The 57133-nt window shown below is 69.7% G+C and carries 45 protein-coding genes, 1 tRNA gene and 2 pseudogenes (1 of these 48 running past the window's edge); 9 read left to right on the forward strand and 39 right to left on the reverse strand.

Annotation, left to right across the window (positions count from 1 at the left end):
• A protein-coding gene (locus ACYVO6_RS22250) for a LacI family DNA-binding transcriptional regulator (protein ID WP_461063707.1) crosses the window boundary here: on the forward strand, positions 1-649 show its 3' portion. The gene continues 410 nt to the left of window position 1, outside the view; only the last 649 of its 1059 coding nucleotides appear in the window; its start codon lies beyond the left edge, outside the window; the stop codon is at positions 647-649.
• 37 nt (positions 650-686) lie between these two features.
• The gene (locus ACYVO6_RS22255) at positions 687-1769 is read left to right on the forward strand and encodes an amidohydrolase family protein (RefSeq protein WP_461063709.1); all 1083 of its coding nucleotides are present in this window, start codon (positions 687-689) and stop codon (positions 1767-1769) included.
• A gap of 56 nt (positions 1770-1825) precedes the next feature.
• Here ACYVO6_RS22255 and ACYVO6_RS22260 read toward each other — a convergent pair whose 3' ends face one another.
• The 11 genes and pseudogenes from ACYVO6_RS22260 to ACYVO6_RS22310 all read right to left on the reverse strand — a co-directional run bounded on the left by ACYVO6_RS22260 (position 1826) and on the right by ACYVO6_RS22310 (position 15783).
• Positions 1826-2926, reverse strand: a complete 1101-nt coding sequence (locus tag ACYVO6_RS22260; RefSeq protein WP_461063801.1) for a substrate-binding domain-containing protein — start codon at positions 2924-2926, stop codon at positions 1826-1828.
• Positions 2927-3255: 329 nt separating this feature from the next.
• Entirely contained in the window at positions 3256-4467 is a 1212-nt protein-coding gene (locus ACYVO6_RS22265) for an ABC transporter permease (protein WP_461063711.1), read from the reverse strand.
• On the reverse strand, positions 4464-6026 hold the full coding sequence (locus ACYVO6_RS22270; RefSeq protein WP_461063713.1) for a sugar ABC transporter ATP-binding protein: 1563 nt from the start codon (positions 6024-6026) through the stop codon (positions 4464-4466). The genes ACYVO6_RS22265 and ACYVO6_RS22270 overlap by 4 nt, the downstream gene beginning before the upstream one ends.
• Positions 6027-6100: 74 nt before the next feature.
• Positions 6101-8938 (reverse strand): SpoIIE family protein phosphatase, encoded by a 2838-nt coding sequence (locus tag ACYVO6_RS22275; protein ID WP_461063715.1) that lies wholly within the window; start codon positions 8936-8938, stop codon positions 6101-6103.
• Between the two features lie 168 nt (positions 8939-9106).
• Positions 9107-9362: pseudogene (locus tag ACYVO6_RS22280) on the reverse strand (cyclase family protein); the annotation flags it as partial.
• Positions 9363-9401: 39 nt separating this feature from the next.
• On the reverse strand, positions 9402-10550 hold the full coding sequence (locus ACYVO6_RS22285; protein ID WP_461063717.1) for an XdhC family protein: 1149 nt from the start codon (positions 10548-10550) through the stop codon (positions 9402-9404).
• Positions 10551-10764: 214 nt separating this feature from the next.
• A complete protein-coding gene (locus ACYVO6_RS22290; protein ID WP_461063719.1) occupies positions 10765-12963 on the reverse strand; it encodes a xanthine dehydrogenase family protein molybdopterin-binding subunit in 2199 nt (732 codons plus the stop codon).
• On the reverse strand, positions 12960-13943 hold the full coding sequence (locus tag ACYVO6_RS22295; RefSeq protein ID WP_461063721.1) for an FAD binding domain-containing protein: 984 nt from the start codon (positions 13941-13943) through the stop codon (positions 12960-12962). The genes ACYVO6_RS22290 and ACYVO6_RS22295 overlap by 4 nt, the downstream gene beginning before the upstream one ends.
• A gap of 12 nt (positions 13944-13955) precedes the next feature.
• Entirely contained in the window at positions 13956-14615 is a 660-nt protein-coding gene (locus ACYVO6_RS22300; protein WP_461063723.1) for a (2Fe-2S)-binding protein, read from the reverse strand.
• 170 nt (positions 14616-14785) lie between these two features.
• Positions 14786-15130, reverse strand: coding sequence for a hypothetical protein (locus tag ACYVO6_RS22305; protein ID WP_461063725.1), 345 nt, complete (start codon positions 15128-15130; stop codon positions 14786-14788).
• 74 nt (positions 15131-15204) lie between these two features.
• Complete coding sequence (locus ACYVO6_RS22310) at positions 15205-15783, reverse strand: ester cyclase (protein ID WP_461063727.1); 579 nt, start codon at positions 15781-15783, stop codon at positions 15205-15207.
• Positions 15784-16001: 218 nt separating this feature from the next.
• On the opposite strand from ACYVO6_RS22310, the gene ACYVO6_RS22315 reads away from it, so the two are divergent.
• Positions 16002-16964: a helix-turn-helix transcriptional regulator gene (locus tag ACYVO6_RS22315; RefSeq protein WP_461063729.1), complete on the forward strand. Its 963-nt coding sequence runs from the start codon at positions 16002-16004 to the stop codon at positions 16962-16964.
• Between the two features lie 205 nt (positions 16965-17169).
• Here the strand turns inward: ACYVO6_RS22315 and ACYVO6_RS22320 are convergent, their stop codons facing one another.
• The 3 genes from ACYVO6_RS22320 to ACYVO6_RS22330 form a co-directional block, all read right to left on the reverse strand.
• Positions 17170-17712 (reverse strand): NAD(P)H-dependent oxidoreductase, encoded by a 543-nt coding sequence (locus ACYVO6_RS22320; protein WP_461063731.1) that lies wholly within the window; start codon positions 17710-17712, stop codon positions 17170-17172.
• A gap of 140 nt (positions 17713-17852) precedes the next feature.
• Positions 17853-18833, reverse strand: a complete 981-nt coding sequence (locus tag ACYVO6_RS22325; RefSeq protein ID WP_461063733.1) for an aldo/keto reductase — start codon at positions 18831-18833, stop codon at positions 17853-17855.
• Positions 18834-19089: 256 nt separating this feature from the next.
• Positions 19090-19935 carry an SDR family NAD(P)-dependent oxidoreductase gene (locus ACYVO6_RS22330; protein ID WP_461063735.1) on the reverse strand — a complete coding sequence of 282 codons (846 nt, stop codon included), beginning with the start codon at positions 19933-19935 and terminating at the stop codon, positions 19090-19092.
• A gap of 365 nt (positions 19936-20300) precedes the next feature.
• On the opposite strand from ACYVO6_RS22330, the pseudogene ACYVO6_RS22335 reads away from it, so the two are divergent.
• Positions 20301-20654: pseudogene (locus ACYVO6_RS22335) on the forward strand (helix-turn-helix domain-containing protein); the annotation flags it as partial.
• Between the two features lie 96 nt (positions 20655-20750).
• Here ACYVO6_RS22335 and ACYVO6_RS22340 read toward each other — a convergent pair.
• From ACYVO6_RS22340 to sucC, 4 genes are all read right to left on the reverse strand, one after another.
• Positions 20751-20835 (reverse strand) — tRNA-Leu (locus tag ACYVO6_RS22340).
• 194 nt (positions 20836-21029) lie between these two features.
• On the reverse strand, positions 21030-22571 hold the full coding sequence (locus ACYVO6_RS22345) for an aldehyde dehydrogenase family protein (RefSeq protein ID WP_461063737.1): 1542 nt from the start codon (positions 22569-22571) through the stop codon (positions 21030-21032).
• Between the two features lie 88 nt (positions 22572-22659).
• Positions 22660-23544: a succinate--CoA ligase subunit alpha gene (gene sucD / locus ACYVO6_RS22350; RefSeq protein WP_461063739.1), complete on the reverse strand. Its 885-nt coding sequence runs from the start codon at positions 23542-23544 to the stop codon at positions 22660-22662.
• An 11-nt stretch (positions 23545-23555) separates the two neighbouring features.
• On the reverse strand, positions 23556-24686 hold the full coding sequence (sucC, locus tag ACYVO6_RS22355; protein ID WP_461063741.1) for an ADP-forming succinate--CoA ligase subunit beta: 1131 nt from the start codon (positions 24684-24686) through the stop codon (positions 23556-23558).
• Positions 24687-24874: 188 nt separating this feature from the next.
• Here sucC and ACYVO6_RS22360 point away from each other — a divergent pair, with 188 nt between their 5' ends.
• The 4 genes from ACYVO6_RS22360 (at position 24875) to ACYVO6_RS22375 (ending at position 31502) form a co-directional block, all read left to right on the forward strand.
• The gene (locus tag ACYVO6_RS22360; protein WP_461063743.1) at positions 24875-26560 is read left to right on the forward strand and encodes a thiamine pyrophosphate-binding protein; all 1686 of its coding nucleotides are present in this window, start codon (positions 24875-24877) and stop codon (positions 26558-26560) included.
• A gap of 10 nt (positions 26561-26570) precedes the next feature.
• Positions 26571-27848, forward strand: a complete 1278-nt coding sequence (gene frc / locus ACYVO6_RS22365; protein WP_461063745.1) for a formyl-CoA transferase — start codon at positions 26571-26573, stop codon at positions 27846-27848.
• A gap of 3 nt (positions 27849-27851) precedes the next feature.
• Positions 27852-29996, forward strand: a complete 2145-nt coding sequence (locus ACYVO6_RS22370) for an acetate--CoA ligase family protein (protein WP_461063747.1) — start codon at positions 27852-27854, stop codon at positions 29994-29996.
• Positions 29997-30113: 117 nt separating this feature from the next.
• Positions 30114-31502: an OFA family MFS transporter gene (locus ACYVO6_RS22375; RefSeq protein WP_461063749.1), complete on the forward strand. Its 1389-nt coding sequence runs from the start codon at positions 30114-30116 to the stop codon at positions 31500-31502.
• Between the two features lie 81 nt (positions 31503-31583).
• Here ACYVO6_RS22375 and ACYVO6_RS22380 read toward each other — a convergent pair whose 3' ends face one another.
• The 21 genes from ACYVO6_RS22380 to ACYVO6_RS22480 all read right to left on the reverse strand — a co-directional run bounded on the left by ACYVO6_RS22380 (position 31584) and on the right by ACYVO6_RS22480 (position 56750).
• Positions 31584-32636: a sugar phosphate isomerase/epimerase family protein gene (locus tag ACYVO6_RS22380; RefSeq protein WP_461063751.1), complete on the reverse strand. Its 1053-nt coding sequence runs from the start codon at positions 32634-32636 to the stop codon at positions 31584-31586.
• Positions 32637-32751: 115 nt separating this feature from the next.
• Positions 32752-34173 (reverse strand): alkaline phosphatase family protein, encoded by a 1422-nt coding sequence (locus tag ACYVO6_RS22385; RefSeq protein ID WP_461063753.1) that lies wholly within the window; start codon positions 34171-34173, stop codon positions 32752-32754.
• Positions 34170-35342: a metabolite traffic protein EboE gene (eboE, locus tag ACYVO6_RS22390; protein ID WP_461063755.1), complete on the reverse strand. Its 1173-nt coding sequence runs from the start codon at positions 35340-35342 to the stop codon at positions 34170-34172. The genes ACYVO6_RS22385 and eboE overlap by 4 nt, the downstream gene beginning before the upstream one ends.
• A gap of 3 nt (positions 35343-35345) precedes the next feature.
• A complete protein-coding gene (locus ACYVO6_RS22395) occupies positions 35346-36221 on the reverse strand; it encodes a TatD family hydrolase (protein WP_461063757.1) in 876 nt (291 codons plus the stop codon).
• Positions 36221-36928 carry an EboA domain-containing protein gene (locus tag ACYVO6_RS22400; protein ID WP_461063759.1) on the reverse strand — a complete coding sequence of 236 codons (708 nt, stop codon included), beginning with the start codon at positions 36926-36928 and terminating at the stop codon, positions 36221-36223. Before ACYVO6_RS22400 ends, ACYVO6_RS22395 begins: the two co-directional genes overlap by 1 nt.
• The gene (locus ACYVO6_RS22405) at positions 36925-38061 is read right to left on the reverse strand and encodes a sugar phosphate isomerase/epimerase family protein (RefSeq protein ID WP_461063761.1); all 1137 of its coding nucleotides are present in this window, start codon (positions 38059-38061) and stop codon (positions 36925-36927) included. Before ACYVO6_RS22405 ends, ACYVO6_RS22400 begins: the two co-directional genes overlap by 4 nt.
• 1 nt (position 38062) lies before the next feature.
• The gene (locus ACYVO6_RS22410; RefSeq protein WP_461063763.1) at positions 38063-39493 is read right to left on the reverse strand and encodes an SCO3242 family prenyltransferase; all 1431 of its coding nucleotides are present in this window, start codon (positions 39491-39493) and stop codon (positions 38063-38065) included.
• The gene (locus tag ACYVO6_RS22415) at positions 39490-40668 is read right to left on the reverse strand and encodes an inositol-3-phosphate synthase (RefSeq protein ID WP_461063765.1); all 1179 of its coding nucleotides are present in this window, start codon (positions 40666-40668) and stop codon (positions 39490-39492) included. The genes ACYVO6_RS22410 and ACYVO6_RS22415 overlap by 4 nt, the downstream gene beginning before the upstream one ends.
• A gap of 133 nt (positions 40669-40801) precedes the next feature.
• On the reverse strand, positions 40802-42184 hold the full coding sequence (locus ACYVO6_RS22420; RefSeq protein ID WP_461063767.1) for a ThuA domain-containing protein: 1383 nt from the start codon (positions 42182-42184) through the stop codon (positions 40802-40804).
• A gap of 14 nt (positions 42185-42198) precedes the next feature.
• Positions 42199-44709, reverse strand: a complete 2511-nt coding sequence (locus tag ACYVO6_RS22425; protein WP_461063769.1) for a PQQ-dependent sugar dehydrogenase — start codon at positions 44707-44709, stop codon at positions 42199-42201.
• Positions 44710-44792: 83 nt separating this feature from the next.
• A complete protein-coding gene (locus ACYVO6_RS22430; RefSeq protein ID WP_461063771.1) occupies positions 44793-45797 on the reverse strand; it encodes a sugar phosphate isomerase/epimerase family protein in 1005 nt (334 codons plus the stop codon).
• A 13-nt stretch (positions 45798-45810) separates the two neighbouring features.
• Entirely contained in the window at positions 45811-47013 is a 1203-nt protein-coding gene (locus ACYVO6_RS22435; RefSeq protein ID WP_461063773.1) for a Gfo/Idh/MocA family protein, read from the reverse strand.
• Between the two features lie 76 nt (positions 47014-47089).
• The gene (locus tag ACYVO6_RS22440) at positions 47090-48127 is read right to left on the reverse strand and encodes a substrate-binding domain-containing protein (protein ID WP_461063775.1); all 1038 of its coding nucleotides are present in this window, start codon (positions 48125-48127) and stop codon (positions 47090-47092) included.
• Positions 48128-48214: 87 nt separating this feature from the next.
• Positions 48215-49234 carry an ABC transporter permease gene (locus ACYVO6_RS22445; protein WP_461063777.1) on the reverse strand — a complete coding sequence of 340 codons (1020 nt, stop codon included), beginning with the start codon at positions 49232-49234 and terminating at the stop codon, positions 48215-48217.
• Positions 49231-50748 (reverse strand): sugar ABC transporter ATP-binding protein, encoded by a 1518-nt coding sequence (locus tag ACYVO6_RS22450; protein WP_461063779.1) that lies wholly within the window; start codon positions 50746-50748, stop codon positions 49231-49233. The genes ACYVO6_RS22445 and ACYVO6_RS22450 overlap by 4 nt, the downstream gene beginning before the upstream one ends.
• Before the next feature lie 140 nt (positions 50749-50888).
• On the reverse strand, positions 50889-52070 hold the full coding sequence (locus ACYVO6_RS22455) for an ROK family transcriptional regulator (protein WP_461063803.1): 1182 nt from the start codon (positions 52068-52070) through the stop codon (positions 50889-50891).
• 206 nt (positions 52071-52276) lie between these two features.
• A complete protein-coding gene (locus ACYVO6_RS22460; protein WP_461063781.1) occupies positions 52277-52954 on the reverse strand; it encodes a GntR family transcriptional regulator in 678 nt (225 codons plus the stop codon).
• Positions 52955-53099: 145 nt separating this feature from the next.
• Positions 53100-54038, reverse strand: coding sequence for a beta-ketoacyl-ACP synthase III (locus ACYVO6_RS22465; RefSeq protein WP_461063783.1), 939 nt, complete (start codon positions 54036-54038; stop codon positions 53100-53102).
• A 135-nt stretch (positions 54039-54173) separates the two neighbouring features.
• Positions 54174-54317, reverse strand: a complete 144-nt coding sequence (locus ACYVO6_RS22470) for an MFS transporter small subunit (protein WP_461063785.1) — start codon at positions 54315-54317, stop codon at positions 54174-54176.
• On the reverse strand, positions 54289-55617 hold the full coding sequence (locus tag ACYVO6_RS22475; RefSeq protein ID WP_461063787.1) for an OFA family MFS transporter: 1329 nt from the start codon (positions 55615-55617) through the stop codon (positions 54289-54291). The genes ACYVO6_RS22470 and ACYVO6_RS22475 overlap by 29 nt, the downstream gene beginning before the upstream one ends.
• Positions 55618-55808: 191 nt before the next feature.
• Positions 55809-56750, reverse strand: a complete 942-nt coding sequence (locus ACYVO6_RS22480; RefSeq protein WP_461063789.1) for a LysR family transcriptional regulator — start codon at positions 56748-56750, stop codon at positions 55809-55811.
• Positions 56751-56886: 136 nt separating this feature from the next.
• Here ACYVO6_RS22480 and ACYVO6_RS22485 point away from each other — a divergent pair.
• On the forward strand, positions 56887-57133 hold a 247-nt coding region (locus ACYVO6_RS22485), incomplete at its 3' end, for a PHP domain-containing protein (protein WP_461063791.1).

The raw sequence follows: 57133 nt of genomic DNA on the forward strand, positions 1-57133 counted from the left end.
GGTGCTCGCCACGGCCCGGCTGGACTCGCAGAGCGACCTCGTGCGCGAACTGGCCGCGCGGGACATCCCGTACGCCCTCGCGCTGCGGACCGACGGCCGCGGCCCGGCCTCTGTCGGCGACGACAAGCTGGGCGGATATCTGGCTGCTCGTCACCTGATCGACCTGGGGCACCGGCGGATCGCGTTGATCGCCGGCCCGCCCTACGCCTCCAACCCCGTTGGCAGGATGGAGGGTTACCGCACAGCCCTGCGGGAGGCGGGGATCACGGTGGACGAACGCCTCGTCCGGCCCTCGGAGTTCTCCATGGAGAGCGGTGAGCGGGTCGCGACCGAGCTGCTGTCCGCCATGCCCGCCGGTGAGCGCCCGACAGCCGTCATGACCGTCAACGACAACACCGCGGTCGGTGTGCTGGCAGCCGCCAGACGGCTCGGGATCAGCATTCCCGGCGAGCTCTCGCTCGTCGGGTACAACGACACCCCGCTCGCCGCTCGCCTGCCGATTCCCCTGACCAGTGTCCGCGTGCCGCTGCGCGAGATCGGACGCGGCGCGGTCGACATCCTGCTGCGGTCCATCGAGGGCAAGCCGACGGCCTCCGCTGTCTACGCGCCCACCCTCATCCCACGCGAGTCGTCGACACCCGCCCCATGAACGCCCGGCCGCCACCAACCACTTGGAGAGGAACAGCGTGCCCGAGACGCCCGAGACACTTGAGATGCTCGAGACTCTTGAGAAGATCGACGCCTTCTGCCATGTGCTTCCCCGCGACTACGCCGAGCGCCTGTTCGCGCTCGACGGCGTCCCGGCCGTGGCCAACCTGCGTAAGCGCATCATGAACATTCCCGCGTTGGTCGACCTGGACGTGCGCTTCCGGCAGATGGACGAGTTCGCCGGCTACCGCCAGATCATCAACCTGGCGGCCCCGCCCGTGGAGGACTTCGGCAGTCCGGCCCTGTCCGCCGAGTATGCGCGCATCGGCAACGACGGCCTTGCCACGCTCGTCGCCAAACACCCCGACCGCTTCGTGGGCTTCTGTGCGGCCGTCGCGCTCAACGACGTCGACGCCGCCGTCGCGGAACTCGACCGCGCGGTCGGCGAGTTGGGGGCGCTCGGCGTCCAGATATACACCCACGTCAACGGCCACCCCCTGGACGAGCAGCGCTTCGAACCGTTCTGGGAACGCGCCGCCGAACTCGACCTCCTCGTCCAGGTCCACCCCTGCCGCAACTCCTCCTGGCCCGACTACCCCACCGAGGAACGCTCCCGGTACGAGATCTGGTGGACCTTCGGCTGGGAGTACGACCTGTCCGCCTTCATGGCCCGCATCGTCTTCGGCGGCGTACTCGAACGCCACCCGGACCTGAAGCTGCTCATCCACCACGGCGGCAGCATGATCCCCCACTTCTCCGGCCGCGTCGGCCCCGGATGGGACCAACTCGGTTCACGCACCCCGGACCACCAGCGCGAGGACGTCACCGGTTATCCGCTCACCAAGCGCCCGCTGGACTACTTCAAGATGTTCTACGCCGACACCGCGCTCTTCGGCGCCCCGCACGCCCTGCGCTGCGCCCTGGAGTTCTTCGGCCCGGACCGTGTGCTGTTCGGCTCCGACTCGCCGTACGACCCCGAGAAGGGTCCCGGGTACATCCGCTCGGGGATCGCCGACCTGGCGGCCATGGACCTCACCGACGCGGAGCGCGCCGCCGTCTTTTCCGGCAATGTACGCAGACTGACCGGGTCCAGGCTTTCTGCACCGGCCGCCACCCGGTGAGCTGCCGTCTCGTATCGCATTGACTTGCTCTCCCTCCTGAAAGAGGGGAGAGCAAGTCAATTGCCCCAGATCTTCCGATATGCCTCCCGGTAACCCGACGGGTTCCAGGTCATGGCCCCGCCGCTGTTGGCGGCCGTGGTGATGTGGACGGGGGCGACGTATCCGCTGGCGGGTCGTCCGGCGAAGGCGCGGTTGAACTCGTCGATGATCTGCCAGCCCTGCTGGGACAGCGGCTCGGGAACGGTGGCGGCCTGGTACTGCTCGCTGTTGATGCGCTGGAAGGCGGAGGGGTCGCCGTCGCCCGCGCCGATGTTGAAGGGAGGGCCGGAGCCCTGCTTGCCGGCGGCGCGGAGGGCGGGTGCGGCGTCGGCGAAGTACAGGTCGTTGATGGCGACGGAGTGGGTCCACTCGCTGCCGAAGCGCGAGAGGAGGGAGGAGACCTCCTGGGGGGTACGGCTGCTCGCGTCCGGGATCGGGATGTTCTCGTGCGCCAGCAGCTTCACGCCCGAGCAGGTGGCGAGTTCCTTCCTGATCAGCTCGGACTTGTTCTTGGCGAAGGGGATCGAGGCGTCGGTGAAGATGACAGCCCCGGCGTTGCCGTTGGACCGCGCGATGACCCAGTCCGCGCTGATCCTCGCCACCTCCTCGACCCGGGTGGTGACGTTGGTGAAGAGCTCGGGCCGCTTGCTGGGGCCGGGCGAACCGACCGCGTGCCAGCCGACGAGCGGGATGCGCGCCGCGTTGGCCCGCGCGACCTGCCGTGAGGTCGAGTTGGGGTCGAAGCCGCCGATGACGATGCCCGAGGGCTTCAGTGCCACGGCCTGGCTCAGTGCCGCCTGGAGGCCGGCGGGGGTGCCCCCGCCGTCGATCACCCGGACCTTCCAGCCGATAACCTCAGCCGCTTCCTTCACCCCGTTCGCGGCACCTGCGACGCCGGGGTTGGTCATGCTCTGCGCGACATAGACGATGGTCTTGCCGGACACCGCCGCGGGGCCGCCGGCCGGGCCTCTGAAGGAGACGTCGGTCTTCTCGGCCTGCCTGACGGCCGCCTCGGCCCTGGCGAGGGTGGCGGGGCAACCACTCGGGCCCTCGGTGGACTCCCCGGGTCCGGTCGACGAGCCGCGTTCGCAGCCGACCAGGACTGCTGCCGCTGCCAGCAGAGCGGCGGAGGCGAGTGAGCCGAAGGGGCGGGCCTGAAGTCGAAAGGAAGTCGCGCGCAGGGAGCGAGGGCTCCGATCGCCAAGCGGCGGAGCCGTGCACTCGGCGGCAGCCGGCTGCCGCCGCGCGGGCGTCCGAGCACGTCGACCTCTCCCAGCCACCGCTGGGAGTTGCACCCGAGAGGCTTGTAGCGCACCGGGGGCGAACCGGGCCTTGAAAACGGTGAGGGCGGTCTTGCGGTGGGAGTGCACGGGAGCTCCTCGCGGAGGGACAGCGCGAACAAGCGGGCATGCGGCCGGATGTCACGGAGTGGGCGTCGAAGGATGGGTCATGGAGTGGTCCCGGAGGTGTCGTCCGGTGTCGGCGTCGACTCTGGGGCTGCGGTGGCGCCGGTGCGCAACCGGCGGCGGGCGGCGTAGCCGGCCAGGCCGACGGCGAGGAGCAGGGTGCCACCGTTGAACAGCGGGGTCGCCCAGAAGTCGGCACCGAGTTGGCCGATGCCGGCGAGGCCGACGGCGAGGACGGTGACGGCGACAACGGTGCCCATGGCGTTGGCACGGCCGGGTTTGATCGCGGTGGAGCCGAGCAGGGCGCCGACGAAGGCGGGCAGCAGGTAGTCGATGCCGACGCTCGGGTTGCCGATCTGCTGCTGGGCGGCGAGCAGCACACCGGCGAAGCCGACGATCAGCCCCGATCCGGCGAAGGCGTAGACGGAGTACTTGCGGGTGGGAATGCCGACGAGGTCGGCGGCGCGGGGGTTGGAGCCGACGACGTACAGGTACCGGCCGAGCGGCAGGCGCTCCAGCAGCAGCCAGAGGGCGACCGCGAGGGCGAGCACGTAGTAGGCGGGTACCGGAAGGCCGAGGAACGTGGAGTCATAGATGTCGGTGAAAGCGGCCGGCAGGCCTTGCGGGCCGGGGATGATCCGGCCGCCGTCGGTGATCCAGCCGGTGCAGGCGAGCAGCATGCTGCCGGTCCCGAGAGTGGCGATGAAGGAGTCGATCCGGCCGAACTCGACAACGACACCGTTGAGGACGCCGACAGCCACCCCTCCGAGGATGACCGCGAGGCAGGCGAGCGGCCAGGGCCACCCGTCGTTGACGATGAGCTGCATCACCATGACGTGCGCCAGACCGAGGCCGTAACCGATGGAGAGGTCGAATTTGCCGGTCACGATGGGGACCATCGCGCCGAGCGCGAGGATGGCCGGGACCGACTGGTTGAACAGGATCGAGGAGATGTTGTTCAGGGTCGGAAAGGTACGCGGCAGAGCGACGGAGAAGACCAGGAAGAGCAGGGCGGTGAGGGCCAGGAGGCCGTAGGTGCCGATGAAGTGCCCGCCCAGTCGGCCCGCGCCGCCCGGTCGGCCCTTTCGTCCCGGCCGGCCCCTGTCGCCACCGTCTGGTCCGCCCCGTCGGCCCCTGCCGCCACCGCCCAGCCCGCCCAGCCCACCCGGCTGGCTTCTGCCACCACCGCCCGGCTGGGCCGACCGGCTCCGCCGGCCCAGCCGGGATCGGGGCGAGGGGGAGGATGCGGTCATCGGTTCGTCACGGTTCCGGGAGCGGGCACGGCCGAGGCTGCCCGGGTGAGTCCGGCGACGGTGAGGGCCGCACCGCTCAGCTCGGCCGTCACGGCCCCGCGGACGAAGACCAGGGCGCGTCGGCACACGCCCGCGACCTCCTCGAAGTCGGTGGAGATGAGCAGTACCGCGAGGCCGGCGGCCAGCGCGTCGTCGAGCAGGCGGTGGATCGCGGCCTTGGCGCCGACGTCCACGCTTGCGGTCGGTTCCTCGAGGATCAGCAGCCGCAGGCCCACCCGGAGCCACCGGCCGATCATGACCTTCTGCTGGTTGCCGCCGGACAGGGTGGCGATCGGGGCCTCGCTGTCGCGGGGACGCACCGAGAACCGTTCGATCAGGGTGGTGGCCTCGGCGCGCTCGCGTCGGGGGCTGATCCAGCGCAAGGCCGGCAGGTCTCCCGCACGGGGGTTGGCCAGGAGGTTCTCCCGTACGGTCAGTTCGGCGGCGCAGCCCTCCTCCTGCCTGTTGCCGGTCACCAGGCCGACGCCGAGGCCGACGGCGGCGGCGACCGTACGAGGGCTGTACGGCCGGCCGTCGAGGAGTGCCCGCCCGTCGAGGACCGGCCGGGAGCCGGCGAGGGCGCGGCCCAGGTCCATGTGCCCGGCGCCCGTGAGGCCCACCAGGCCGAGGGCTTCGCCGGCCCGCAGTTCCAGGCTGACCGGTCCGGCCCCAGCGGTCCGTACGTTGTCGAGGGTCAGGACGGCCGGGCCGTCGGCGGGGACGGGGGCGGGCCGGTGGCCGGTCAGTTCCTCGCCGACGATGTCGTGCACCAGGCGGGTGGGGCTGTAGCCCGCCAGCGGGCCCTGGCTGACGAGGCGGCCGTCGCGCAGGACGGCGAAGGTGTCGGCGACCTCGTACACCTCGTCCAGGCGATGGCTGACGTAGAGGATGCCGTGCCCCCGGTCGCGCAGGGTGTGCAGTACGTCGAATAGCCGGGCACAGTCCGCTGCGGGGAGGCTTGCGGTCGGCTCGTCGAGGACGATGAGTTCCGCCCGCGTCGCCAGGGCACGGGCGATGGCGACCAGCGAACGCTCGGCGGGGGCGAGGTCGGCGATCCGGGCGTCGGCTGCGAGATGTCCGGCGACGATCCGCAGGGCCTCGGCGCAGCGCTCCCGGGTCCGCCGCCAGGAGATCAGTCCGGCGCGGCGTGCGTACCCGGTGCTCAGGGCGATGTTCTCGGCGACCGTCATCCACTCCACAAGACCGAGGTCCTGGTGGATGAAGGACATGCTCCGGGAAGCGGCATGGGTCCCGAGCCGGTGCCCGGCCACCGTCACCTCTCCCTCGTCGGCGTGGTGGACTCCGGCGAGCACTTTGATGAGCGTGGATTTTCCGGCGCCGTTGGGGCCGAGAAGGGCGAGGACACCGCCGCCGTGGATGTCGAGGTCGACCCCGGCCAGCGCGCGAGTCCCGCCGAACCGCTTGCTGAGACCGCGGATGCGGACGAGAGGTTCCGCTCCGAAGGGCGAGGGAGCGGTCACAGAGGGTGGGTTCATAGAGGTGTCGGAAGGGTCATGCACGGACTTCTCCTCTATATGCCTCACATGCCTCCGCTGCGCCACTTGCCTCGGCTACGCCGGGCGCAGCTCCCTGCTCAAACCGTGTCCAGGGCGCATTCGGCCCAGATGACCTTGCCGTCCGGGGTGTAGCGCGTGCCCCATGCCTGGGCCAGTTGTGCGACGAGGAACAGGCCACGGCCGCCCTCGTCGGTGGTGGCCGCCCGGCGCAGGTGCGGGGCGCTGATGCTGGTGTCGGAAACCTCGCAGATCAGGGTGCGGTCGTGGAGCAGCCGTACCTGGATGGGCCCGGCACCGTGGCGGATGGCGTTGGTGACCAGCTCGCTGAGCAGCAGTTCCGCGGCGAACGCGGCCTCGTCCAGCCCCCAGTCGGTCAGCTGCCGGGTGGCGGAGGCACGGATTTCGCTGACGCGGGCCGGGTCGGCGGGCAGGTCCCAGGTGGCGATCCGGTGGGGGGCCAGGGCGTGGGTACGGGCAACGAGCAGTGCGATGTCGTCACCGGGACGGGCGGGTGCCACGGTGTCCAGGACCGCTTGGCAGGTGTCGTCGGGTGAACGGTCCGGGTGGGCCAGGGCTCCGCGCAGTTGGTCGAGGGCGACGTCGATGTCGCGGTGCCGGTCCTCGATGAGCCCGTCGGTGTAGAGGACCACCTGGCTGTTCTCGGGGATGTGGATCTCGGCGGTTTCGAAGGGAAGGCCGCCGAGGCCGAGCGGGGGCCCGGCGGGCAGGTCGGGGAATGACACGACGCCGTCAGGGCGGACCAGCGCGGGCGGGGGGTGGCCGGCGCGGGCCATGGTGCACTGTTGCGAGGTGGGGTCGTAGACGGCGTACAGGCACGTCGCGCCGATGATGCCGTCGGCGTCGGTATCGGGATCGTCCCTGCTCGCCTCCCGGTCAAGGCGCGCCACGAGATTGTCGAGGTGGGTGAGAACCTCGTCCGGGCTGAAGTCGAGTTCGGCGAAGCTGCGTGCGGCTGTGCGCAGCTGCCCCATGGTGGCGGCGGCATGCATTCCGTGGCCGACGACATCGCCCACGACGAGGCCGATACGGCTGCCGGAGAGGGGGATGACGTCGTACCAGTCTCCGCCCACCCCGGACTCGGCGGGCAGATAACGATGGGCGACGTCGACGGCGTCCTGCTCGGGCAGGCCCTGCGGGAGCAGGCTGCGCTGGAGGGCCAGCACCATGGCGTGTTCGCGGGTGTAGCGCCGGGCGTTGTCCATGCACAGGGCGGCGCGGGTCGCGAGTTCCTGGGCCAGCGAACGGTCATCGTCCCCGAAGGGGGCGGAGTCCTGCGAGCGGTAGAAGCTGACGATGCCCAGGACGACGCCGCGGGCGACCAGGGGGACGGCGATGAGGGAGTGGGCGTGGGCGAGGAGCCGCTCTGTGTGCTCGGGGTCCTGGGCGAGCCAGCCGGCGGCAGCCTTCAGGTCGGGTTCCAGCACTGCCTGCCTGCTGGTCAGACAGCGCAGCTGGGGCGTGGTCGGGTGGAAGTCGACCCGCTTGCCGACCGAGTGGAAGGGCAAGTCGTCACGGATGCCGTGGACCACCGTACGGAGCATGTCGGTACGGGGGTCGGCGGGCTCCTCGCCGTGCAGTACGGCCTCGGGCAGGTCGATCGTGACGAAGTCGGCCAGTCGCGGGACGGTCGTCTCGGCGAGTTCCCGGGCGGTGCGGCGCACATCCAAGGTGGTGCCTATGCCCGCGCTGGCATCGGACAGCAGCTCCAGGCGGCGGCGTGCCGCGAGGGCGTACTTCCCTACTTCCGGCTCTCCCACCATCACCAGCCCTCGGGTCATGCCGTTGGTGGTGTCGTCGGTCCTGCCGCCCGCGCCGACAGCCGTGGCACCCCGGACGGGTGCGGCGACGGGAAGGGGCCCGGACGACGACCGCGGTTGCGGGACGCCGGGGACGGGGATGGCGGCGTGCTCGGCATGGCGGCTCAGCGGCTCGCCGGCCGGGTGCGGGATGGCGAGGTGCTGTCGCGGTGAGGGGTGCTGTCGCGGTGCGTGGCTGGGGAGGATGGCCTCGATGGCGATGCCCTCCACTCCGAAGGCGCTCGTCATCGGACGGCTCACGAGGGTGACCCGCCGCCCGTCGGACAGGGACACGTCGACGGCGGCCCGCTGCGCGCAGGAGATCAGCTCGGTGGCCTTCTCCTTGAGGATTGTCCTATCGCGGCTGTGCAGTCCCTGGGCCAGTTCGTCCACCCTGACGGTGTGTCCCGTTCCCGGCGGCCCGCCGGTCCGCGCGCGGCGGCCGGCATCGAGGTATGTCCGCAGCAGACCGCGCTCTCGCGCCGAACTCTGCTCAAGCAGCCGCCATTCGATGGCCTCGGCCGCCATGCGTATCACGGTGTCCAGCACCGGGTCCGCGGCGCTGCGCGGATAGCCGAAGCACAGGATGCCCTCGATACGCCCGCTGAGCGGGTCGCGGACGGGGATCGCGTGGCAGCCGTTCGACTGACCGCGCTCGGCGAAGTGCTCGGCACCGTTGACCGTGATGAGCTGCCTTTCCGCGAGTGCGAGACCGATGCCATTGGTGCCCGCGAACCGCTCGGCGAACACGAATCCCGGAACACGCTGGAACTCCGGGAGAGTTCTGGCCATGGACTCGTCTCCGAAGCGGCGTTGCAGCACCATCCCGCTCCCGTCGGCGATGGCGATGTTCATCCGGCCGCCCGCGAACCTCGACCGCAGCCGGTCGAGCACAGGGCCGGCCGCGCGGACGAGCCGACCGTCCGGATCGAAATCCTCCTGGTAGGGAAGCGCGCAGCGGTCCGGTGACAGGCCCAGAGACCGGCAGCGCTGCCACGAATTCGAGATCAGGTCTCGCACACCTGCCTCGACCGGCTCGCCCTGCAGGAACCGCTCACGGGAACCTGCGAGTCCCCCGCCGTCTGTCGCACGCGCCATCTGAATCGGTTCCTTACTGGACCGGTCCACGCTTCTCCTTCACTCAGCCCGCCATTAACCCGCTCATCGGCCTTCGACTATAACGGACGAAAATGGATGATTAATGATGAGATAGGCCATAGTGCGCTCGATTCTTCTCACGCACGGTGACCAATTGAGGGCGGGTCATCACAGGACCGCGACCGGACTGACGGGCGATCCTGTCCCGCCCGGAACGTTCAGCGGCGCCACGACCAGCAAGGAACTCGTAACGGCCCGCCTCAGCGGTGGCGGCGGACAGCGCTTCGAGGTCGAGGTTGTCCGGCAGCGGCATCCCCATCGCGGCCACGGTGAGTGCGTGGACGGGCGAGTGCACACCGTCGACCGGCGAGGGCCGTACATCGCTGTCGCCGTCACCGCCGAGCAGGGCGATACCGCGATCCCCCACAACCGGCATCCCCTTTGCGGTGCTGCGGTCGGGTCGTCACGCGGCCCTTCGTACGGCTGGTGAAAGGGCGTCTGTGGCGGGGTGGTGGATGGGTCCGGTGCCTCGGGAGAGGGGCAGACCGGTGCGGTGGTTGGTGTGGGCGATGATCTCGGCGGTGATGGAGATGGCTGTTTCCTCGGGCGTGTGGGCGCCGAGGTCGAGACCGATGGGGGAGCTCAGGCGGGCGAGCCGGTCGTCCGGTACGCCGGCGGCGCGCAGTGCGTCGAGGCGGTGGTCGTGGGTGCGCCGGGAGCCCATGGCGCCGACGTAACCGACGGGCAGGTCGAGGGCGAGGTGCAGCAGGGGGATGTCGAACTTGGCGTCGTGGGTGAGGACGCAGACCGCGGTGCGGGAGTCCACTTCCGTACGCTCCAGATAGCGGTGCGGCCAGTCGACGACGACCTCGTCGGCGTGCGGGAAGCGGGCCGGGGTCGCGAAGACCGGACGAGCGTCGCACACGGTGACCCGGTAACCGAGGAAGCGCCCGGCCTCGCTCAGCGCACCCGCGAAGTCGACGGCGCCGAAGATGAGCATGCGCGGGCGGGGCGCGTGGGTGTGGACGAGCACGGACAGCCGTTCGGGGCAGGTGTCGGCGTCCCCGCCGACCTCGACGCGGGCGGTTCGCCCCGCCCGCAGCAGCGCACGGGCCTGGGCCGCCACTGCCCGGTCCTCTCGCGCGCCGCCCAGAGTTCCGTCGTACGCGCTGCCGTCGCCGAGGAGAGAGAGGGTGCGGCCGAGGAGTTCTTCGGGACCCTCGATGATCTGGGCGAGGGCGATGGGCCGGCCCCGGGTGACGGCTTCGAGGGCCGTGGTGAGGTGGGGCTGGTCCGCGGGGTCGACGTGCTGGACGAGGACTTCGATCTCGCCGCCGCAGGTCAGGCCGACGGCGAAGGCGTCGGAGTCGGAGTAGCCGAAGTGGGTCCGTGCGGGGGTGCCGCGGTCCGCCAGCACCTGTTGGCACAGGTCGTAGACGGCCCCCTCCACGCAGCCGCCGGAGACGCTGCCCACCGCGTTGCCGTCGGTGTCCACGGCGAGGGCGGTGCCGGGTGGCAGGGGTGCGCTGCCACTGACGTGGATGACGGTGGCGAGGGCGAAGGGGCGGGCCTCGCGGCACCAGTCGTACAGCGTGTCCGCGATGTTCAGCATGGGCGGGTCTCCGTGTGATCCGGGTGAGACGGCGTGGGACGACGGTTCTTGGGAGGTGGGCCGCCGCTGTGTCGTCGNGTCGGGGGGAGTGACACGGCGGCGGCCCAGAGGTCCGGCGGCCGGGCATGGTCAGCCGCCGAACGGTCGGGTGAGCACCCCGGGCGGCCGTCTCACCACGACACCGGCCGCCCGGGGGCTCGTATCGGGCCTCGGCTCAGAGCAACGCCTCGGCGGTGATGGGCAGTTCGCGGACGCGGCGGCCGGTGGCGTGGAAGACCGCGTTGGCGATGGCGGGTGCCACGCCGATGTGGACGACTTCCCCAAGGCCCTTGACGCCGATGGGGGCGGCCTCCAGGTCCTCGCCGCCGTCGAGGAAGATCGCCCGCAGGTCGGGGATGTCGGCGTTGACCGGGACCATGTAGTTGGCGAGGTCGGCGTTGACGATGCGGCCGTCGCGGTGGTCGGTGACCGTGTGCTCAAGCAGCGCCGCGCCGATGCCGCCGACCTGGCCGCCGAGGGCCTGGCTGTCGGCGAGTTTGGGGCTGATGATGCGGCCCGCGTCGTACACGCCGAGCATCCGCCGCACCCGTACCAGCCCCAGGCGGGCGTCGACGGCGACCTCGGCGAAGGTCACGCTGTAGCTGTACATGGAGGACCGGGCCTCGCCGGCGGTGTAGGACCCGAGGACTTCGAGGTGGGTGCGGTCGTTGCGGGTCAGGAGCTGCCCGTAGGTCTCGCCGCGCGCCGGATCGTCCGATACGTGCAGTCGTCCGGCGCGGACCACGACGTTGCCGGCGTCGACGCCGTACAGAGGCGAGCGTTCGTCCTCGACGGCCAGCTTGATCGCCTGCTTGCGTACTTTGTCGCAGCCGTCCTGGACGGCGGAGCCGACGTTGGCCATGGTCATCGAGCCGCCGTGGGGCGCGGTCTGCGGCATGGTGGAGTCGCCGAGCCGGAAGGTCACCTTGCGCATCGTCAGGCCGAGGGCGTCCGCGGCGACCTGGGACTGGGAGGTGTAGGTGCCCGGGCCCATGTCGCTGGCCGCGGCCTCGACCAGGGCGGTGCCGTCGGCATCCAGCCTGACCCGGGCCTGGGTGGTGAAGCCCCGCGGGACGTCCATGATGCCGGTGGCCATGCCGGTGCCGATCAGCCAGTCGCCGTCGCGGGTGGAGCGGGGCTTGGGGTTGCGGCGGCTCCAGCCGAACTCGCGGGCGCCGGTGGCGAGGCACTCGCGCAGCCGCCGGGTGGAGAACGGCAGCCCGTTGGACGGGTCCTCCTCCGGTTCGTTGCGCAGGCGCAGCTCGATGGGGTCGATGTCCAGCTTGTGGGCGAGTTCGTCCATCGCCGACTCGATGGCGATGGCGGCGGTGCCGAAACCGGGACCGCGCATCCACACCGGCGTGTTCACGTCCAGCGGCACCGTGCGGTAGTCCTGGCGGACGTGGGGCGCGTTGTAGACCATCTGCCCGGCGTGCAGGACGCCTTCGGTGAAGTTCTCGTACGTCGAGGTCTCCGCCTTCAGGTGCTGGACCATGGCGCTCACCCGGCCGCGCCGGTCGCTGCCCAGGCGCACCCGGTACTCGTAGGCGGGCCGGAAGCCCGTACCGAAGTACAGCTGCTTGCGGGACAGCACGAGCTTGACCGGGCGGCCGGTCTCGCGGGCGGCGATCGCCGCGGTGGCGATGTGGGGCCAGGCGCGAATGGCGTTGCCGAACCCGCCGCCCACGAACGGCGAGATGACGCGCACCGATTCCTTCGGGATGCCGAACACGGCGGCGAGGTCCTTCTGCGTACTGGGCACCCACTGGGTCTTGTCCCACAGGGTGAGTTGGTCGCCGTCCCAGCGGGCGATGGTGGCGTGCGGTTCCATCGCGTTGTGATGGGCGCGGGGCAGCTGGTAGGTGACGTCCAGCCGGACGGCGGCGGACGCGAACGCCTTGTCCGCGTCGCCCCGCGCGTACGTCACGGGCTCACCGGCCGGCGCGGAGGCCATGTCGGTCGACGGCTTCGCGGCGTCGTAGCGGACCTTCACCAGGCTCGCGGCGTGCTGCGCCGTCTCCAGGGTGGTGGCGACCACGACGGCGACGGGGTGACCGTGGAAGAGGACCTTGTCGTCCTGGAAGATCCGCAGCTGGTTGTTGCCCGGCGGATCAATCGACTCCGGGTTGCCGCGGTAGGCCAGCTTGGGTGCGTTGAGGTGGCTGATGACCTTGATGACACCGGGCTGGGCGAGGGCCGCGCGGGTGTCGATTCCGGTGATGCGCCCGCGGGCTATGGTGCTGTCCACGATGACGGCGTGGACGACGCCCTTGATGTCGTGTTCGGCAGCGTACGTCGCCTTCCCCGTCACCTTCAGCCGGCCGTCCACCCGGGACAGCGGCGCTCCGACGGCTGCCTGCGGCTGCGGGCTCACTTGGTACCTCCTACGATGCGCAGCTGGCGCTCGACGGTGCGCTGGAGCAACTCGACCTTGAAACGGTTGTGTTGGAGCGGGCTGGCCCCTTCGGAAGCCTTCTTCGCGGCCTCGGCCCAGAGCCGGTCCGAGGGTCGTTCGCCGGTGAGGTGTTCCTCGACGGCGGGCAGCTTCCACGGCACGGTGCCCACGCCACCCGCGGCGACCTTCGCCTCGCGGATCACCCCGCCGCGGATGTGCAGCGCGACGGCGGCCGAGGTCAGGGCGAACTCGTAGGACTGCCGGTCGCGGACTTTCAGGTAGCCGGACTTGAGCGGGCGCGGGTGGGCCGGGATCTCCACCGCGGTAATCAACTCGCCTCTGCGCAGGGCCTGTTCGCGGTTCGGGGTGCTGCCGGGCCGCAGCAGGAAGTTGGCGAAGGCAATACTGCGCTCGGTCCCGTCCGGGCTCAGCAGATGCACGCGCGCCTCCAGTGCGGCGAAGGCGACGGCGGCGTCGGAGGGGTGGGTGGCCACGCAGTCGTCGGAGGTGCCGAGGATCGCGTGGGTGCGGTTGAAGCCCTCCCGCGCCGCGCAGCCCGAGCCCGGCTCACGCTTGTTGCAGGCGGCGGTCACGTCACGGAAGTACGTACAGCGGGTGCGCTGCATGATGTTGCCGCCGATCGTCGCCATGTTCCGCAACTGCGCGGACGCGCTCAGCTCCAGCGCCTGCGAGATCACCGGATAGGAGACGCGCACTCTCGGGTGGGCGGCGGCCTCGGCCATCCGCACCAGCGCGCCGATCCGCAGGCCCCCGCGCTCGGTGACGGTGACCTCGCGCAGGGGCAGATCACTGATGTCGACCAGGGTTTCGGGGCGTTCGACGGTCTCACGCATCAAATCGACCAGGGTGGTGCCACCGGCGATGTAGCGCCCGCCGCGCCGGCCTGCGGTCAGTGCCTCGCGCGTGTCGGCAGCCTTGGTGAAGGAGAAGGGATACATGGTGGCCGGGCCTCATTTCCCGCGGGCGGTCTGCTCGACCGCCCGCACGATCTTCACGTAGCAGCCGCAGCGGCAGATGTTGCCGCTCATCCACTCCCGGATCTCCTCCTTGGAGCCGGTGTGGCCCTCCTGGATGCAGCCGACGCCGGACATGATCTGACCCGGCGTGCAGTAGCCGCACTGGAAGGCGTCCTCTTCGATGAACGCCTGCTGCAGCGGGTGCAGTTCACCGTCCTCGCCACCGGGGGCGAGCCCTTCGATCGTGGTGACCTCGGAGCCCTCCAGGCGCACCGCAAGCGTCAGGCAGGAGTTGACGCGGCGGCCGTCGACCAGGACCGTGCAGGCGCCGCAAGCACCGGCGTTGCAGCCTTTCTTGGTGCCGGGCAGTTCCAGGTGCTCACGCAACAGGTCAAGGAGCGAGGTCCGGTTGTCGACCGCGACGGTGTGCCGTCTGCCGTTGACGGTCAGCGAGACGCTCCCGCTCGGCGGCGCGGCAGCGGCCGCCTCGTCGGCGCCGAGCAAGGGCGTGCCCGCGATCAGGCCGCCGGCCACGACGGCACCACCGACAGCGGTGGTCGTCGCTATGAACGTGCGCCGGGACGGCGCCGAGGGAGGCTCGGCAGAGGGGTCGGTGGGAGGAGGAACAGCTGACTCGGTGAGTTCAGTGGACATCTGTACCCTTTCGGATCGGCGGACAGTCAGGTGCCTTACTCGTCGTCATGCCTGAAGGCAGCACCCGTGTAGTCGTCACCAGCGGAAACGCCTCCGGGCCAGCAGGTGGGAAGCCCTGTCGGCGGGCGTGCTTCCCTCTCCTTGCTGAAGGACGACACTTGCGGTGTCTCTCAGGTGGCTGCTGCGAGCGGGAATTCGAGGATGAGCCGTCCCCGCAAGCCACTCTTTTCGAGCTGTCGATACGCCTCGGATGTCTGATCGGCAGGCAGAGTCGCCACGACTCGGAGCGTGAGCTCATCCGATTCCACCTGTTCGCGCAGCCGAGTGATGGCCGCGGTGTCGGTGGCGCGTGAGCGGACGTTCATGGGATGCACGGCAATGCCGCGGCCGGGAACGCCGTCCCAGAGACGGAGGTCCGCGATCTGGCCGTTGTCACGGATCGCGGGCGTGATCCGCTCGCGCAGCATGGCGCTGTCCGCCACAGCGTCGACTCCATGCACGTTGACGGCGATCATGCGCTGTTTCATTGGTTCTCTGGATGTGTGGCGTAGGGCTGGCAAGGCGGACCCGTCCGCGCCGAGGAGCGCTGCTATGCGGCGGGTACGGCGCCCATCTGCTGGAGGATGCCGAGCATGTCGAGCTGGGCGCGCTCCTCGACGATCTTGCCGTGAGCCAGGCGGTAGAAGGCCATGCTCTCCGAGCGGATGGCCTTGCCCGTCGCCTCGACCCCGGCGAAGGGTCCTTCGTGGGTGCCCGTCATGGAGTAGCGGATGGCCACGGTGTCACCCTCGGCCCGCATGTCCTCCACCGTCCACTTGAGGTCGGGGAACGCCTTCAGGTTCGCGGCGACAATGCCGAGATAGGTGTCCCGGCCCTGCCACGTCTGGCCGCCGGAGTGCACGACGATGTCCGGGCTGACGAACTTGCTCGCCAGAGCGGGATCGCGACCGGGCAGGTACTCACTGGTGTAGCGCTCCATGATGCGCTTGTTCACCTGAGCGGTCCTGTGGTTCCAGGAGACGGATTCCGCCGTGACTCGAGACGGCGACCCGGAACCGGTGGTGCGGTCGGCCGTGCCGACCGCGTCCGCAGCCCCCGATCCGAAAGCCGCGAGGCTGAGCGCTCCCAGCGCCGTGACTACGGCGGCCGGCTTGGTGTATCGACGCATGGTTCGTCCTTCTGCTGCAGAGGAGCGCAGCGCCGACGGCGCCGCGGTGAAGGGCTGGATACGGTGGCGACTACGCCGCTGCATCCGGGGGAAGTCACACCACCGTGCGCGGTGCACTGCCTACAGAACCGGTTGGCCCGGGACGGTGGGAGTCCCTGACAAGAGGGGGTACTGACAGGGACCCCCAGGCGTGCGGAAGCGCTCGTAGGGTGGAAAACATGACAGGCACAGACGACCCTCACGACACCCATCACCGCGACATCCGCGGTGATTTCCGCGCGGAGATCCGGGAGTTCCTGGGCACGCGACGGGCCAGGGTCACCCCCGAGCAGGCCGGACTGCCCGCGTACGGCGGAGAGCGCCGACGGGTCACCGGGCTGCGCCGCGAGGAGGTCGCCCTGCTCGCGGGCATCTCCAGCGAGTACTACACCCGGCTGGAACGCGGCAACGCCACCGGCGTCTCCGACAGCGTCATCGACGGCATCGCGCAGGCACTGCGGCTCGACGAGGCCGAACGCATCCACCTGCTCGACCTGCTCCGCGGCGCCGGCACCACCCGCCCGCCCCGCCGCCGGCCGGCCCAGCCGCACGTACGGCCCGCCGTGCGGCGCGTCCTCGACTCGATGACCGGCACCCCCGCCTTCGTCCTCAGCGGACGCGGGGACATCCTGGCCGCCAACCTTCTCGGGCGGGCGCTGTTCTCCCCGGTCTACGCCGACCCGGTACGCCCGCCCAACAACGCCCGGTTCATCTTCCTCGACCCGCACGCGACCGAGTTCTTCCGCGACTGGGACCAGGTCGCAGGCGACGCGGTCGCCATGCTGCGCGCCGAGGCCGGCCGAGATCTCTACGACCGGCGGCTGACCGACCTGATCGGCGAGCTGTCCACCCGCAGCGAGGACTTCCGTCACCGCTGGGCGGCCCACAACGTCCGGATCCACGCCACCGGCGTGAAGCTCCTGCACCACCCGGTCGTCGGCGACCTCGACCTGCCGTTCGAGACCTTCCCCCTGGGCGCCGAACCCAGCCAGTTCCTCCTCACCTACACCGCCGAGCCCGCCTCACCCTCGCAGGACGCCCTGAACCTCCTGGCCAGCTGGGCCGCGACCAACGACGACATCGAGCGGTCCGCGCCAGCCAGCGACGCCGAGCCGGCCGACTCGGCCGAGACACCCGACTGATCCACGCGCCACGCGTGTCGATCCGCCCAAGTCAACGACGTTCCCGGCGTCGCGGCACGACCCCAAGCCACCCAACTCATACGCCGTTGCTCGACTCTTCGGGGTCGCCGTCCGGATCCATCGGCCCGAGCAGCCGCCCGATCAGTCGGCCGGACCAGAGCGGGTAATGACAAGTTTTGCTCTGGCAAGTGTCGTGAGAGCGCGGTCAGGCGGCGAAAGAGGCGAGCAGTTCGTTGTACTGCTTGGCGGCGGTGGCCAGGTCCCGGTCGGAGAGGCCGAAGGCGGTGCCGTACAGCTTGACCATCGGCTGCTGGATGTCGAACTGGCACAGCCGCAGGGTCGCGTGCCAGTTGCTGAGGAGAGTCTCGAGGGTGGCCTTGTTCGCGCCTTCGGGGGTGTAGTGCCCGGCGGGGACGCCGGCGGTGACGGCGACGACGGCCTTCTTGCCGGCCAGCTGCGAGGGAGATCCGTCTATGGTGAAGGCCCAGCCATGGGTGAGAACCGTGTCCTGCCACTGCTTGAACAGAGGGGTGGTGTTGTACCAGAACACCGGGTGCTGGAAGACGATCACATCGTGGTCGGCCAGCAGCGCCCGCTCGGCGTCGGCGTCGATCTGGAAGTCGGGGTAGGTGGCGTAGAGGTCGTGCACGGTGACATGGGCCAGATCGCGGACGGCGTCCACGAGCGCCGCGTTGGCCTTCGACTGGGACAGGTCGGGGTGGCCCACGACAAGGAGAACCTTGGACATGATGAGGAACCTTTTCAGTGATCAGGGAAATGGGTGAACGGATGCGGTTCGGTTGGGTATGACGGATGTGACGGGTCAGGAATTCGCCGGGGCGTCAGTCCTTATCCGTCTCCTTCAAGAGAGGGCAGCGGCGCCGGCGGTCAGCGGTCGATGCTGGCCATGTTCGCCTCGTTGTGGCGCTCGCCCGCGGCTGGCGTGAGGTTGTTCAGGCGGTCGAGCTGCGCAGCGGTGAGTTCGATGGCGTCGGCGGCGGTGTTTTCTTCGACGCGCGAGACCCGGCGGGTTCCGGGGATGGGTGCGATGTCGTCGCCGCGGGTCAGCAGCCACGCCAGGGCGGTCTGGGCCGGGGTGGCTCCGATCTCGGCGCCGATGGCCTGCACTTCGTCGACGATGCGCAGGTTGCGCTGGAAGTTCTCGCCGGTGAAGCGCGGGTTGGTCTTGCGCCAGTCGTCATCGGCGAAGTCGTCGACGGTGCGGATCTGTCCGGTCAGCAGGCCATGGCCGAGCGGGGAGTAGGGCACGAACCCGATGCCGAGCTCGCGCAGGAGCGGGAGGATCTCGGCCTCGACGTCGCGGGTCCAGAGAGAGTATTCCGTCTGGAGCGCGGCCACCGGATGCACGGCGTGTGCCCGGCGGATCGTCTCGGGGCCCGCCTCCGACAGTCCGATATGGCGCACCTTGCCCTCGGCGACCAGCTCGGCCAGCGCGCCGATGGTCTCTTCGATGGGCGTGTTCGGGTCGACGCGGTGCTGGTAGTAGAGGTCGATGTGGTCGGTACCGAGCCTCAAGAGCGAGCCTTCGACGGCGGCCTTCACGTTGCCGACGCTGCTGTCGATGGCACCGGGGCCGTCGCCGGCGTGGGAGACGAGACCGAATTTCGTCGCCACGACGACGTCGTCGCGTCGGCCCTTGATGGCCTTGCCGACGATTTCCTCGCTGTGGAAGGGGCCGTAGATCTCGGCGGTGTCGATATGGGTGACTCCGAGGTCCAGCGCCCGGTGGATGGTGTGGATCGACTCGGCGTCATCGAGCCCCCCGCCCGTGGTGTAGGTGCCCGCCATAGTCATGGCTCCCAGACCGATGCGGGAGACATCGAGCCCGCCCAGTGATACGTGCTTCATCAGGTATTCCTTGTCATAGCGGCCGTCAGGCCCGGTTTGTTGTGGTGGCCGTCAAGCCCGGTCGGTGGTCATGGCCTGTGAGTGCCATGAGCAGTGCGGTGCGCCACCAGTTGGCGGACCGTGCTTCGGTGGTCCGCGCGCTGTCGGCACAGGCGCCGTTGCCCAGGTGGTGGGTCAGCTGCCGTAGGTGCACCCGGCGGCGGCCTCCGCCTCGGCCGGGGTGCGGGTCGTGTCGTGTCGTGTCGTGTCGTGTCGTTCAGGCGTGTACGTCGTCGTAGGCCAGGCTGCCGCCCAGCTCGCGGGAGGCCTCGGCCTGGGCGAGGAGTTCCTTCGCCTTGGCCTCGACGGCCTCGATGGCGTCCGCGCCGGCGACGAAACGCGGCAGCGGCTTGTCCTGGCCGGCGATGGCCAGCAGGGCGCGGGCGAGTTTGGCGGGGTCGCCGGGCTGTTGGCCGTTCATGCTCTTCATGCCCTCGATCGTCGGGGCGGTGCGCTCGGCGTAGTCGTCGATGGACAGCTCGGGCCAGGTGGTGGAGCCGTCCACGAGGAGTTCGGTGCGGAAGTAGCCGGGCTCCACGACCGTGGTGTGGATGTTGTACGGCTCGACGTCGTGGCGCAGCGACTCCATCCAGCCCTCCTCGGCGAACTTGGAGGCGGCGTAGGCGGAGGTGAACTCCATGCCGACCAGGCCGGCGGTCGAGGTGATGGTGATGATGTGGCCGGCGCGCTGCTTGCGCAGGATGGGCAGGACGGCGCGGGTGACGTTCATCGGGCCGAAGAGGTTGGTCTCGAACTGCCGGCGCATCTGCGCGGGCGAGATCTCCTCGAAGTAGCCGGCGAAGAGGTTCCCGGCGTTGTTGATGAGGACGTCGATGCGGCCGAAGCGGTCGACGGCGGCCTGCGCGGCGGCCTCGGCGTCCTCGATGCTGGTGACGTCCAGCTTGGTGACCAGCAGGTTGTCCTGCGGACCGCCCAGGGCCTTCTCGACCTGTTCGGGGCGGCGGCCGGTGGCGACGACCTGGTGGCCGGCGGCGAGGGCCTCGCGGGCGATGTCGGTGCCCAGACCGCGTCCGGCACCGGTGACGAGAATGACCTTGCTCATGGGGTTTCCCATTCGTACGTAGGCGGTTCAGGCGCCGTGATCCGGCACCCGGTGTGCGGTGGCGATGCGTGGTGTCCGTCCCGGCGGCCGACCGGGCAGTGGATGGGGGAGGGGGTAGACATGGGCGGGTCGGGTCGGACGGAGCCGGGCTGGGGCGGTGGGCATGATCCACAGCTCGCCGATAGAGGTGGGGCGGGGCCGGAGACGGGCGGCAGCGGAAGCACCGCCTGTCCGGGAGATTCACACCGCCGCGGGCCGGTGCACCATCAACAGAACCAGTCGTCACGGGACGGCGGGAGTCCCTGATGAGAGGGGGTACTGACAGGGACCCCCAACGCGGCGGAAGCGCTCGTAGGGTGGGGCGCATGGCGGGAAGAAACGACCCTCACGACACCCACCGCGATATCCGCGGTGATTTCCGCGGTGATTTCCGCGCGGAGATCCGGGAGTTCCTGGGCACGCGACGGGCCAGGGTCACCCCCGAGCAGGCCGGACTGCCCGCGTACGGCGGAGAGCGCCGACGGGTCACCGGGCTGCGCCGCGAGGAGGTCGCCCTGCTCGCGGGCATCTCCAGCGAGTACTACACCCGGCTGGAACGCGGCAACGCCACCGGCGTCTCCGACAGCGTCATCGACGGCATCGCGCAGGCACTGCGGCTCGACGAGGCCGAACGCATCCACCTACTCCGCGGCGCCGGGCGGATCCCGCTGACAAGGCCGAGGTCTACCGGAAGCTCGGGCTGCGGCTGGCGTATGACCATGAAACGCAGACGGTGCCGGCCGAGAGTCGGCCAGCACCGGTGGGCGTACTGTGCGTGTCCGAGGGGGGACTTGAACCCCCACGCCCGATAAAGGGCACTAGCACCTCAAGCTAGCGCGTCTGCCATTCCGCCACCCGGACCAGGTGTCTGCCGCCTTGCAGGGAGTGTTCCGCGCGGCGACAGGGACAACAATACCAAGGTTTGGGAGGACGTTTCACCTGCGTATCCGGGCCGCGCATGGGGCGGAGGGGCGTACCGGGGGATGCACCGCGAGTAGTCGAGCAGGCGCAGCAAGCCGACGACGTGCGGAGCTCCCCCGGTCACGCCGTGGGGCTCAGGGCATCAGGTGGTAGTCGGGGAAGTTTCCGGGCAGCCTCTCCCCCGCCGCGCCCTGGGTGACGGCGCGCACGAGCAGCTCGCCGCCCACGAACGCGCCGCGCCACGACGCTCCGAAGCCGCCGAACAGCTCGTCCCGGTCCCCGCGGGAGCGCGGTTTCCCGTGGCCGACCTTGAACGCCCGGATCTGCGGGGCCAGCCGCTCGTACGTGGCCGGGTCGTCGGTCGAGAGGGTGGCGACCAAGGCGCCGTTCGACGCGTTCATGGCAGCCAGTAGCTCGGCCTCGGTGTCGACCAGGACGATGGTGTCGACCGGGCCGAAGGGCTCTGCGTGGTGCAGCGGAGAGGACGGCGGGGGGTTGAGCAGCGTGACGGGCTGGACATACGCCGCCGTGTCCTGGCCGGGCAGGAAGCGCGCGTCGGTGAGCTTGCCGCGGTGCAGCGGGACGGCACCCCGGTCGATGGCCTCGGCGACCTGGTCGTGAAGCTCCTTCGCCTTGGCCGCGTTGATCACCGGCCCGAAGTCCAGCTCCGGATACGGGTCGTCGGGCTGCTCCACCGCGAGCGGGTGGCCGATCCGCAAGGTGCGTACGGCCGGCAGGTACGCGGCGAGGAACTCGTCGAAGAGCGAACGCTGGACGACGAAGCGTGGGTACGCCGTGCAGCGCTGCTTGCCGTAGTCGAAGAGCTTCGGGATGACCGCCATGAGCGCGTCCCAGTCCGTGTAGTTCCAGATGCCCCAGGTGTTGAGTCCTTCCTGTTCGAGTACGTGTCGCTTGCCGAGGTCGGCGACGGCCGTGGCCACCGCGGCGCCCGTGTCGCGACCGCCGACGAAGGAGACACAGCCGATCTCGGGCGCGCGCACGAGCGCCTCCGACAGCTCGCCTCCGCTGCCGCTGACGAGGGTGACGGGAATCCCTTCGCGTGCGGCGAGCGCGCAGGCCAGGGTGAGACACGCGACGCCGCCGTCGGTCGGGGTCTTGGCGATGACCGCGTTCCCTGCCAATGCCTGTACCAGTACTGCGTGAACGAGCACGCTCATCGGGTAGTTCCAGCTCGCGATGTTGGACACCGGGCCGTCCAGGGGGGTCCGGTCCTCGAGCATGGGCTCGATTCCGTCGACGTACCAGCGCACGCCGTCGACAGCCCGGTCGACGTCCGCCTGCGCCAGCCGCCAGGGCTTGCCGATCTCCCAGACGAGGAGGAGTGCGAGGAGTTCGCGGTGCTGGGTGAGGGCGTCGAGGGTGGCCGCGACGCGGCACCGGCGTTCGTCCAGGGGTACGTGGCGCCAGGCGCGGTGCTGGTCGAGACAGGCGCGTACGGCCTGCCGGGCGGTGGCGGCGTCGAGGCGCGGCGGGCCGGCGATCGGGCTGCCGTCGACGGGGCTGGTGGCGGGCAAGGCCCGGCCGTCCGCCTGCCAGGCGGCGTTCCAGAGGTTGAGGACACGGTCGTCCCGGAACGCCTCGGGGGCCACGGCGAGGCAACGCTGCCAGGCGTCGGTCCAGGACGTGCCTGATTTGAGGGTGAGGGTGGATGCCATTCGGTTTGCTCCGCTCTCGGTGCACAGTCGGGGGCGGTGAGTGAGGCGACGATGTCGGAAAGTCACCACTGGCCAACTATGAGTGACGTCACGCCTCCGCTGCCAGTACGGTGAGTACCAGTTGCGCCGTCTCAGTCGGCGTACCACCCACGCGCACCCCGACCGCCTCCAGCGCCTCCTTCTTCGCCTGTGCCGTGCCGGACGAACCGGACACGATCGCGCCCGCGTGGCCCATCGTCTTGCCCTCGGGCGCGGTGAAGCCTGCGATGTAGCCGACGACGGGCTTGGTGACGTGCTCCCGGATGTACGCGGCCGCTCGTTCCTCCGCGTCTCCGCCGATCTCTCCGATCAACACGACGAGTTCGGTGTCGGGATCTGCTTCGAAAGCCGCCAGGCAGTCGATGTGCGTCGTGCCGACCACGGGATCGCCGCCGATGCCCACGCAGGTCGAGAAGCCGATGTCGCGGAGTTCGTACATGAGTTGGTAGGTGAGCGTGCCGGACTTGGACACGAGGCCGATGCGTCCGGGCTTGGTGATGTCGGCGGGGATGATGCCCGCGTTGGACTGTCCGGGGGTGATCAGGCCCGGGCAGTTGGGGCCGATGATCCGGGTGCCTTTCGCCTTCGCGTACGTGGTGAAGGCGACCGAGTCGTGGACGGGGACGCCCTCCGTGATGACCACGGCGAGTCCGATGCCTGCGTCGGTGGCCTCCACAACTGCCGCTTTGGTGAAGGCTGGTGGGACGAAGACGACGGTGACGTCGGCGCCGGTCGCCTCGATTCCTTCCCGTACGGAGCCGAAGACGGGCACAGCACGGTCGTCGAAGTCGACGGTCTGCCCGGCCTTGCGCGGGTTGACGCCGCCGACGACGTCGGTGCCGGCCGCGAGCATGCGCCGGGTGTGCTTCATGCCCTCGCCGCCTGTCATGCCCTGGACGAGGATCTTGCTCTCCTTGGTGAGGTAGATAGCCATGTTCCGCTCCTTCAGCCGGCGTTGGCGAGTTCGGCGGCGCGGCGCGCGGCGCCGTCCATGGTGGCGGCCTGCTGGACCAGGGGGTGCGCGCGGCCGTCGAGGATCGCGCGGCCGCGTACGGCGTTGTTTCCGTCGAGGCGTACGACCAGTGGTTTGGTCAACTGGACGGTTTCCAGGGCCTGCACGATGCCCTCGGCGACCGCGTCGCAGGCGGTGATGCCGCCGAAGACATTGACGAAGACGGATTTCACGGCCGGGTCGGAGAGGATGACGGAGAGGCCGTCGGCCATGATCTGGGCACTCGCCCCGCCGCCGATGTCGAGGAAGTTGGCGGGGGCCGCCCCGCAGCCGGCGACCACGTCGAGGGTCGACATGACGAGGCCCGCGCCGTTGCCGATGATGCCGACCTCGCCGTCCAGCTTCACGTAGTTGAGGCCCTTCGCGGCTGCCGCAGCCTCCAGCGGGTCGTCGTGCGCCGACTCCTGTTCGCCCCAACGGGCCTGCCGGAAGCGGGCGTTGTCGTCGAGCGTGACCTTGCCGTCGAGGGCGAGGATCTGCCCTTGGGTGGTACGCACGAGGGGATTGACCTCGACGAGTACGGCGTCCTCGCGGGTCAGCACCTCCCAGAGCCGTACGAGGACATCGACGGTCTGCGGAGGCAGTCCGGCCGCCTCGGCGATCTGTGCCGCCTTCGCCGAGGTGACGCCCTCGGCCGGGTCGACGGGGACGCGCGCCACGGCCTGGGGCCTGGTGGCGGCCACCTCCTCGATCTCCATGCCGCCCTCGGCCGAGGCGATCGCGAGGAAGCGGCCGGCGGCGCGGTCGAGTACGTAACCGATGTAGAACTCGCTCTCGATGTCGACCGGCTGGGCCAGCATCACCTTGCCGACGGTGTGGCCCTTGATCTCCATGCCGAGGATCTGGCGTGCCGTCAGTTCGGCGGCGGCCGGGTCGGCGGCGAGCTTCACGCCGCCCGCCTTGCCGCGTCCACCGGTCTTCACCTGCGCCTTGACGACGACGCGCCCGCCCAGCCTGCGGGCGATCTCGCGCGCCTCCTTGGACGAGTCGGTGACCTCGGCCCGCGGCACCAAGATGCCGTGGTCCTCGAAGAGTTGCCTTGCCTGGTGCTCGTACAGGTCCATTCCGGCTCCTGCCTCAAAAGTGCCGCACGCCCCCTGGACACCACCCACCGGATGCGGGATAACAAGCTTCATACAGTATTCGTCGACTGTATGCAATCAACCGCGACGGCAGCCACGAGCAGTGCGCGAACCGTGCCTGAAGTGCACGTTCGCGTGCCCGATCCCCTACGAAGGGACAGGACTTCGCCATGCCCGACGACAACAGCCAGAACCTCATCTCCGGTGGGCACTTGGTCGCCAAGGCACTCAAAGCCGAGGGTGTGGAGGTCATCTACACCCTGTGCGGCGGCCACATCATCGACATCTACGACGGCTGCGTCGACGAAGGCATAGAGGTCGTCGACGTACGCCACGAACAGGTCGCCGCCCACGCCGCCGACGGCTACGCGCGCATCACCGGCAAGCCCGGATGCGCGGTCGTCACCGCGGGCCCCGGCACGACCGACGCCGTGACGGGCGTCGCCAACGCCTTCCGCGCGGAGTCCCCCATGCTGCTGATCGGCGGTCAAGGGGCGCATACGCAGCACAAGATGGGGTCCCTTCAGGACCTGCCGCATGTCGACATGATGACGCCGATCACGAAGTTCGCGGCGACCGTGCCGGACACCGCGCGCGCCGCCGACATGGTGTCGATGGCCTTCCGCGAGTGCTACCACGGCGCGCCCGGGCCCTCCTTCCTGGAGATTCCGCGCGATGTGCTCGACGCCAAGGTGCCGGTCGAGAAGGCCCGGGTTCCCGCCGCCGGCCAGTACCGGGCTTCGACCCGCTCTGCCGGCGACCCCGCGGCGATCGAAAAACTCGCCGACCTCCTCGTGCACGCCGAGAAGCCCGCGATCCTGCTGGGCAGCCAGGTCTGGACGACCCGTGGCACCGAGGCCGCCATCGAACTCGTACGCAGCCTCAACGTCCCCGCCTACATGAACGGCGCCGGACGCGGCACTCTGCCGCCCGGGGACCCGCACCACTTCCAGCTCTCCCGCCGGTACGCCTTCTCCAACGCCGACGTCATCGTCATCGTCGGCACGCCCTTCGACTTCCGTATGGGCTACGGAAAACGGCTGTCGCCGGACGCGACCGTGGTGCAGATCGACCTCGACTACCGGACCGTCGGCAAGAACCGGGACATCGACCTCGGGATCGTCGGCGACGCGGGCCTCATCCTGAAGTCGGTGACCGAAGCGGCCTCCGGACGCCTCAACGGGGGCGCGTCGAAGCGCAAGGAGTGGCTCGACGAGCTGCGTGCGGCCGAGCAGACGGCGATCGAGAAGCGGCTGCCCAGCCTCAGGTCGGACACCTCGCCCATCCACCCGTACCGTCTGGTCAGCGAGATCAACGACTTCCTCACCGAGGACTCCATCTACATCGGCGACGGCGGCGACATCGTCACCTTCTCCGGTCAGGTCGTACAGCCCAAGTCACCCGGGCACTGGATGGACCCAGGGCCGCTCGGCACGCTCGGCGTCGGCGTCCCGTTCGTACTCGCGGCCAAGCAGGCGCGGCCCGACAAGGAAGTGGTGGCCCTCTTCGGAGACGGTGCCTTCTCGCTCACCGGCTGGGACTTCGAGACCCTCGTCCGCTACAACCTCCCCTTCGTCGGCATCGTCGGCAACAACTCCTCGATGAACCAGATCCGTTACGGCCAGAAGGCCAAGTACGGCGAGGAGCGCGAGCGCGTCGGCAACACCCTCGGCGACGTCCACTACGACAAGTTCGCCCAGATGCTCGGCGGTTACGGCGAGGAGGTCCGCGACCCCGCCGACATCGGCCCGGCTCTGAGGCGCGCCCGCGAGTCGGGCAAGCCCTCGCTGATCAACGTCTGGGTCGACCCGGACGCGTACGCCCCCGGAACCATGAACCAGACGATGTACAAGTGAGGTGCCCGCCATGACCAGCACCACGACGCACACCGCGACGAACGAAGCGCCGAACACCGCGCCCAAGGCTCTCGAAGGCATCCGTGTCCTCGACATGACGCACGTCCAGTCGGGCCCCTCCGCAACCCAGTTGCTGGCCTGGCTCGGGGCGGACGTGGTCAAGCTGGAGGCGCCGACCGGTGACATCACGCGCAAGCAGCTGCGTGACCTCCCGGACGTCGACTCCCTCTACTTCACGATGCTCAACTGCAACAAGCGGAGCATCACCCTCAACACCAAGACCGAGCGCGGCAAGGAGCTCCTCACCGAGCTGATCCGGCGCTCGGACGTCATGGTCGAGAACTTCGGACCGGGCGCGATCGACCGCATGGGCTTCACCTGGGACCGCATCCAGGAGATCAATCCGCGTATCGTCTATGCCTCCATCAAGGGGTTCGGGGACGGCCCGTACACCAACTTCAAGGCGTACGAAGTCGTCGCTCAGGCCATGGGCGGGTCGATGTCGACCACCGGCTTCGAGGACGGGCCGCCGCTGGCGACGGGGGCCCAGATCGGGGACTCGGGTACGGGCATCCACGCCGTGGCGGGGATTCTCGCGGCGCTGCTTCAGCGGGAGAACACCGGGCGCGGTCAGCGGGTCAATGTGGCCATGCAGCACGCTGTGCTCAACCTCTGCCGGGTGAAGCTGCGCGACCAGCAGCGCCTGGCACACGGCCCGCTCGCTGAATATCCAAACGACGATTTCGGCGACGAAGTTCCCCGGTCCGGCAACGCGTCCGGCGGCGGGCAGCCCGGCTGGGCCGTCAAGTGCGCGCCGGGCGGGCCCAACGACTACGTGTACGTCATCGTGCAGCCCGTCGGATGGAAACCGATCACCCAGCTCATCGGACGGCCGGAGCTGGCGGACGACCCCGAGTGGGCGACGCCGGAGGCGCGTCTGCCACAGCTCAACAAGATGTTCCAGCTGATCGAGGAGTGGTCGTCCACGCTCCCCAAGTGGGAGGTCCTGGAGAAGCTCAACGCCCACAACATCCCGTGCGGGCCGATCCTGTCGACCAAGGAGATCATCGAGGATCCGTCGCTGGTCGCCAACGAGATGGTCGTGAAGGTGCCGCATCCCGAACGGGGCGAGTTCGTGACCGTGGGCAGTCCGCTGAAGCTCTCCGACTCCCCTGTGGACGTGACCAGTTCGCCGCTGCTCGGCGAGCACAACGAAGAGGTGTACGTCGGCGAGCTCGGTCTCGGCGACGGGGAGCTGCGCCTGCTCAAGTCGAACGGAGTGATCTGATTGATGGCCGAAGACCGGGTGCTGAGGGTGCGTACGCTCCTCGAAGCCGTACGGGCCGAGGGCCGGACCGCGCTGACCGCGCCCGAGGGCAAGGTGATCGCCGACGCGTACGCGATCGCCGTCCCCGGCGAGGAGTTGGCGACGGACGTCGACGAGGCGGTCGCGTATGCGGCGCGGTTCGGCGGACCTGTCGTGATGAAGATCGTCTCCCCGGACATCCTGCACAAGACCGACGCAGGCGGCGTGATCGTCGGAGTGGAAGGCTCCAGCGACGTAAGGGCCGCCTTCCACCAAATCATCGACAACGCGCGTGCGTACGCGCCCGATGCCCGTATCGAGGGCGTACAGGTGCAGGAACTGCTGCCCCAGGGGCAGGAGGTCATCGTCGGAGCGGTGACCGATCCGACGTTCGGAAAAGTCGTCGCCTTCGGGCTCGGCGGTGTGCTGGTGGAGGTCCTGAAGGACGTCACTTTCCGCCTCGCCCCCGTAGACGCCGACGAAGCGCTGTCGATGCTGGACTCGATCCGCTCGGCGGAGATCCTGCACGGGGTGCGCGGCGCGCCGGCCGTGGACCGGTGGGCGATCGCCGAGCAGATCCGCCGGGTCTCCGAACTCGTCGCGGACTTCCCGGAGATCGCCGAGGTGGACCTCAATCCGGTGATCGCCACCCCGGAGGGGGCGGTCGCGGCGGACATCCGCGTGATCCTCGCGGACTCGGTCCCGAAGGAGCGTCGTACGTACACGCGCGAGGAGATCCTCACCTCCATGCGCCGCCTGATGCAGCCCTCCTCGGTCGCAGTGATCGGTGCCTCCAACGAGCAGGGCAAGATCGGCAATTCGGTGATGCGCAACCTCATCGACGGCGGCTTCTCCGGAGAGATCCACCCGGTGAACCCCAAGGCCGATGACATCTTGGGCCGCAAGGCGTACAAGAGTGTCACCGACGTTCCCGGTGAGGTGGATGTGGCGGTCTTCGCGATCCCCGCCAAGTTCGTGGCCTCGGCCCTTGAGGAGGTGGGCCGCAAGGGGATCCCCAACGCCGTACTGATCCCCTCCGGGTTCGCGGAAACAGGTGAGCAGCAGCTCCAGGACGAGATCGTGGCCATCGGCGAGCGCTACGGCGTGCGGCTGCTCGGGCCGAACATCTACGGCTACTACTCGACATGGCAGGACCTGTGTGCCACGTTCTGCACGCCGTACGACGTCAAGGGCGGCGTCGCGCTCACCTCGCAGTCCGGTGGCATAGGGATGGCCATTCTGGGCTTCGCGCGCACTACGAAGACGGGTGTTTCGGCGATCGTGGGGCTCGGCAACAAGTCGGACCTGGACGAGGACGACCTGCTGACCTGGTTCGGCGAGGACCCCAACACCCAGTGCATCGCCATGCACTTGGAGGACCTCAAGGACGGGCGCGCCTTCGTGGAGGCAGCGCGGGCGACTGTCCCCAAGAAGCCGGTGGTCGTCCTGAAGGCGGGCCGTACGGCGGCCGGTGCCAAGGCCGCGGGCTCGCACACGGGCGCCCTCGCGGGCGACGACGCCGTGTACGACGACATCCTGAAGCAGGCTGGCGTCATCCGGGCCCCCGGGCTGAACGACATGCTGGAGTACGCGCGCGCGTTGCCGGTGCTTCCGACCCCTCAGGGCGACAACGTCGTGATCATCACGGGCGCCGGCGGCAGTGGCGTACTGCTCTCCGACGCGGTGACCGACAACGGTCTCTCCCTGATGGAGATTCCGCCGGACCTGGACGAGGCCTTCAGGAAGTTCATCCCGCCCTTCGGAGCCGCCGGCAACCCGGTGGACATCACCGGCGGCGAGCCCCCGTCGACGTACGAGGCGACGATCAGGCTGGGCCTTACGGACCCGCGGATCCACTCGCTCGTCCTCGGCTACTGGCACACCATCGTGACCCCTCCCATGGTCTTCGCCGAACTCACCGCGCGCGTGGTGGCCGAATTCCGGGAGCGCGGCATCGAGAAGCCGGTGGTGGCGTCGCTCGCGGGCGATGTCGAGGTCGAGGAGGCGTCCCAGTACCTCTTCGAGCACGGCGTCGTGGCGTACCCGTACACGACCGAGAAGCCGGTGGCCGTGCTGGGCGCGAAGTACCGCTGGGCTCGGGCTGCGGGACGGTTGGGGGGCGGTCGATGAACTGAGCGACGGCCCGAACCACGGGGCCTGCGGTGACCGCTCGCCGCGGGCCCCGGCGCGAAGAGAACGGACAGGGGGCGCTGGCCAGACTTCTTCCACGCGAAGGGTTCGATCGACATGGCGACAACTGACATCTCCACATCCGTCCCCTACAGGGAGGTGACGGACGCCAACGGCCGGATGTACCGGATCGGTGAATCCGATATCGACATCATGGGCCGCAAACGCAAGTGGATGGTCATCCTGCCCTGGGTGGGCATGATGGGCATCAGCTCGGCGGAGTACGCATTCGCCTCCGCCGAGGAGACTCTGCACACGGCACACCACTGGAGCAACGGGCACATCTTCTGGATGCTCGGTGTGTGGGTGTTCTTCCAGGCGGCTGTGGCCTTTCCGGCCGGAAAGCTCCGCGAGAGCGGGAAGCTGCCCGCCCGTTGGGCGATGATGCTGGGCGCGGTCGGCACTCTCCTGGGTTATGTGTCACTCGCGTACGCACCGCATGTGATCGTCGCGTACGTGGGCTTCGGCATGTTCAGCGGTATGGGCGCCGGCATGGTGTACGCGACCTGCGTGAACATGGTCGGCAAGTGGTATCCGGAGCGCAAGGGCGGCAAGACGGGCTTCGTCAATGGCGGCTTCGCCTACGGCTCGGTGCCCTTCGTGTTCATCTTCACCGGCTTCATGGATCTCTCGAACTTCCGCTGGGTCCTCGTCTCCGTCGGCGTCTTCCTGGCGGCGGTCGTCGCCGTGGCTGGTTACTTCTTCCAGGATCCGCCGAAGAACTGGTGGCCCGCCGAGGTCGACCCGCTGCGGAAACCGGACGATCCGCGCGCGCGGCGCGCACTGGAGAAGAACCCGCCCGCCGTGAAGCAGTACACGCCGATCGAGGCATGGCGGACGGGCCGAGTGGGTCTCATGTGGTTCTGCCTGCTGTGCACCTCGGGCGTCAACATCTTCGGCATCGCCTTCCAGGTGCCGTTCGGCAATGACGTCGGCTTTGCGGGCGGGATCGTGGCGACCGCCATGTCCATGAAGGCGATCGTGAACGGCACCGGTCGCGGCGTCATCGGCTGGCTGTCCGACCGGTACGGCCGTAAGCAGTGCCTGATCTTCGTCTGCATCGTGCTGGGTCTGTCGCAGTACGGCATCCTCTGGTCCGGAAACATCGGCAACCTGCCGCTGTTCCTGGTGTTCTCCAGCATCTCCGGATTCGGCGGCGGCGCGATCTTCCCCATGTTCGCGGCGATGACCGCGGACTATTTCGGCGAGAACAACAACGCCTCCAACTACGGCCTCGTCTACAGCTCCAAGCTGGTGTCCGGCCTGCTGGGCTCCGGCATGGGCGCCGTGGTCGTGAGCGCCTGGGACTACGCGGGCGCCTTCATCCTCGCCGGTTCCATCTCGTTGTTCGCCGGCTTCGTGGCCCTGTTCCTGCACCCACCCGGGCGGCCCCGCAAGCAGCGCATCGAGCCCAACCCGCACCCGATCGGTGAGGAGATGGCCTGAGATGACGGGCGGGGCCCACGGCGCGCGCCCTCCCTTCGGCACACCAGGCTGCCGAAGGGAGGGCGCGCGCTGTGGGAGCCGTCAGCACTTCTCGCGCAGGGAGTGCAGGTGCTCGCTGGAGCGGCGGGCGAAGGTGAAGGACTCGGTGGGGTTGTCGTGTTCGGCCTGCCAGTGGTGGGCGAGGCGGTGGCCGTGCAGGCGCGTGACGCCGGAGATGAAGCGCTGGTAGTCGATGTCGCCGTCGCCGACGTCGGTCATCTGGTAGCCGAAGGGGTTCGACGGGTCGCTGACGCCGTCCTTCACGTGGAAGAGCGGGTAGCGGTTGGGCCGCTTGAGTACGTAGTCGAGGGGCTCGAAGGGCGCCGGTGTGCCGTCGACCCGCTTCGAGAAGCGGAACTGGCCCACGTAGGCCCAGTAGATGTCCATCTCCAGGTAGACGAGTTTCGGGTCGGTCTCGGCGAGCAGCACGTCGTAGAGGCGGACCTTCGGCTTGTCGGTGGCGAAGGAGAACTCTTCCGAGTGGTTGTGCTGGTAGAACTTCATGCCGCGCGCCCTCGCCGCCGCGCCGTAAGTGTTGAACTCCTCGGCGGCGCGCTTCCACGCGTCGACGGTCGAGCCGTAGCGGAACGGGTTCGACGCGGTGCCGATGTGCTTGAGACCCAGGGCCTGGGCGTCATCGAGGACCTTGTTGAGGTTCTGCGCGAAGGTGTACGCGTTCGGGTCGCTGGAGTAGTAGCCGACGTGGCTGCCGATGGGGTTCAGGCCGTGGTCGCGGGCCAGTCGCTTGAGCTGGGCGAGCGTGATGGGTCCCGCCGAGCCCTGGGTGTATCCGGCGAACTCGACCTCGTCGTACCCGTACTTCGCCAACTCGGCGAAGACGGGGGCGAAGCCGAGCGTGGAGACCTTGTCGCGGAGGCTGTAGAGCTGGATGCCCAGCCGGCCAGGCGGCAGGACGGGGCGGCTCCGGCCCGCTTCGGCTGCCGTGGCCGGGGTGGCGGCGGTGCCGAGCAGGGCGGCGGCGGTGGCGCCCGCGGCCACGCCGAGCATGCCTCGTCTGCTGAGGCGGTGGGTGAGTTCGGGGTCGTCGTTCTTGCTGGTGACGGCCGTGAAGGCGGTGCGGCTTGAGCGGCTCATGCCTGGAACTCCTCGATGTCGAAGGGCGTTGTCAGTGGTGAGTGCTTCACTTGGGACCAGTTGGAAGAGACAGGTCGGGTGGGACCGCGGGCCATGGCGTGCCCGTCGGCGCCGATCAGTCGAGACCGGCCAGATGGAGCAGGAGTGATTTCACGTCGGTGGCCGCGAGGCGGCCGTCGACAGCGCGGGGGGTGGAGCAGATGAGGAGCGGACCTTCGTCGTCGCTCGTGGGAAGGCGGCCGTGGCTGCCGCGAATAGGTGACGGGTCGAGGGGCACGACCGCCATGCGATAGCGCATGCCGAGCTTCTTGCGGGCCAGTGCGCCCGCCGCCTTGACCTTGACGTACGGGTCGAGGGGATCCATGAAGAGCTCGACCGGGTCGTAGCCGGGTTTGCGGTGGATCTCGACGAGCCGCGCGAAGTCGGGCGCGTGGGCGTCGTCGAGCCAGTAGTAGTACGTGAACCAGGCGTCCGGCTCCGCTACGGCGATGAGTTCGCCGGAGCGGGGATGGTCGAGGTGGTGGGTCTTCTTGCCCTCGTCGTCGAGGAGTTGCTCGATACCGGGCAGGTCGGCGAGTGCTGCTCGGGTGGCGTCGAGGTCCTCGGGCCGACGTACATAGACGTGGGCGATCTGGTGGTCGGCAACAGCGAAGGCACGTGAGGCCATCGGGTCGAGGTACTCCATGCCGTCCTGCGTGTGCACCTCGAGAAGTCCGGCTCGGCGCAGTGCGCGGTTGATGTCGACGGGGCGGTCCGCGCGGGTGATGCCGTACTCGGACAGGGCGACGACGGTACGGCCTTCCGCCCGCGCCTCGTCGAGAAGTGGGGCCATGGCCGCGTCCAGGTCGGCGGCCGCTTGCAGGGAGCGCGGGTCGTCGGGGCCGAAGCGCTGCAGGTCGTAGTCGAGATGAGGGAGGTAGCAGAGGATCAGGTCCGGATGGCGGGTGCGCAGGATGTGACGGGTGGCGTCGATGATCCAGCGACTGGAGACGAGGTCGGCGCCGGGACCCCAGAAGTGGAAGAGCGGGAACGTGCCGAGTTTCTCGGTGAGTTCATCGTGCAGGGCCGGGGGCCGGGTGTAGCAGTCGGGTTCCTTGCGGCCGTCGGCGTAGTAGATCGGACGGGGGGTGATGGTGATGTCGGTGTCGGCGCCCATGGCGTACCACCAGCAGATATTGGCGACTGTGTAGCCGGGGTGCGCGCGGCGGGCAGCGTCCCAGAGCTTGTCTCCGGACACCAGGCCGTTGTGCTGGCGCCACAGGAGCACGTCGCCGAGTTCGCGGAAGTACCAGCCGTTGCCGACGATGCCGTGCTCGGCGGGGTGGGTGCCGGTGAGGAAGGTGGACTGAGCGGCGCAGGTCACTGCGGGCAGGACGGTGCCGAGGTGGGCTCGTGAGCCGGACTGGTCGAGAGCTTTGAGGTGGGGCATGTGGTCGAGGAGAGGAGGAGTGAGACCCACGACGTCGAGCACCAGGAGCGGGGTGGGGCCGCCGGGTTCCCGGGACGGGTTCACAGATCGGTCCACCGACTGGTTCACGGCAGCTCCTTCAGGCCGAGGTCCGTCAACAGGTCGCGGGCGAGGGTGAGTTCGGCGGCGATGCCGTCGGCGAGCTGGGCGCGTCCGCGTGGGCGCAGCTCGGGCGGGAGGGTCTGCCAGGTGTAGGTCTCGACCTCCAGATGACGGGTGAGCGGGTGCGGGCCGCCGACCAGCCGGGTCAGTGCGTCCTTGAGTACGGGCAGCGTGGAGGTGAGGGGTGCGGCGGGGACCGCGTGCAGCGGGACGTGGAAGTGAGCGCGCCACGGGGACGTGTCCGGCAGGGCGTCACTCTTGAGGGCTTCGCCGAGGTCGTCGGTGCCATCGAGGCCGGCTGCGATGGTGCGGGTGCGGGTCTGGTGCAGGAAGCGGGGCTCGTCGAAGGCGGCGAGGGCCTCGCGGACTTCGGGAAGGTGGGGGTGTTCGGCGTGCAGGGCGGCTGAGAGCTGGGACTTGACGATGGGGACGCGGGCGGTGGTCAGCGCGTCCAGGGCGGTGTGCGGATCTTCGAAGGAGGTGGCGAGATGACAGGTGTCGACGCAGACGCCGATGCGGTCGTGGTCGATCGCGGTGAGCGGGGCGATGGCGTCGGTGGTGGTTTCGACGATGCAGCCGGGCTCCGGCTCCAGGCCGATACGGATGGAGCGGCCGGTCAACTCCTCAAGGGCGTCGAGGCGTTCGGCCAGGGTGGCGAGGGCCGTGTGGGCCTGGGCGGCACGGGTGTCGTCATAGGCGGTGCGCCAGGCGAGCGGCAGGGTGGAGATGCTGCCCTCGGTGACGTCGTCGGGGAGCAGACCGGCGAGGACACGGGCCAGGGCGGTGGTGTGGTCGAGGCGTTCGGAGTCGGCCCAGTCCGGCTTGTACACGCGGTACTTGACCTCCTCGGCGCCGAAGCCTTCGTACGGGAAGCCGTTGAGGGTGACGACTTCAAGGCCTCGGGCATCGAGTTCCGTGCGCAGCCGGCGCAGGGCGGACGGGTCGCTCACGAGGGCGTGGGCGGCGTCCTTGGCCAGCCACAGGCCGATGCCGAGGCGATCGCGGCCAAGGCGGCGGCGTACGGGTTCGCAGTGGTCGCGGAGCTGAGCGAGGACGCCGTCGAGAGTCTCGGCCGGGTGGACGTTGGTGCAATAGGCGAGGTGGACGGTCGAGCCGTCGGGGTGTCGGAAGCGCATGGGTTACGCCTCCGGGGTGGCCGAGTCGGTGACGGGGGTGCCGCGGAGGATGGAGTTGCCCTCGTGGGTGGCGTCCGTGTCGGCGATGTCGAGGTCGAGACGGCCGCTGAGTCCGTAGAAGGCGACGGGGTTGCGCCACAGCACCTGGTCGATGTCGTCCTCGGTGAAACCTGCCTCGAGCATGGCGTCGGCGACCTTGCGGGTCTTGAGCGGGTCGCTTCTGCCCCAGTCGGCGGCGGAGTTGACCAGGACCCGCTCCGGCCCGTACTCCCGAAGGACCGCGACCATCCGCTCCTCGTCCATCTTGGTGTCCGGATAGACGGAGAACCCGAGCCAGCAGCCGCCGTCCTTGGCCTCCTTGACCGTGGTCTCGTTGAGGTGGTCGACCAGCACCCGGTCCGGGGGCAGCGCGGACTCCCGGACGACGTCGAGGGTGCGGCGCAGGCCCGCCAGCTTGTCTCGGTGCGGGGTGTGGACGAGGGCGGGCAGCTCATGGTCGGCGGCGAGCTGAAGCTGGACGGCGAGTGCGGTGTCCTCGGCGGGGGTCATCGAGTCGTAGCCGATCTCGCCGACAGCCACGACGTGATCCTTGACGAGATACCGGGGCAGTTCGTCGAGGACGGGCACGCAGCGGGGGTCGTTCGCCTCCTTGGGGTTGAGGGCGAGCGTGCAGTGGTGGGCGATGCCGTACTGGGCGGCACGGAAGGGTTCCCAGCCGAGAAGCGAGTCGAAGTAGTCGAGGAAGGAGGCGGGTGAGGTGCGGGGCTGGCCGAGCCAGAAGGAGGGTTCCACGAGGGCTCGGACGCCGGCCGCGTACATGGCCTCGTAGTCGTCGGTGGTCCGTGACGTCATATGGATGTGGGGGTCGAAGATGCGCATCAGGACTCCTTGCCGGACGGGGTGCCGGGGTCGCGCGACGGTGCCGAAGCGGTCGGCACATCGCTCCCGGGCTCGGTCAGGGCCAGGACGCGGTACAGGTCCTCGGGCACGGGACGGCCCGCGGCGGAGCGTTCGTCGGCGTAGTCGCCGAGCATGCGGGCCAGTTCGAAGTCGGCACGGGCGCGGCGGGACAGTTCGGCCACCGCGTCGATGGGGACGCCGGTGAACAGACACTTCAGGACCGCGTGCCGCCAGTTGTGGGCGTCCAGATGCCGGGCGGCGTACGGGCCGACGGCGGCGGCCACGAGCCGGGTGTCGTTGGTGCGCAGTGCGTCCTCGACGATCGGCAGGGCTTCGGGGCCCGGTACCAGGTGGGGCAAGGCGTGCAGGACGGCGCGGCGTTCGGCGGCGGTGCCCTGGCGGTAGGCGCGGGCGAGGGTGTCGGCGTCGGCCCGGGCCGCGTGCAGGAGGAGGACGCGGGCGGCGTCGGCGTGCTCGGGCCCGCAGCGACGACCCGCCTCGGCGATGCGCAGCTCCCAGACGGAGATGGGCCCGTGCGTGCCCGGGTGGGCCGCTGCCTCGTCCAGGGCACGGTCCAGCCAGGCGCGGGCGGTGGCGTCGAGCTGGGAGTTCAGGCGGGCGTGCAGGGCAGCGACGGCTTCCGTCAGCGGGGCGGGAGAAGGGGTGGCGTTGTGGAGGTGGTTCACGGGGTTCTCCCTTCGGAGGTGGCGGGGCCCTCGCCGGGGATCGGTGTCTCGTCGGGGACTTGGGAGCCCGTCGGGGACTTGGGAGTTGTCGGGCCTTGGGAGCCGTGGGAGCCGTCGGGCAATTGGGAGTTGTCCGGCTCTTGGGACTTGGCGGGCTCTTTGGAATCGAGACAAACGGCCGTGTGGTGCAGGAACTGGAGGGATTGCTCGGCGAGTTGAGGGCCTGCATGGGAGTGACGGGGCAGTTCGACGCAGATCAGGCCCTGATAGGGGGTGGTGGCCAGGGCTTCAAGTACGGGCGGGAAGTCGATCTCCCCGTCGCCGAAGGGGAGGTGCTCATGGATGCCGCGACGCATGTCCTCGATCTGGACGTGGCGGAGCCAGGGGGCGGCGGCGCGTACGCACTCCGCGGGTGAGAGGGGTTCGAGGCACTGGCAGTGGCCGATGTCGAGGGTGAGGCCGAGGGCGTCGGGGCTGCCCAAGGTTCGGCGGAGGCGGTGGAAGTCGGTGAGGGTGGCGAGGAGGTGACCTGGTTCGGGTTCGATGGCGAGTGGGATGCCGGCGGTGGTGGCGGTGTCGAGGACGGGGGCGAGTGTTTCGGCGAGGCGTTTCCAGGCGGTGTCCTCGTCCGTGCCCTCGGGGGTGATGCCGCTGAAGCAGTGCACGGCGTGGGCACCCAGGTCGGTGGCTACCTGGACCGCCCGGATCAACAGGTCGACACGTCGGGCCCGTTGATCCGGGTCCGGGTCCAGCAGCGACGGGCCGTGCTTGTGCCTCGGGTCGAGGACATAGCGGGCGCCGGTTTCGATGGTGACGCCCAGTCCGAGTTCGTCCAGCCTGCGGGCGACTCGGCGGGTGCGGGCCGCGAGGTCCGAAGCGAGCGGGTCCAGGTGCATGTGGTCGAGGGTCAGGCCTACGCCGTCGTAGCCGAGGTCGGCGAGCAGGGAGAGGGCGTCGTCCAGGCGGAGGTCGGTGAGGCCATTGGTGCCGTAGCCGTAGCGGAGGGGGTGGTCGTTGGTGGGCTGAGAGCAGGAGGGCGCGACGGCGCCGGGGCTTGGCTGAGGAGCGATAGGCGTATCGGCTCCGGAGCTCGGCTGTGAGCCGGTGGCCTGGCGGCTGGGCTGAGGGCTCATGTCACGTCACGCTCACCTTCCGGGCGAACTTGCGGGCCGCCGGGGCGAGGGCGGCCGTCAGCAGGGCCGTGGTGAGGGCGCCCGAGCGTGCGGCGAGGGCGGCCTGGAGCGGGATCATGGCTCGGATGCCGCCGCCGACGGCCCGTTGGGTGAGCGGGGGTGACGGGTTGAGGGCGGCGTGGAAGAGGGGGCGGGCGCAGGTCGCGGCGTAGGCGACGGCGAGTGCTGTGCGTATGGCGTCTTCGGCGGTTGCCTGCGCGGAGTGTGAGCCGAGGCTGCGGCCGGGGCCCGAGCCAGGGCTTTCCACGAGGCCCGGTCCCGGGTCTCGCCCGTGCCCCGGGCTGAGGGCCCTGACGGGTGGCAGGGACCTGGCGTGTGACAGGGCGCTGAGGGGCCACGCAGCTCTCGCGAGGCCGACAATGCCGGCCGCCGTCGAGCCGGTGCACCGGCTCGACGGCGGTTCCGCGCGGTGGGTGCCATGGGTTCTGGCCAGCCGCGTGCCGGAGCCGGTGTCTCGGCTCGCGCCGACCGCCCGGGCCGTTGCCCCAGGGCGGCGCGTCATGGCCCAGGTCAGCGCTGTGGTGGTGGCGAGGGCAGCCAATGGGGCCGCGGGTGTGCCGCCCCGGGTTTCGTGGCGGGAGACGGTGGTGGTTGCCAGGGTGTGGGTACCGAGAGTCAGGGCTGAGGGCCATGCCCCGCGCGTATCGCCCTTGGTGGTTGCCGCGCCGAGGAGGAGGTCCAGGGCTCGGGCGGTGGCCATCGCCGCGGGACCGGCGGCCGTGCGTTTGAGGATCAGGTCGTACGCCCAGACCGTGGCTGCCAGCGCTCCGGCGACCGCCAGCGGTCGGCGGCCTGCGCGGGCTGCCAGAGCCAGGCCCGCAGCCGTCAGGCCTCCGGCTGCCGCGAGTGCCGCGCGTGGGCTGATGCGGCCCGAGGGCAGCGGGCGGTGGGGGCGGTCGATGGCGTCCTCGGTGCGGTCGGCCCAGTCGTTCAGGGCCATGCCCGCTTCGTACAGGCAGAGGGAGGAGCCGATGGCGAGCAGGGTGCGCGAGGTCGGGCGTGCTCCGGCCGCGGCTGCGCCCGCGAGTGCGTCGCCAGGGACGGTGAACAGGGCAGGGAGGCGGAGCAGTTCGGCCCAGGGGTTCGGCCGGGGGCTCGTCGCGCGCGGCCGTGCGTCAGGGCCACCCGATTCAAGGCGCACTCCGGTGCCCGCGCTCGGGCGCGCCCCCGTCGCCCCGACCAGGGGCTCCCCCGTCCGCCCGGACCGCCGACGTCCACCCGCCCACCGCGTACCACCGACCGCCGCTCCCGGCCGCGAGCTCATCACCCCACCAAGCCGCCACACCAGCCCAGCACTCAGCAGCCGCAGCCGCCGCGCGGAGCCCTTGTCCGCCGAAGCACCACCCGTCACCCCGCGCCCCAACCCCCTCATCGCCCCTCCCCCGAAAGCCTTCGCGGCTCCCGCGCTCCCGGCGCCCGCAACCGCCCCGCGAACCGCCCCAGTTCCGCGTACTGCTCCCCCAGAGCCGAAGGCCCCTCCCCCACCGGGTCCTTGAAGTAGAAGCCCAGTTCGCTCAACGGGCCCGAAAGACCCGCCTCGTGAGCCCGAGCCACCAGGCGGGCCAGGTCCAGGATCAGAGGCGCGGCGAGGGCGGAGTCGCAGCCCTGCCAGGTGGTCTGGAGGATCATGCGGGTGCCGAGGAAGCCGTCGAAGGCGATGTGGTCCCAGGCGGTCTTCCAGTCGCCGAGCGCCGGTACGTCGTCGATGTGGACCTCGCCCTCGGGGACCGTGCGGAGGGTGTCGGCGAGGACGCGTTCCTTGCCGGCGTTCTTCGCCGCCGCGGCAGCCGGGTCGGACAGGGCCGCGCCGTCACCGCCGCCCAGCAGGTTCGTGCCGGACCAGGCACGGACCGCCAGCGCGCGCTGCGCGAACATCGGGCCCAGCACCGACCGCAGCAGGGTCTGGCCGGTCTTGCCGTCACGGCCCGCGTACGGCAGCCCGGACGAGACGGCGGCTGACGCCAGCGCCGGGTGATGCAGACCCGTGGACGGCGTGAAGTTGACGTATGGGCAGCCGGCCCGCAACGCCGCCGCCGCATAGAGCGAGCTAGGAGGCAGCTCGGTCCCGGCCGGAGCCGGTTCCGTGGAGGCGACGTTCATGACCACCGCCCGCGCGAGACCGTGGCGGCGTACAAAGTCCTCCATGTCCGCTGCGAAGGCGGCCACCAGTTCCTCCGTGTCCCGGGTGTCCCCGGGGAGCGGGCCGCCCGGCCTGATCTCCCGGTCCGCAGCGGCGAGTTCGGCTCCCACGGCCGTCGGGAGGCCGTGCGGCAGGACTCCCCCGGCGGCCAGGACCTCCGCGCGCTTGGGCAGGGGGCAGTCCTCCGTGTCGTGGCCGCCGAAGACCAGGGACGACAACGGCGGCAGTCCGGAGCCGGAGAAAAGGTCGGTCTCGGTGACCATGCCCGTCGGAGGGTGCAGGCCCGCGGTCATGGCCGCGCAGCCCGCGACGGCGGTGGTGGCGACGGAACCGCGCGCTCCGATCAACCACACGCCCACCCGCGACTCGGACATCCGGGACTCGGAAGGGAACGGTTCGGCGGACATGGTCAGCCTCCTTGTCGTACGCGAACCAGACGGGCCGTACGCGAACCAGACGGCCGTACAGAAGCCAGAGAGCCCTGCAAAAACCAGAAGGAAGACGGCGGGCGGGAGTCCGGCGTCCCCCGCCCGCCGTCGCTCAGTCACCCGGTGGAGCCGACCGTGTCGACGCCTTCGCGGGCAGTTCCTTGATCCGGATGTCACGGAAGGACACCTGGTCGTCGGCCCCGTGGTTCTGGATGCCGATATGACCGTCACGCAGGCTTCGCGCCGGATCGGTGTTGGTGAAATCGTTGATCTTCACGCCGTTGAGATAGACGCGGAGCCGTTCGCCCTCCACGCGGATCTCGTACGTGTTCCACTCCCCCGGCGGATTCAGCGCACGGTCGCGCTTCCTGATGTCGGCGGACTGGAAGCTGTAGACGGACCCGGTGGTGCGGTCGGGCGTGTCCGTGGCGTCGATCTGGATCTCGTACCCGTTGTTGACCGCCGACCAGGGATCGTCGGAGGCCGGGAAGCCCACGAAGACACCGGAGTTGTCGTCACCGGAGGCACTCGCCATCTTCCAGTCGAGCTTCAGCGAGTACGAGCCGAACCCCGATGCGCCGTACCAGAGCATGCCCAGGCCACCCGAAGACGTGAGCGTGCCGTCGTCGCCCAGGCTGAACGAACCCGGCCCGGCCTGCTTCCAGGCGGACAGCGACTGAGCCGTGCCGTCGAAGAGCGGCCGGTAGCCGTTCTCCGAGCGGCAGTCGGCCTCCGCGGCCCCGATCGCCCAGCGGACCCCGCCCAGCAGGTGTTCCCGGACGACAGGATCGGCGAACGACTCCTTGGTGTGGCCGACCCCGGTGTAGAAGGAACGGCCGCCCTGGTAGTTCTGGCACCAGGCGATCGGATGGTCGCCGTTCATCGTGCCGCCGGTGTACGACGACTCGTCGAGCGAGGCCAGGACATGGGTGCGTTCCCGGGGATTGGAGCGGTAGTCGTACCACTCGTCCGTACGGTTCCAGGACTCCGCGAGATGCGAAGTGGCCGGATGCGCATGGTCCTCGACCTCGATCCGTGCAGGCTGGATCGCCGGGTGCGACTTGAAGTAGGCGCCCACAAGACCGCCGTAGAAGGCCCAGTCGTACTCGGTGTCGGCGGCGGCATGGATGCCCACGTAGCCGCCGCCGCGCCGGACGTAGCCCTCGAAGGCGTTCTGTTGGGCCTCGTTGAGCACGTCTCCGGTGGTGGACAGGAACACGACCGCGTCGTACTTGGCGAGGTTGCGGGAGGTGAAGGCTGCCCCGTCCTCCGTCGCGTCCACGGCGAATCCGTTCGCGGCGCCGAGGTCCTTCACCGCGGCGATCCCGTCCGGAATGGAGTCGTGCCGGAAGCCGGCGGTCTTGGAGAACACCAGGACCCTGTCAGCCGGGGACCCCTTCGAGTCGGGGCCTTTCGACACAGCGGGCCCCGACACACACCCGATGAGCAGGGCGGCGCCCACAACTGCCGTCACCGTTCTGCCTGTTGCTCGCATCGCGGCACACCCCCTCAGCCGGTCGTGAACGTGAAGTCGTCGACCTCGTACAGCGCTCCGGTGCCACGCCCCTTGAACACGAGGTAGAGCGTGGTCGTCCCGCGCGGTGCGCCCTTCAGGGACGTACTGACGTCCTGGTAGTTCTCCCAGCCGCCCGTCACCGGAACGGTCGCGGTGCCGAGGACGCGTCCCTTGGGTGAGCCCGCGCGGATCTCGAGCTTTCCGCCCGTGCCGCCGGAGGCGACCCGTGCCGTGATCTTCTTGGCATTGCTCAGGACGTAGGGCTCGAAGGAGATCCAGTCGCCGTTGTTGATGTCGCCGACGGTCTCACCGCCGTGCGCGGTGGCACGTGTCTGCACCTTGGCTCCCGAGGCCTTCCCGAAGTGCTCGGCCTGGCGGTGCGTGGGCTGGGTGACGGCCTGGTCGTGGGTGGTGAGCGCCTCCTGGCCGCCGCCACCGCCGTCGGTGTACTCCGCGTCGAAGACGCCGAAGATGTTGGCGTCCTCGTCATGGCCGCCGTCGGCGCTGGTCTGGATGGTGCCGGTGCAGCCGTTCGCCGAGGTCACCGGGTGACCGTGGCTGTCGTGGCCAAGGATGAACGTGACCTTGACCTTGGCGCAGTCGATGGTCCCGTCCTCCGGGTCGGTGACCTTCACCTTGAACGGCACAGCGTCCCCGAAGCTGAACAGCTGCCCGTCACGCGGCAGTTCAAGGGTCACCTTCGGCGCCGTGTTGCCCACCACGATCTGCACACTGGAGCTGCCGGTACGGCCACTGGGGTCCTTGGCCGTCAGCGTCGCCGTGTACGTCCCGTTCTTCGTGTACTTGTGCGTGGGGTTCGCCGACGTGGACGTACCGCCGTCGCCGAAGTCCCAGTTGTACGTGAGGGAGTCGCCGTCGGCGTCACTGGTGCCGGCGGAGGAGAACTTCACCCGCAGCGGTGCCTGTCCGGAAGTACGGTCGGCCGCGGCCTGCGCCACGGGCGAGTGTCCGTCGGTCGCGTTCTCGATCCGGTACAGAGCGGAGTTCTCGTCGCCGCCGAACCACGCCAGGCCGTAGTCGAGGACGTACAGCGCGCCGTCCGGGCCGAAGGCCATGTCCATCACCTGGGTGCCGGTCCACGGGATGTCGTTGATGGACTGCACCGTGCCGTCGGCGTCCGAACTGATCCGCTTGATCCAGCGGCGGCCGAACTCCCCGGCGAAGAAGTCGCCGTCGTACGCCTCGGGGAACTTGACCGGCGAGTCAAGGTTCGGGTCGTAGTGGTAGACCGGGCCGCCCATCGGGGACTCGGAGCCGTCGCCGAACTCCGGGACGGACGCGCCGTCGTACGGGATCCAGGCGGGCTGCGCGGGAGGCAGGTCGGTCAGGCCGGTGTTGTTCGGCGAGGTGTTCTTGGGGGCGGCGCAGTCGAATGCCGCACCGGAAGCGCCGGTTGCGAAGTCGTAGTCCACGTAGGCGTCGTTGTCGCCGGTGCAGTACGGCCAGCCGAAGTTGCCGGGCTCGGTGATGCGGGCGAACTCGACCTGGCCCGCGGGACCACGGGCGGGGTCGGCGGCTCCGGCGTCGGGGCCGTACTCACCCACGTACAGAATCCCCGTCTCCTTGTCGACGCTGAAGCGGAACGGGTTGCGCAGGCCCATCGCGTAGATCTCGGGGCGCGTCTTGTCCGTGCCGGGTGCGAAGAGGTTGCCGTCGGGGATGGCGTACGAGCCGTCGGCGTTCACCTTGATGCGGAGGATCTTGCCGCGCAGGTCGTTGGTGTTGCCGGCCGTGCGCTGGGCGTCGAAGGCCGGGTTGCGGTTCGCGCGCTCGTCGATGGGGGTGTAGCCGTCCGACTGGAACGGGTTGGAGTCGTCGCCGGTCGACAGGTACAGGTTCCCCGCCGCGTCGAAGTCGATGTCGCCGCCCACGTGACAGCAGATGCCGCGGGATGCCGGGACGTCGAGGATCTTCGTCTCGCTGGCGGTGTCGAGGGTGCCGTCCGTCTTCAGGACGAAGCGGGAGAGCCGGTTGACGCCGTCGAAGGGCGCGAAGTCGGCGGCGGTGCCCGTCTCGGGGGCGTCGCCCGCCGGGGTGTTCATCGGCGGGGCGTAGTAGAGGTAGATGAAGCGGTTGTCGGCGAAGCCGGGGTCGACGCCGATGCCCTGGAGGCCTTCCTCGTCGTGCGCGTACACGTCGAGCTTGCCCGCGAGCTTCGTGTTTCCCGAGGCGTCGGTGAGGCGCAGTTCGCCGTCGCGCGAGGTGTGCAGGACCGAGCGGTCCGGGAGGACGGCGAGCGACATGGGCTCGCCGACCTCGGGTTCGCCCTTGGCGAGGGTGACCTGCTGGAAGTCCTCTGCCGTGGGCTCGGCAGCCGCCGCCGGGGCGCCACCCGGGTCGGCGACGGCTGCGCCGGCCGCGGGGGCGGTGAGGCCGAGTGAGGCGCCCGCGAGCAGCAGACCGCTCAGCAATGCGAGGGCCCCACGAAGTCTCGGGCGTCTGGTGTGGCTTCTGGTGTTCCTGTTTCTGACGTACGGGTGCACGAATGCCTCCACGATGGGGCTGGTCGTACGGGTGTGTGCGGGTCGCCGGGGTGCGCCGTCACCCCGGAGGTGCGTCGAAAAGATCAGTCGTTGCCGCCGAACGCCGCGTCGAAGGACGCCGTCGGCGGCTCGAAGTCGTACGCCTTGAGTCGGGTGAGTGCCTCGGGTGCGCCCTGGAGGCGGTCCATGCCCGCGTCCTCCCACTCGACCGAGATGGGTCCCGTGTAGTCGATGGAGCGCAGCATCCGGAAGACGTCCTCCCACGGGACGTCGCCGTGGCCGGCGGACACGAAGTCCCAGCCGCGGCGCGGGTCGCCCCAGGGCAGATGCGAGCCGAGGCGGCCGTTGCGTCCGTCGAGGCGCTTGCGTGCTTCCTTGCAGTCGACGTGGTAGATCCGGTCGCGGAAGTCCCACAGGAAGCCGACCGGGTCGAGGTCCTGCCAGACGAAGTGCGAAGGGTCGAAGTTCAGCCCGAAGGCCGGACGGTGGTCAACTGCCTCCAGCGCGCGGTGAGTTGTCCAGTAGTCGTACGCGATCTCGCTCGGGTGGACCTCGTGGGCGAACCGCACGCCCTCGTGGTCGAAGACGTCGAGGATCGGGTTCCAGCGGGTGGCGAAGTCCTCGTAGCCGCGCTCGATCATCGACTCGGGGGCGGGCGGGAACATCGCGACCAGATGCCAGATCGCGGACCCCGTGAAGCCGATGACGGTGTCGACACCGAAGGCCGCCGCCGCGCGCGCGGTGTCGGCGATCTCGGCTGCCGCCCGCTGTCGTACGCCTTCCGCCTCGCCGTCGCCCCAGATGCGGGCCGGGAGGATCGCCTGGTGACGTTCGTCGATGATGGCGTCGCAGACCGCTTGGCCGACCAGGTGGTTGGAGATGGCCCAGCACTTCAGGCCGTACTTGTCGAGCAGTTGTCGCCGGGAGTCGAGGTACGAGGAGTCGGCGAGTGCCTTGTCGACCTCGAAGTGGTCGCCCCAGCAGGCGAGTTCGAGTCCGTCGTAGCCGAAGTCGCGGGCGAGCCGGCAGACCTCCTCGAGCGGCAGGTCGGCCCACTGGCCGGTGAAGAGCGTGAAGTTGCGCGGCATGGAACGGCCCTCCTCAACTCGCGATGGGGGTGTATACGGAGTTCTTCGCGGCGCTCTCCTCGACGGCCGCGAGCACGCGCTGCACCTGCAGCCCGTCGGCGAAGGAGGGCACCGGTGCGCTGCCCTCGGCGATGGCGGTCACCAGGTCGCGGGCCTGGTGGACGAAGGTGTGCTCGTAGCCGAGGCCGTGACCGGGTGGCCACCAGGCCTCCAGGTAGGGGTGGTCGGGTTCGGTGACGAGGATGCGGCGGAAGCCCGCGTGGGTGCCGGGCTCCCGGTGGTCGTGGTACTCGAGTTCGTTGAGCCGCTCCAGGTCGAAGGCCAACGAGCCGTGTTCACCGTTGAGTTCGATGCGCAGAGCGTTCTTGCGGCCGGTGGCGTACCGGGTGGCCTCGAAGGAGGCGAGCGCGCCCGAGGCGAACCGGCCGGTGAACAGGGCGGCGTCGTCGACGGTGACCTGGCCGACTCCGTTGGCGGAGACGGCGGACAGGCCGCTGGTCGGTCCGCCGGGCAGCGGCCTCTCCCGTACGAAGGTCTCGGTGAGCGCGGACACTCCCACGACCGGCTCGCCGACGAGGTACTGCGCGAGGTCGACGATGTGCGCGCCGAGGTCGCCGAGCGCGCCCGAGCCCGCCGTCTCCTTGCGCAGCCGCCAGGTCAGCGGGAACTCCGGGTCCACCAGCCAGTCCTGAAGGTACGTCACCCGTACGTGGCGCAGGGCGCCCAACCGTCCCTCGGCGACCATCTTCCGGGCGAGCGAAGTGGCGGGCACCCGGCGGTAGTTGAAGCCGACCATCGCCACCTGGCCGCGTGCGGCTGCGGCTTCGGCAGCCTCGGTCATCGCCTCGGCCTCCTCCACCGTGTTGGCGAGGGGCTTCTCGCACAGCACGTGCTTGCCCGCGGCCAGTGCGGCAAGGGCGATCTCGGCGTGGCTGTCGCCGGGCGTGCAGATGTCGACGAGGTCGACGTCGTCCCGGGCGATCAGCGCCCGCCAGTCGGTCTCGGCCGCCGCCCAGCCAAGCCGGTCGGCCGCCGCGCGTACGGCCTGTCCGTCACGGCCGCAGACGGCGGCGAGGACGGGTCGGCGCGCCAGGTCGAAGACGCGGCCCACGGTGCGCCAGCCCTGGGAGTGGGCGGCGCCCATGAACGCGTATCCGACCATGCCCACGCCCAGCGCGGGCTTCGCTGCCTCGTCGCCCTGGTGCGGCTGTCCCATGGAGATGTCCTCCTCGTCGTCGTGGCGCTGTGGGGGGTGTTGTGGCGGTGCGCATCACTGGAAGCCGGTGGACAGGTCACTTGAAGCCGGTGGGCATGTACTGGTCGACGTTCTCCTTGTCGACGACGGCCGAGTAGAGCGTCAGGGATGCCGGGATCTCGAACTCGGCGAGGCCGCCGACGCCCTTGCCCTGGCCGAGGGCGCGGGCGAGGTCGATCGCGGAGGCGGCCATGGTCGGCGGGTAGAGGACGGTGGCCTTGAGGACGCCGTCGTCCGCCTTGATGGCCTGGAAGGCGGACAGCGCGCCCGCGCCGCCGACCATCAGGAAGTCGTCGCGGCCTGCCTGGTCGATGGCGCGCAGGGCGCCCACGCCCTGGTCGTCGTCGTGGTTCCACAGGGCGTCGAAGTTCGACTGGGCCTGCAGCAGTTGGGACATCTTGGCCTGCCCCGACTCGACGGTGAAGTCGGCGGACTGCCGGGCGACCTTCCTGATGTTCGGGTAGTTCTTGAGGGCCGCGTCGAAGCCCTGCGTACGCTGCTGGGTCAGCTCCAGGTTGTCGATCCCGGCGAGCTCGATGACCCGGGCGTTCTCCTTGTCCTTGAGCTTCTCGCCGATGTAGTGACCGGCGTTCAGACCCATGCCGTAGTTGTCTCCGCCGATCCAACAGCGGTACGCCTGCGGGGAGTTGAAGATCCGGTCGAGGTTGACGACGGGGATGCCGGCGCGCATGGCCTGGAGTCCGACCTGCGTGAGGGCCTTGCCGTCGGCGGGCAGTACCACCAGGACGTCGACCTTCTTGTTGATCAGGGTCTCGATCTGGCCGATCTGCGCGGCGGTGTCGTTGGAGCCCTCGGTGATCTCCAGCGTGACGTCCTTGTACTTCTTGGCCCGGTTCTTGGCGTTGTCGTTGATGGCGTTCAGCCAGCCATGGTCGGCCTGCGGGCCCGCGAAGCCGATGGTGACCTGCTTGCCTGGCTTGTCGTCGGCGGCGGGCTGGTCGTTGGAGGCCGGCTCGTCGCTGGACTCGTTACTCGTGCAACCGGCGAGGAGCGCGCCGGCCCCGACGGCGGCGGTGCCGAAGAGCAGTCCTCTGCGGCTCGTGAGCTCTGGCATGGCGGTGGACCCTTCCGTGAAGGACGTGCGAAACGGCTCAAGTTGTGCTGGCGGTACTGGCGTCAAGTCGTGCGTGCGGTACGGGCGTCAAGTCGTATGTGCGGTACGGCGCTGGACGAGCACGGCGGCGACGATGATCGCGCCCTTCGCGATCTGCTGGACGTCGCTCTGCAGGTTGTTCAAGGCGAAGATGTTGGTGATCGTGGTGAAGATCAGGACGCCGAGCACCGAGCCGACGATGGTGCCGCGCCCGCCGCTGAGCAGCGTGCCGCCGATGATCGCGGCGGCGATGGCGTCGAGTTCGTACAGGTTGCCGTTGGTGTTCTGGCCCGAACCGGACAGCACGATCAGCAGGAAGGCGGCGATGCCGCAGCACAGCCCGGAGAGCAGATACAGGTACAGCCGCTGCCGGCGTACGTCGATACCAGCGAGCCGGGCGGCTTCCGCGTTGCCGCCGACGGCCACGGTCCGCCGTCCGAAGGTGGTGCGGTTGAGCAGCAGCCAGCCGATGACGGTGACCACCGCGAAGACCATGACCAGCGGCGGGATACCCAGGACGTAGGCGTCGCGCCCGCCGAGGTCCAGCACGCTCTGGACGGTGACGACCTGGGTGTTTCCGTCGGTGATCTGCAGGGCGAGCCCGCGGGCCGAGGCGAGCATGGCGAGCGTCGCGATGAACGGGACCATGGCGCCGTACGCGATCAGCATGCCGTTCACCAGGCCGCAGCCCACGCCGACGATCACCGAGGTGAAGAGGATGCCGATGAAGCCGTACTCCTGGGTGGCCACGGTCGTGGCCCATACGGAGGCGAGCGCGACGATCGCGCCGACAGACAGGTCGATGCCGCCGGAGACGATGACGAAGGTCATGCCGACGGTGACGACACCGATGACCGAGGCCTGGGTGAGGACGAGTTGGAGGTTGCGGGTGTCGAGGAACTGGTCGGGCTTGGTGATGCCGCCGATGATGATCAGGGCGGCGAGCACGCCGAGCAGTGAGAGGGTGCGGACGTCGGCGCGGGCGGTGAGTGCCCGCCAGGGGCTGGTTCCCTCCACCGGCGACATTTTCGGGGTGTCATCCCGGGGCGGTGATGCGTGCTGCGTCATGACGCCGGAGTTCCTTCCATGACGAGGTCGAGTACACGGGGTTCGTCGAGCTCTCGGGCGGGCGCCGTGTGCACGACGTGGCCCTCGCGGAGCACCAGGACGCGGTCGGCGAGCCCGAGGACTTCGGGGACTTCGCTGGAGACCAGGAGCACGGCCAGGCCTTCGTCGGCGAGGCGGCGGATGACGGCGTACAGCTCGGCGCGGGCGCCGACGTCGACACCGCGGGTGGGCTCGTCGAGCAGCAGCACCCGGCAGCCACGCAGCAGCCAGCGGGCCAGGACGGCCTTCTGCTGGTTGCCGCCTGAGAGGGTGCGCACGGGCACGGAGGGGTTGTCGGGGCGAAGCGACAGCTCGCGCGTGGCCTTCAGGGCCGCTTCCCGCTCGCCGCTCCGGTCCAGCCAACCCCCGTAGGAGAAGCGGGACATGGAGGACACGGACACGTTCCGCGTGACGGACTCCAGCATCAGCAGGGCCTGCGCCTTGCGCTCCTCGGGAGCGAGTCCGAGTCCGGCGCGGACGGCGTCCCGTACGCTGCCCGGCTTCAACCGCCTTCCCTCGACGAGGACTTGACCCGCGGTCGGCTTGCGCGCGCCGTAGATGGTCTCCAGGATCTCGGAGCGTCCGGAGCCGACGAGTCCTGCGAGGCCGACGATCTCGCCCGGCCGGAGGCTGAGGTCGAGGGGTGCGAACTCCCCTTCGCGGGCAAGGCCTTTGACCTCGAGTACCGGTTCCGGGAGCGCGTCGTGCTCCGGCCGCTCGGGGAAGACGTACTCCACGTTCCGCCCCGTCATCAACGCCACGACCTCGCGCGTCGGCGTCGACTTCGCCGGCAGCCCGCCCGCCACCGCGCGCCCGTCCTTGAGGACCGTGACGCGGTCGCCGATGCGGCGGATCTCCTCCAGGCGGTGCGAGATGTAGACGACGGCGACGCCGTCGGCGGTGAGGTCGCCGACGATACGGAAGAGGTTGTCGACCTCGTCGGGGTCGAGGGCGGCGGACGGCTCGTCCATGACGATGAGGCGTACGTCGTGGGAGAGCGCCCGCGCCATGGAGACGATCTGCTGATGGGCGGCGGACAGGTCGCCGACGAGACGGGCCGGATCGATCTCAGGGTGCCCAAGTCGCTTGAGCAGGGCGGCTGTTGAGGCGCGTGCGCCCTTGCGTCGTACGACGAAACCGGCGGTCGTCGGCTCATGGCCCAGGTAGACGTTCTCGGCCACCGACAGGCCCTCCACCAGGTCGAGTTCCTGGTAGATGGTGGCGATGCCGAGGCGCATGGCGGCGATCGGCGAGCGGAGGGTGACGGGGGAGCCGCGCCAGTTGATGGTGCCGTTGTCGGGCTGGTGGGCGCCGGCCAGGACCTTGATGAGGGTGGACTTCCCGGCGCCGTTCTGGCCGAGCAGACAGTGCACCTCGCCGGGCTGGACGTCGAGGTCGACGCCGTCGAGCGCGCGGACGCCGGGGAACGACTTGGTGATCCCGGACATGGTGAGCAGCGGTGGTTCGGATGCCATGACGGTTCCCCTTGGCGGGCGTGCGGGCCGGTTCAGGGCAGGGTGGGGTAAGGCGGGGGCGGTGCGGAGTGCCTGTTGGGAGCGGTGCAGGGTGCCGTGCTGGTGAGCTTTTCGTGCGGCTCTGGTGCTGACGTGCGGCGTTAAGCGGGTGAGAACAGATGATCGCTGATGAGCCGGGCCGCGCCGATGACTCCGGCGGTGGGGCCCAACTCACCCAGAACGATCGGGAGGTTGCCGGTCGCGAGGGGCAGCGACTGGCGGTAGACCTGGGTGCGGATCGCGGCGAGCAGGGTGTGGCCGAGGCCGGTCACCCCGCCGCCGATCACCACCAGGCCGGGGTTGAAGAAGCTGACGAGTCCGGCGATGACCTGGCCGGTGCGGAAGCCGCCCTCGCGGATCAGATCGAGCGCCGTGGTGTCGCCCGCGACGGCCGCGGCGGCGACGTCGACGGCGCTGAGGCTGCCGTTCGTCTCCAGGCGGCTGGAGAGTTCGGGCGACAGCCCCTGCTGGGCGGCTTCCGTGGCGTCGCGGGCGAGTGCGGCGCCGCTGAAGTGGGCTTCCAGGCAGCCCCGGTTGCCGCAGGCGCACTGGCGGCCGTCCGGTACCGCGAGGATGTGGCCGATGTCGCCGGCACTACCCGTCGTACCGCGGTAGACCTCACCGCCGACGACGATGCCGCAGCCGATACCGGTGCCGATCTTGACGCAGAGGAAGTCGCCCACGGTGCGTGCGACGCCCGCGTGCTGCTCCCCCATGGCCATCAGGTTCACGTCGTTGTCGACCATGACGGGGCAGCCGAGGTCCTGGCTCAGCGCCTCGCGCACCGGGAAGCCGTCCCAGCCCGGCATGATCGGCGGGGCGACCGGGACGCCCTCGGGGAAGCGGACAGGGCCTGGTACGCCGATGCCGGCGCCGTCGAATCCTTCCGCGAGCCCCGAGGCCTTCAACTTCGCCGCCATGGACAGGACTTGCTCGAAGACCGCGACCGGGCCCTCGCGTACGTCCATGGGCTGGTTGATGTGACCCAGTACCTCCAACTCGGCGTTGGTGACGGCCACATCTATCGACGTCGCGCCGATGTCCACACCGAGGAAGCGCAGAGCGGGCGCGAGCCGGATGTTGTGGGAACGTCGGCCACCGCGCGAGGCGGCGAGTCCGTCGGCCACCACGAGCCCCGTCTCCAGGAGACGTTCGACCTCCACGGCCAGCTTGGACCGCGAGAGGTCGACCCGATCGCCCAGCTGAGCACGGGAGTTGGGCCCGTCGTCACGCAACAGCCTGAGCAGCCGCGCCTGGTGGGCGTTCGCGGGTCGCGCCGTCATACGTCTCACGAGCCCCTCCCCGCCTTATCGGCACCGCTTCGACTGGCTTTCGAGGGGAACGTAGCAGCGGCTGCCGAAGGTGGGAAGAAGTTGCGCACGAATTGCTGCCAACTTTCTCCACTCACAGGACAAAGGGTGGCAGGGCAATGGTGGGTGCGCTGCTTGGCGAGCAGGATGGGCGCGGGCCTGAGGCGCGCCCGCAGGCGCTACCCCCGCTGTCGCGCGTGGTACGTCCTGCGCGTGTGCTCCGTGTGGGCGCGCATGACCTCCGTGGCCCGCTGCTCGTCGCGGTTCGAGATCGCCGCGATGAGTTCGCGGTGTTCGATCCAGGACTGGTGGCCGCGCTGGCGGGCGACGGGGGTGTAGTACCAGCGGACCCGGCGGTCGACCTGCGCGGCCAGCTCCGCGAGGACCGCGTTGCCCGCCAGCTCCATGACCTTCGCGTGGAAGCGGGCGTTCATCGCGACCGCGCCGTCCACGTCGTCGGCGTCCACCGCCCGCTCGCCCTCGGCGCACAGCTCCTCCAGGGCGCTGATGCCGGCGCTGCCCGCGTTGGCGGCGGCGAGGCGGGCGGCCTCGGCCTCCAGGAGCGTACGGACCGTGAGGAGCTGGTCCGCCTCCTCCTCCGTCGGCTCGTGCACGAACGCGCCCTGCGCGGGCCGCAGATCGACCCAGCCCTCGGTGTTCAGCCGCTGCAGGGCCTCGCGCACCGGCTGCCGGGAGACCCCGAGGTGCCCGGCGAGCTCGCTCTCGACCAGGTGCTGGCCGGGCTGCAGGGCGCGCGTCGTGATGAGTTCAAGGAGCGCCTCGTAAACACGGTCCCTGAGCGGCCCCGGCCGTTCGAGCTTGGGTACCGCCCCCTGCGGCAGTCCTGTCGACAACATCGCGGTCCCCCTCCTGGGCAACGGCAGCGCGGCAGCCGGAAAGCCAGTGCCAGCCAGTATCAATTGTCTTTCGTCTACAGTCTACGGCGCACACCGGCCAGGGCGAGGGGCAGTTGGACTCGTCACATCACGGCGAACCCGCACGTCACGGGCAGCGGACCACCTGTCCCGCGTACGACAGATTGCCGCCGAAGCCGAAGAGCAGTACCGGATCGCCGGTGGAGATCTCGCCGCGTTCGACAAGCTTCGAGAAGGCGAGCGGAATGCTCGCAGCGGACGTGTTGCCGGACTCGGCGACATCGCGCGCGACGACGGCGTTCACGGCGCCGATCTTCTCGGCGAGCGGCTCGATGATGCGCAGGTTCGCCTGGTGGAGGACGACCGCGGCGAGGTCCTCGGGGTCCAGGCCCGCCCGCTCGCAGGCCTTGCGCGCGATGGGCGGGAGCTGGGTGGTGGCCCACCGGTAGACGCTCTGCCCCTCCTGCGCGAACCGCGAAGGCGTGCCCTCGATCCGTACCGCGTGCCCCATCTCGGGCACGGAACCCCACAGGACGGGCCCGATCCCGGCCTCCTCCGAAGCCTCGACGACCGCGGCCCCCGCCCCGTCCCCGACGAGCACGCAGGTCGTACGGTCCGTCCAGTCCGCCACATCGGACATCTTGTCGGCGCCGATGACGAGCACCCGGCTCGCGCCCCCGGCGCGTACGGCGTGATCGGCGGTGGCCAGCGCGTGCGTGAAGCCCGCGCAGACGACATTGAGGTCCATCACGGCCGGGGACGGGATGCCGAGGCGGGAGGCGACCCGGGCGGCCATGTTCGGCGAGCGGTCGACTGCGGTGGAGGTGGCCACCAGGACCAGATCGATGTCGTCGGGAGCGAGTCCGGCCGCCGCGAGGGCCTTGGCGGCGGCGTGCGCGGCCAGCTCGTCGACCGGTTCGTCGGGTCCGGCGATATGCCGTGTGCGGATGCCCACCCGGCTCCTGATCCACTCGTCGCTGGTGTCGACCAGACCCGCCAGGTCCTCGTTGGTGAGTACCTTGGCGGGCTGGTAGTGGCCGACTGCGACGATGCGTGAGCCGATCATGGGCGGTCCCCCTCGTTGCCTGGGTGTAGGACCCACCAGTCTGTTCGGGTACTCACGGGTACGAGGACAGGTGAAGCCACAGGAAAGCGGCGTCAGCCTTGTCGGCTTCTGTTGAACGCTCGGACACCCGAGCACTTACCCGGTGAACAGCTGCGTCGCCTTCCGCACCAGTTCGTACAGACCGTAGGCGAGCGGCGCTCCCACCCACACCCAGGAGAAGGCGATCAATCCCCGGCGGCCGGGCGGAGCGCTAGGCGGACTGCTGTCGCTCGTGGACATCGGCGGCCTCCTTCGGGGCGGGGATGTGGTGGCGGGCATGGACGGGACGTACGAGCTCGTTGGCGACGAAGCCGATGGCCAGCAGCCCGATCATGATGATCAGGGACATTCCGTACAGGGACTCACCGGACTTGCCCGCCTCCTCCTGCCGGTCCGCGATCCAGTTGACGATCAGCGGTCCGAGGACTCCGGCGGTCGACCAGGCGGTGAGCAGCCGGCCGTGGATCGCGCCGACCTGGTAGGTGCCGAAGAGGTCCTTCAGATAGGCGGGGATGGTCGCGAAGCCGCCTCCGTAGAAGGAGAGAATCACCAGCGCGCAGACGATGAACAGCGGCTTCGAGGAGTCGCCCACCCATGCGATCAGCGCGTACATCAGCGCGCCCGCGCCCAGATAGAGGCGGTAGATGTTCTTGCGCCCGACCAGGTCGGACGTCGACGACCAGACGATACGGCCCGCCATGTTGGCGGCCGAGAGCAGTGCGACGAAACCGGCCGCCGCCGATGCCGAGACCGGCGTCGAGGTGTCGGCGAAGAAGTCCGTGATCATCGGGGCGGCCTTCTCCAGGATGCCGATGCCCGCCGTGACGTTCATGCAGAGGATGATCCACAGGCACCAGAACTGCGGGGTGCGCACGGCGTTGCGCGCCGACACCTGCACGCCCTCGTAGGCACTCGGCCCGGACGCGACCGGCTTCTCGCTGCGCGGCACGCGCACCAGCAGGACGCCGAGCAGCATGAACACGGCATACGACAGCCCGTGCACGAGGAACGCGAGCGCGATACCGGAGTTGTCGGAGCCGAACGACTCCAGCATCTGCGCGGACCAGGGCGAGGCGATCAGCGCACCGCCGCCGAAGCCCATGATGGCGATGCCGGTGGCCATGCCGGGCCTGTCCGGGAACCACTTGATGAGCGTCGAGACGGGTGAGATGTACCCGATACCGAGACCGATGCCGCCGACGAAGCCATAGCCGAAGACGATCAGCCAGTACTGCTCGGTGGCGGCCCCGAGCGCGGAGAGCAGGAAGCCCGACGAGAAGCAGATCAGGGCCACGGTCATCGCCCAGCGCGGCCCGTTCCGCTCGACGAGCGTGCCGCCGAACGCGGCGGACAACCCAAGCATCACGATGCCGAGTTGGAAGGGCAGCGCGCTCTGCGTGCCGCTGAGGTCGAGCGCGGACTCCAGAGGCGGTTTGAACACGGACCAGGCGTAGGCCTGACCGATGGAGAGATGAACCGACAGGGCAGCGGGCGGAACGAGCCAGCGACTCCAGCCGGGTGGCGCTATGGGTGGACTCATGATCCCGAACGATAGGAATCTGTCGCCGAGTTGGGAAGTCGGTCCGCCGAACGCGTCGACGGTATGCGATGAACGGTATCCCAGACGCGACGAACGGTCGTCGGGGGCCGACGGGCGGCTTCGTGGTGCCTTTGGCGGGCTCCGCGCCGGACTTCGGCAAGTCCGCTTGACCACCGTCACGTTGACCACCATTACGTTACGTCTTCGCGGAAACGGCGGGGCAGCCACAGGCCGGTGGTGTCGGAGGGCGGAGGGCTGCGACGCACGTGTTCGACGAGCGCCGCAAGGCCGGGGTGTCGATTGGCGGAGTGCCAGATGAGCGACCAGGGATAGACGGGCGTCGGCGTGACGACGGGGATGCGCCGGAGATTGTGATGCCTCGGCAGGTCGATCCGGACCCTCTCCCCGAAGAAGGTGAAAATCGATCGTGACGCGCCGACCGATTCCAGGAGTGCCTCCATGCCGAAGTTCGGGCCGGCCGAGTCGATGGTGAGCGAGAACTCCTCGGCGAGCTCGCGATACCAGTCACCCCATTCGCTGCCTTCGACAATCCCCGGAACCCAGGCGGTGAAAGGGACGAGTTCGGCCGGGCTGACGGATTCGGCTCCTGCCAGCGGGTGCCGCTCGCCGACGACGATCTGCAGGGCCTCCAGGCAGGCGAGCGCTCCGTCGAGCCCGGGGACGAGGTCCCGGACCGGCTCCCGCTCGTAGACGAACGCCGCGTCGATCTCGCCGTCGGCGAGCGCACGGACCGAGACGTCCACACCGCTCAGCATCACGGTCTTCAGTGGGATGTCCTGGTGTGCGCGGTGGAACTCGAGCAGTACCGTCGTCGTGGCGAGCCGATCGCCAAGTACGTCGACGCGCAACGGACGCGTCTCGCGCCGCACGGACTCGACGGCCTGTCTGACCGCGACGAGTACGGCCCGGGCATGCGGCAGAAACGTCCGGCCGTCCGACGTCAGGGCCGCTCCCGTGGCGACGCGCTTGAACAGCATCACGTCCAGTGAGGACTCCAGGGCCGCGACGCGTTTCGACACGGCCTGCTGGCTGACGCCGAGCCGGGCGGCCGCGTGCTGGAACTGTCCTTCTTCGGCCACGGCGACGAAGGCCCGCACGGATTCCAGGTTCATGCGCAGAACGCTATGTGTACAACCGTTGATTGTGCAGGAGACCCCCGAGTTGTTTGATCCCTCCACTTGCTGATGGCTTTGATGGCGCTCCCGGACCACTCACCCGACAACTCAGCGTTGTGTCTCAGGAGCCGTCGTGTCCCGATCCTTCACGCACCTGCACGTCCATACCCAGTACTCGCTGCTGGACGGTGCCGCGCGGCTGAAGGACATGTTCGACGCGTGCAACGAGATGGGCATGACGCACATCGCCATGTCCGACCACGGCAACCTGCACGGGGCGTACGACTTCTTCCACTCCGCCAAGAAGGCCGGCGTCACCCCGATCATCGGCATCGAGGCGTACGTGGCGCCGGAGTCCCGGCGCAACAAGCGGAAGATCC

This window comes from Streptomyces pseudoechinosporeus (assembly GCF_054783935.1).

Excerpts from the sequence above, each read along its gene's own strand:
- ACYVO6_RS22465 (WP_461063783.1), bottom strand. The coding sequence starts at position 54,038 with ATGATCGGCTCACGCATCGTCGCAGTCGGCCACTACCAGCCCGCCAAG.
- ACYVO6_RS22430 (WP_461063771.1), bottom strand. The coding sequence starts at position 45,797 with ATGCCGCGCAACTTCACGCTCTTCACCGGCCAGTGGGCCGACCTGCCG.
- ACYVO6_RS22320 (WP_461063731.1), bottom strand. The coding sequence starts at position 17,712 with ATGTCCAAGGTTCTCCTTGTCGTGGGCCACCCCGACCTGTCCCAGTCG.
- ACYVO6_RS22330 (WP_461063735.1), bottom strand. The coding sequence starts at position 19,935 with ATGAGCAAGGTCATTCTCGTCACCGGTGCCGGACGCGGTCTGGGCACC.
- ACYVO6_RS22300 (WP_461063723.1), bottom strand. The coding sequence starts at position 14,615 with ATGTCCACTGAACTCACCGAGTCAGCTGTTCCTCCTCCCACCGACCCC.
- ACYVO6_RS22375 (WP_461063749.1), top strand. The coding sequence starts at position 30,114 with ATGGCGACAACTGACATCTCCACATCCGTCCCCTACAGGGAGGTGACG.
- ACYVO6_RS22325 (WP_461063733.1), bottom strand. The coding sequence starts at position 18,833 with ATGAAGCACGTATCACTGGGCGGGCTCGATGTCTCCCGCATCGGTCTG.
- ACYVO6_RS22455 (WP_461063803.1), bottom strand. The coding sequence starts at position 52,070 with ATGACGGCGCGACCCGCGAACGCCCACCAGGCGCGGCTGCTCAGGCTG.
- sucD (WP_461063739.1), bottom strand. The coding sequence starts at position 23,544 with ATGGCTATCTACCTCACCAAGGAGAGCAAGATCCTCGTCCAGGGCATG.
- ACYVO6_RS22360 (WP_461063743.1), top strand. The coding sequence starts at position 24,875 with ATGCCCGACGACAACAGCCAGAACCTCATCTCCGGTGGGCACTTGGTC.
- ACYVO6_RS22405 (WP_461063761.1), bottom strand. The coding sequence starts at position 38,061 with ATGAGCCCTCAGCCCAGCCGCCAGGCCACCGGCTCACAGCCGAGCTCC.
- ACYVO6_RS22475 (WP_461063787.1), bottom strand. The coding sequence starts at position 55,617 with ATGAGTCCACCCATAGCGCCACCCGGCTGGAGTCGCTGGCTCGTTCCG.
- ACYVO6_RS22265 (WP_461063711.1), bottom strand. The coding sequence starts at position 4,467 with ATGACCGCATCCTCCCCCTCGCCCCGATCCCGGCTGGGCCGGCGGAGC.
- ACYVO6_RS22445 (WP_461063777.1), bottom strand. The coding sequence starts at position 49,234 with ATGACGCAGCACGCATCACCGCCCCGGGATGACACCCCGAAAATGTCG.
- ACYVO6_RS22305 (WP_461063725.1), bottom strand. The coding sequence starts at position 15,130 with ATGATCGCCGTCAACGTGCATGGAGTCGACGCTGTGGCGGACAGCGCC.
- ACYVO6_RS22460 (WP_461063781.1), bottom strand. The coding sequence starts at position 52,954 with ATGTTGTCGACAGGACTGCCGCAGGGGGCGGTACCCAAGCTCGAACGG.
- eboE (WP_461063755.1), bottom strand. The coding sequence starts at position 35,342 with ATGCGCTTCCGACACCCCGACGGCTCGACCGTCCACCTCGCCTATTGC.
- ACYVO6_RS22440 (WP_461063775.1), bottom strand. The coding sequence starts at position 48,127 with ATGCCAGAGCTCACGAGCCGCAGAGGACTGCTCTTCGGCACCGCCGCC.
- ACYVO6_RS22345 (WP_461063737.1), bottom strand. The coding sequence starts at position 22,571 with ATGGCATCCACCCTCACCCTCAAATCAGGCACGTCCTGGACCGACGCC.
- ACYVO6_RS22395 (WP_461063757.1), bottom strand. The coding sequence starts at position 36,221 with ATGCGCATCTTCGACCCCCACATCCATATGACGTCACGGACCACCGAC.
- ACYVO6_RS22415 (WP_461063765.1), bottom strand. The coding sequence starts at position 40,668 with ATGTCCGCCGAACCGTTCCCTTCCGAGTCCCGGATGTCCGAGTCGCGG.
- ACYVO6_RS22275 (WP_461063715.1), bottom strand. The coding sequence starts at position 8,938 with ATGGCGCGTGCGACAGACGGCGGGGGACTCGCAGGTTCCCGTGAGCGG.
- frc (WP_461063745.1), top strand. The coding sequence starts at position 26,571 with ATGACCAGCACCACGACGCACACCGCGACGAACGAAGCGCCGAACACC.
- ACYVO6_RS22410 (WP_461063763.1), bottom strand. The coding sequence starts at position 39,493 with ATGAGGGGGTTGGGGCGCGGGGTGACGGGTGGTGCTTCGGCGGACAAG.
- ACYVO6_RS22450 (WP_461063779.1), bottom strand. The coding sequence starts at position 50,748 with ATGGCATCCGAACCACCGCTGCTCACCATGTCCGGGATCACCAAGTCG.
- ACYVO6_RS22310 (WP_461063727.1), bottom strand. The coding sequence starts at position 15,783 with ATGCGTCGATACACCAAGCCGGCCGCCGTAGTCACGGCGCTGGGAGCG.
- ACYVO6_RS22480 (WP_461063789.1), bottom strand. The coding sequence starts at position 56,750 with ATGAACCTGGAATCCGTGCGGGCCTTCGTCGCCGTGGCCGAAGAAGGA.
- ACYVO6_RS22420 (WP_461063767.1), bottom strand. The coding sequence starts at position 42,184 with ATGCGAGCAACAGGCAGAACGGTGACGGCAGTTGTGGGCGCCGCCCTG.
- ACYVO6_RS22470 (WP_461063785.1), bottom strand. The coding sequence starts at position 54,317 with ATGTCCACGAGCGACAGCAGTCCGCCTAGCGCTCCGCCCGGCCGCCGG.
- ACYVO6_RS22285 (WP_461063717.1), bottom strand. The coding sequence starts at position 10,550 with ATGCTGAACATCGCGGACACGCTGTACGACTGGTGCCGCGAGGCCCGC.
- ACYVO6_RS22435 (WP_461063773.1), bottom strand. The coding sequence starts at position 47,013 with ATGGGACAGCCGCACCAGGGCGACGAGGCAGCGAAGCCCGCGCTGGGC.
- ACYVO6_RS22380 (WP_461063751.1), bottom strand. The coding sequence starts at position 32,636 with ATGAGCCGCTCAAGCCGCACCGCCTTCACGGCCGTCACCAGCAAGAAC.
- ACYVO6_RS22370 (WP_461063747.1), top strand. The coding sequence starts at position 27,852 with ATGGCCGAAGACCGGGTGCTGAGGGTGCGTACGCTCCTCGAAGCCGTA.
- sucC (WP_461063741.1), bottom strand. The coding sequence starts at position 24,686 with ATGGACCTGTACGAGCACCAGGCAAGGCAACTCTTCGAGGACCACGGC.
- ACYVO6_RS22315 (WP_461063729.1), top strand. The coding sequence starts at position 16,002 with ATGACAGGCACAGACGACCCTCACGACACCCATCACCGCGACATCCGC.
- ACYVO6_RS22295 (WP_461063721.1), bottom strand. The coding sequence starts at position 13,943 with ATGTATCCCTTCTCCTTCACCAAGGCTGCCGACACGCGCGAGGCACTG.